A 55,888-nucleotide genomic window follows, 5' to 3' on the forward strand; every position below is an offset into this window, starting at 1 on the left:
CGGTGAGCAGCCGCCCCACGGCCGGCTGCTCCCGCCCGCCCCGGCTGAGCCAACTGGCCGTTCCGGTGTCGGCCTCCCAGGCGTACGCGAGGCTGACGGGGCGCGGATTGCTGTCGCTGTACCCGTTCAGGGAGGAGGCGACTGCCGCTGCGGCTGCCGTTCCCAGGAGCAGGCTCGCCCCGAGTGCCGCGGAGACGCGGCGGCTCGGCCGTGGCTCGATGAGAGGAAGCGCCGTCGCGGCGAGCAGCGTCAGCATCAGCAGGGGAGCGGCGCTCAGGCCGAGTCCGACAGCGGTCGTCACCAGCACCGCGACGGGGAGCAGCAGCACGGTGGCAGGTAGCGCCGCGGCCCCGGCGGCCAGCATGTGCAGCGGCGAGCGAGGTTCGGCATGCAGCGTCGCGGCCAGGGCGCCCAGACCGATCAGGGCCGGCCAGGTGAAGAGATAGGCGCCTCCGGGCAGGAGGATGGCGCTGACCAGCGCGAGCGCCACGAACCAGCCCAGTACGCCGGTGGTTGCCTCTGCGGGCGACATGCGGCGGCGTGCCCACCGGTACCAGACCAGCAAGGCCGCCACCATCAGCAGCGACCCCGCCAGGAGGTAGGGCGCCGGGTGGTAGACGGCGCCGATGCCGAAGCCGAAAGCGGGCTGGAGCGCGGTCAGCAGCCACCATCCGCCGAAGCCGATGCCCACGGCGGTCAGGAGGACGGCGGTGAACGAGCCTGCTGCGAGTCCGGCTCGGGAGGGACGCAGTCCGTGACGCCGCCCGCGGACCATGACCAGGACGAGGGCCGCGAGCGCGGCGAGGGCCAGCGGCAGGGTGAGCCACTGCGGATAGGAGACGACGGTGCCGAACAAGGAGAAGTAGGTGGTCGCGGGCTCGTCCTCGGCGAGGTCGGCGGCGCCCAGTGAGCGTACGGCGGCGAGGGCGGTGTCTCCCATGTGCTGCACGCTTCCGGCGTTCACGTGGGCGATGTCGTCGTGGGCCGTGTGGTAGCGGGCGACGCCGCCCATGTAGGCGAGATTGATCCCGCGCATGCCGTCGGCGGCCAGGACGGTGAGGTCGGTGTCGTTGGGGAGCAGGCTGTACAACGCGCCCGCGAACGACGTGGTCACCGCGTCGGATTCGGCCACCGCAGAGGTCAGACCGCCCTCCATCTGGAACATCAGGGCAGGGCCCGAAACGCCGCGGGCCTCCAGATTCACGACGGCGACCCGACGCGGATCGCCGGCCACTCCCGACTCGACGAACCCCTGGGCGCCGAGCAGGCCGGGCTCCTCGGCGTCGGTGAAGAGCACATCGATGTCGTTCCGCGCCTGCGGCAGCGAGCGGAGCGCACGGACGATCTCGAGGACGGCGGCGACATTGGCGCCGTTGTCACTGGCGCCGGGGCCGGTGGGCACGGAGTCGTAGTGGGCCACCAGCAGGACCCGGCCGGTGGGTTTCGAGCCCGGTACGTGAGCGTAGACGTTGCTCACCCTGGCGAGCGTCGGATAGCCATCCGACGGCAGGCGGGACGCCACGCGCGTCTGCACGGTGGTCCGGGCGTCGAGGCGGCGCAGCTCACGGACGAGGTAGGCACGAACGTCAGCCGCGGCCGCGGAGCCCGCAGGGTGCGGAGCGTCGGCGATGTCATCGATCCTCGCGAGGGCGCGCTCCGCGGAGAACTCTGTGTCCGGTACGGAGGCGGGCCTCGGAGAGGGGGGACGCAGGGACCAGACGCTCGCCGCGCCGATCAGCAGCAGCACGAGCGCGATCGCGGCGGATACCCCGCGCCGGTGCCACGTGGTGGGCGAGGGCCCGCGCTGTGCGGCCGAGGGCGGCGGTGTCTGCTGCTGGATCGTCATAGGCGTTGCTGACCTGTCATCAGAGAGCACTGTCCTACCGGGGTCCCATGATCCGGCAGCCGTCGTGGGCGCGAGCACTCCCCGGTTTCAGGGACTCCTGGGGCCCAAGTCGGCTCACCCGGTTCTGATGGGGTCAGTACCGCAAGTGCCCCTCCAACGTCCCCTCGACGACTGTGCTGTGAAAGGGGGACAGGCCGGGGGGCAAGGAGATCGCTACGGTGAGAGCACGCTTCTCGCCGGCGAGCATTCGCCGGCAGACAACCCTGAACGACCACAGTGGAGAGGGGCCCATGCGGCTGCGGAGTCAGACGGTCGATCAGCGCGACTCACCCATCAGCTCTGCCTACGATCTGCTCGAAGGGCACGCGTACGCGGGGAAGCTGCTCGATCTCGCGCAGGCGGCACCGCAGTATCCGCCGGCTCAGGTGGTGAGCGAGCACGTGGCCGACCTCGTACGTCGTGGAGAGGGCAGCGAGTACACCGAGGTGCCCGGACTCCCGCGGCTGCGCGCTGCGATGGCCGCCGAGCTGAGCGAGGCGTACGCAGGGCGGGTGACCGCTGAGAACGTCGTCGTCACCGCAGGGTGCAACCAGGCGTTCTCGCTGGTCGCCTCCGCGTTGGCAGGCCCCGGTGACGAGGTCGTGCTGGCGCTGCCGTACTACTTCAACCACGACATGTGGCTCCGGATGAACGGCATCGTGCCGGTGTACCTGGAGCCCGATGAGGACCTGGTGCCACGCGCGGTGGACGCCGAACCGCTGATCACCGGGCGGACGCGCGCGATCGTGCTGGTCACCCCCGGAAACCCGACGGGCGTGACGATGCCCCCGGGGGAGATCGCCGAGTTCGCGGCGTTGGCCGCGAGGCGCGGCATCGCACTGGTGGTGGACGAGACCTACCGCTCCTTCCGGTGCACAGACCGGCCGGCGCACGACCTCTTCGCGGATCCGTCCTGGGCGCGGACCGTGGTGAGCCTGCACTCGTTCTCGAAGGACCTTGCCGTTCCCGGCTATCGGGTCGGGGCCGTGGTGGCGTCGGCCGAGCTCAATCGTGAGGTGTGCAAGCTCCTCGACTGCGTGGCGGTATGCGCCCCGCGGATCGGCCAGGAAGCAGCGTGGGCGGGATTGACGCATGCCCGTCAGTGGCGGGTCGACCGCGCGCAGGAACTCGCACGCCAGCGAGCGTGGCTGGGCGAGGCGATGGCCGAGCGTCCGGGTGGGTTCGAACTGCTGGCGTGCGGAGGGTTCTTCGGCTGGATCAGGCACCCTTTCGCCGAACGTCCGACAGAGGATGTCGTGCGTGGCCTCGTCCGCGAGCACGGTGTGCTGGTGGTCCCCGGCACTGCGTTCCTGCCGGAGGACCGGCAGACGTTGCGGGTGAGTGTCGGCAATGCCGATCTGGCGGCCATTTCCGAACTCGCGGTCCGCCTGCGGGCCATGGGGGCCGATTGAGTTGTCCGAACTGCCGAAATCCGATGAGTGAGGCACCATGAATCCGTTCGATGATCCCGACGGCACCTTTCTCGTGCTCGTGAATGACGAGGAGCAGTACTCCCTGTGGCCGGCCGCCCTCGAGGTTCCGGCCGGATGGAGCATCAGCCATGAAGCGGACACGCGCCAGGGGTGCCTCGACTACATAGAGACGACCTGGACGGATCTGCGGCCGCGCAGCGCCCGAGTCGCTTAGTGGACACCAGCATCTTCTTCTTCTCCGCGGACGCGGAGGCGGGAGGGGCCGGAGCGGATCAGTATGCGCTGGTGAAGGCTGTCGCCGCCCGCATCGATGACAGCGCCATGTGCGGGCTGTGGACGCCTGAACGGCACTTCCACGTGTTCGGCGGTCTGTACCCCAATCCCTCGGTGCTGGGTGCCGCACTCGCCGTGTCGACCAGCAGGGTGGCGATCAGGGCGGGCAGTGTGGTGCTGCCCCTGCACGATCCCGTTCGTGTCGCCGAGGAATGGTCGGTGGTCGACAACCTGTCGGCGGGACGCGCGGAGATCGCCTTCTCCAGTGGTTGGCACGCCAACGATTTCGTTCTGGCACCGGAGGCCTACGAGGGCCGACTCGCCTCCCTGGACGATGCCATGGACCGTTTCACGCGGCTGTGGCACGGGGGTGCGGAGAAGCGGACCGACGGCAACGGTGACCAGATCTCGGTCATGACGTATCCGCGCCCGAGGCGATCCGAGATTCCCTTGTGGATGTCGGGACAGTCCGACTCGACGTTCGTGCACGCGGCGCGGCGAGGCATGGGAATCGTCACGAACTTCACCGGAAGACGCTTCGACGACCTCGAACGGAGAATTGCCCTCTACCGTTCCGAGTTCGTGCCGTCCAGCCACACCCCGGAACCCCGGGTCGGGCTGATGCTGCATACGTACGTCAACGATGATCCGCGTGCCGTGGCGGAAGCGCTCGACTCGTCCTATGACGCCTACATCCGCCGCCACCTCGACCTGCAGTTGCGACACGAGGCTGCCGAAGTCTCGGCGGCCGATCTGGACGACATGGTGGCCACGGCCAAGAGCCGGCTGCGGGGCGGCGGCGGCCTGGTCGGCGACAAGGCCACATGCGCAGAGCGCGTCCGTCGCTTCGGTGAGATCGGTGTCACCGAGATCGCCTTCCTGGTCGACTTCGGCATCGCCCCGGAACTGGTTCTCGAGAGCCTTGACGATCTTGACGATCTCGCGTCGTCAGTCAGAGGGTTGGGGGAGTAATGGAACTGCCACTCGCGAAGCTCGAAGAATGGATGCGGCGCTATTATCACGCGGTCGACCACGACATCGGCAGCAGCGGCGTACGGGATCTGACCGTCGGTGAGCTGTGCGACATCGCCGGCTTCGATCTGGCCGAATTGTCGGCGCTTCCGTTCCACGACAGCGAGCCCCTCGGGGGCCGGAATCTGCGCGCCGCGCTGGCCGATCGCTGGACAGGCGGTGACAGCGAGCGCGTGATGGTCACCCATGGGTCCAGCGAGGCGATCTGGCTCGTCATGCAGACCCTGGTGCGGCCCGGGGACGATGTCATCGTGGTCGATCCGGCCTACCAGCAACTTCATGACATCGCCGTGGCCCGGGGGTGTCGCCTGCGCAGGTGGGATCTCTCCTGCGATGACGGCTTCGCCGTCGACACGAACCGGCTGCGGGAGCTCGTGGCGGTGGAGCGGCCGCGCATGATCGTGGTCAACTTCCCGCACAACCCGACGGGTGTGTCCATCACCCGCGAGCAGCAGGACGAGCTGATCGAGATCGCGGCCGCCGCCGGCGCATGGCTCGTATGGGACAACGCCTTCGGCGAGATCACCTACGAAGCCGGGAATCTGCCGCTGCCGCACGACCGTTACGAGCGCAGCCTGTCCTTCGGTACGTTCTCGAAGAGTTACGGCCTGGCGGGCATCCGAACCGGCTGGTGCCTGGCGCCCCCCAAGCTGCTGGCGGAGATGGCATACCTGCGCGACTACGTGGCGCTCTATGTCTCACCGGTGCTCGAGTTCTTCGCGGAGCGTGCCGTCCGCAGCGCCGACCGCATCGTCGCGATGCAGCGCGCACACGCTCTGGAGAACCGGGAACTCCTGCTCACGTGGGCGCGGGAGCGCCCCGACCACGTCCGGCTGACACCTCCTGCGGGCGGCGTCAGCGCGCTCGTCGAACTGCCCGGCGTCCAGGACGTGACCGAGGTGTGCCGCCGGCTCGCCGAGGAGTTCCGCACGCTGCTGATTCCCGGGGAGTGCTTCGGGGACGCGTACCGGAACCATGTCCGGCTGGGCTTCGGAGGTACCCGTGCCGATCTCACGGCGGGACTGGCCAACCTGGATCTGCTTCTGAAGCCGTGAGTCCGGCAGCGGTTCCGCTGCCGGACTCACGGATCGGGGCGCCAGGAGATGACCTAGTAGATGACCCGGTCGTCCGCGGCCGGGCGCCAGGCCCGCGAACCACGGAGGTTGCGCGTGATGTTCAGACGCTTGAGCCAGCGGTCGCTGCCGTCGTAGCGGGCCTGGAAGGAGTTGCGGCCGTGCACGGCACGGAAATTGTCGATGAAAGCGACGTCGCCCGGCTCCAGGGCGACGCCTTTCATCTTGGACTCGATCTCGTCGCACAGCCCGGTGTAGGCCGTCAGCGAGCGTTCGGTCCAGCCCTCGGTTTTCATGTGGTACGGGTCGAGGACCATGTAGGGATTGGCCCGGTCGCCGAAAAGGACCGGTCGCTTGACGGGGTTCGCGTTCCACTCCTCGATGGTCCTGAAGCTGTCCTCGCGCAGCCTCTGGATCGTCGGATCGCCCGTTGACGTGGAATTCACGGGCAGGTGGGAGTTGTCGGGCATCTGGGTGAAGGCCGGCTCGAAGAGCGCGTCGACGTCCAGCCCGGGCCAGTCGAGATCGCCCGCGTCACAGACCGTCGTCTCGACGGCATCGGGGTTCTTCAGGCACATCAGGGCGACGTAGTCCCCGCGGCAGGGGTGGAACGCGTCCTCCGTGTGCCAGGACAGGTGCTGGAGGCTGTTCGACCCGAGCTCATAGTGTTCGTGGCCCTTGATGGGCAGGACATCGTGCATGATCCGGCCGTCCTGCTGGGTCGACCAACCGAACACGTCGCCCAGCACCGAGGCGCACAGCAGGAAGAAGACCTCGTAGCGAAGGGTGGGCGAGGCGACGTGGCTGCCGCGCCAGTGCTCCGGTGTCGGTCCGATCTCCGCCTCGTCCACCTCGAAGCCGGAGACCAGGCAGAGCGCTGCCGGCTCGCGCAACCGGTGGTCCTCGAGGAACTCCAGAAGGCGTGCGGGCAATCGCCGGGCGAGCAGCGGCGCTTGGCGCTGGAGATCCGGATCCTCGATGGTCGTGTACCGGGCAGCGATGTCGCTGAGCAGCGGGGCAACTTCCGTACGGTCGTGCGCCGTCAGCGTGAGCTTGTTCATCGCACTTCCTTCTGCCGCCGTGGTTCGCGGCGAGTTCGTGAACACGTAGAGCACTCACAAGCCTATGAGTCCACGCGGCGGCGGTGGAGGTGCCCAATACAAGGGACAAGTAATCCGCGCCCTCCCAAAATATGGTCTCCAGCGTTGATCCCGATTCGAAATCCGTGATATCGGCAGACGAGGGAATTTGTGACCGCGAACCTGACCTTGATGGAAGTCGACGCTCTGACCGATCCCGATGGTGGCCTCAATCTGACGGATGGACATGCGCGTCTGGCGTTGACGCCGGAGCAGTCCGCCATCGTCGCCCGCATCCCGGAGATGTTCGCGATCGCCACCCGTCGAGCCTTTCCGGCCATCGAGGAGGCCGCGCACACCGCCTTTCTCGGCGCCATCGGGCAGCGTTCGGCACCGATCGGGACCGGCCGCATCCTGAGCTGCTACTCCTCGACCCTCGCCACGGACATCGTGGCGCGAGCACTGCCGGCGGGCGCGACCGTCGCCGTCCTGCATCCGACCTTCGACAACATCGCCGACCTCTTCCAGACCCGAGGTCTGAAACTGGTCCCGCTGGAGGAAGAGGCGCTGCTCAACCAGGACTGGCCGGGATCCCCGGTGAGCGCCGTCGTCATCACCATGCCGAACAATCCGACGGGCCTGGTCACGCCGGAGGGCCATCTGCGCTCGCTGGCCGAGCACGCCGCGCGTCACGGCCAGACAGTGATCGTCGACGCCAGCTTCCGCGGCCAGGTGCGGGACGCGCAGTACGACACCTACGCCGTTCTCGAGGCCGCGGGTGCGGACTGGATCATCATCGAGGACACCGGCAAGCTGTGGCCGATGCACGAGCTGAAGATCGGGATGCTCGCCTACAGCGAACGGACCACGCTCCCGATCATGCGCGCTTTCTCCGAGTCGATGCTGGCCGCGTCACCGGTGGTGCTGCAGCTGGTCGAGGCGCTGGCCGGGGACTGGGCCGAAGGCGGCTACGAGCGCGCCCGCGCCCTCGTCGAGCGGAACCGCACTGCGGTGCGCGAGGCGATCGAGGCCGTCGGCACCGGTCTGGCCGACCCCGACTCCCAGATCAGTGTGGCGCGGGTCGCGCTGCCGGAGGGCGGCCCCGACTCCTCGCAGCTGTACCACGATCTGAGGGTCCGCGGGGCGCACGTGCTGCCCTGCGCCCCCTTCTACTGGGCCGATCCCGAGAGCGGCCAGCGCAGCATACGCATGTCGCTCGCGCGGCCGTACGAAGTCGTCCACACCGCAGCCGCGGCCCTGGCCGACGCCTACTCCGCCCGGAGGTGAGCGGTGACAGCTGCGACGATGGACTTCGAGATCTGCCCGACGAGTCGACCCCTGCCTGCGGCCGAACGCGACGCAGTGCTGGAAGAACCGGGGTTCGGGCAGACGTTCACCGATCACATGGTGACGTTGCGCTGGTCCGCCGAGCGCGGTTGGCACGACGGACGCCTCGAGCCGTACGGGGCGTTCACGCTGGAGCCGGCGACCTCGGTCTTCCACTACGGGCAGGCGCTGTTCGAGGGGATGAAGGCGTATCGCCAACCTGACGGAGCGGTCACGCTGTTCCGTCCGGACGCGAACGCGGCACGGTTCAACGCGTCGGCGCGGCGCATGGCGATGCCCGAACTGCCCCCGGAGCTCTTCGTCAAGGCAGTCGAACTGCTGGTGGCCCACGACCGTGCCTGGGTGCCGGAAGGAGCCGGCCGGAGCCTGTACCTGCGTCCCTTCATGATCGCCACGGACCCCTCGCTCGGTTTCACCCACCCGTCGCGGACCTTCCTGTTCTGCGTCGTTGCCTCGCCGGCCACCGCGTACTTCGGCGGGGGGCCGCCCAAGTCTCTGGCGGTCTGGCTGTCGACGACCTTCACGCGCGCAGTCCGCGGCGGCACGGGCTACGCCAAGACGGGCGGCAACTACGCGGGCGCCTTCGCCGCCGGGCTGGAGGCAACGGCCCACGGGTGCGACCAGGTGGTCTGGCTGGACGCCATGGAGCACCGGTGGGTCGAGGAGATGGGGGGAATGAACCTCTTCTTTGTCCATGCACAGCGCGGCGGACGACCGCGCGTGACGACCCCGCCTCTGACGGGCACGTTGCTGCCGGGCATCACGCGTGACTCACTCCTCACCCTGGCGCCGAAACTGGGCTATGACGCAGTGGAGAGCCCCGTCTCCGTCGAGCAATGGCGCGAGGAGTGCGCGTCGGGCGAGCTCACCGAAGTGTTCGCCTGCGGAACGGCGGCGGTGATAGCACCGGTCGGCACCGTGAAGTCGGAGAACGGGCAATGGACGGTCGCCGACGGCGAGCCGGGGCCGGTGACACTTCGGCTGCGCCGGGAGTTGCTGGGAATCCAGCACGGTTCGGCGCCTGACCCGGAGGGCTGGGTCCATCATGTCCGCTGAACTCGAGGCCCGAGTGCACGAGCCGCGCTGTATCCACGAGATGGTCGGCGAGCAGGCCCGCCGTACACCGGACGCGATCGCCGTCAGCCACGGCGACCTGCGGATCACCTACGGCGAGCTGGACACGCGATCGGCGGTGCTGGCGCGGCGCCTGCGGAACGCCGGGGTGGCGCGCGGCGACATCGTCGTGGTGCTGCTGGACCGGTCGATCGACCTGATCGTGGCGCTGACGGCCGTGCTGCGCGCCGGCGGGGCCTATCTCTATCTGGATCCGGCCGAGCCCACCGGTCAGCGGGAGCGGATCCTGGCCGACACCCGCGCCCGACACGTCATCACCAACGGCGACTTCGCTCATCAGGTCGACCTGCCGGTCGTGGTGCGCATCGACGAGGTCGAGCCCGAGGCATCCTCGTCCGTTTCGGTCTTCGAGGACAGCGGAACTCCCGTCGACAGCCCGGCGTACGTCTGCTACACCTCGGGATCCACCGGGGACCCCAAGGGCGTGGTCGTCTCGCACCGGGCGGTGTTCCGGCTCGTCGACGACCCGTCCTGGATCGACGTCCGCGACGATGACGTGTTCTTCCAGCTCACCCGCGTCGGGTTCGATGTGTCCACCTTCGAGATCTGGATGCCCCTGGTGCGAGGCCTGAGGCTCGCCCTGGGACCGCCGCTGCACGCCAACCTCGATCTCGCCGATCTGGCCGGGATCATGCGCGCCGAGGGCGTCACCGTGCTGTGGCTGACGTCAGGTCTGTTCCACAAGATGGTGATGCACCACCTGGACGGCCTCGCGGGGATCCGGCATCTGCTCGCCGGTGGAGATGTGCTTTCCCCCGCCCATGTGAGCCGGGTCATGACCGCCTACCCCGACATGCTCTTCACCAACGGCTACGGACCGACGGAGAACACCACCTTCAGTACCTGCTGGACCACGCGCGAGCCCGGCTCGGCGCCCACGGTGCCCATCGGGGTTCCGATCGACGGCAGTTCCGCCGTGGTCCGCGGCGCCGACCTGCAGCCTGTGGCCGACGGAGAGGTCGGCGAGTTGTGGGTGGGCGGCAGCGGGGTGGCGAACGGATACCTGCATCGACCCGCGGAGACAGCGGCGCGCTTCGTCGCGGACCTCGACCCCGCAGCCGCACCGGGCAGCCGGATGTACCGAACCGGCGACCTGGCGCGGTGGCGGGGCGACGGCACCCTCGAGTTCCTCGGCCGGGTGGACCGGCAGCTGAAGATACGCGGCTACCGCGTGGAGCCGAGCATGGTGGAGTCGGAGATCCTGCGCCTCCCCGGTGTCGCGCAGGCCGCGGTGGTGCCCCGCACGTACGGGGCGAGCGACACGCGTCTGATCGCGTACGTCGCGGCCGGGGACCGCGACCCGTCGACCTGGGCGGCCTTCAGTGCCTCGTTGCGGGAGCAGCTGCAGTCGGTGCTGCCGGCCCACTTGGTCCCGTGGGCGATCGTCATGCACCCCGAGCTGTCGCTCAACCCGAACGGGAAGGTCGACCGTTCCGCACTGCCGTCGGCGAAGATCCCGCGGAACGTGTGGAACGAGTACGTGGCGCCCAGGGACCCCGTCGAGGCACGGCTGTCCGAGATCTGGAGCGAGGCGCTGGACATCGAGCAGGTCGGTGTCGAGGACAACTTCTTCGACCTGGGCGGACATTCTCTGCTCGCCGCCGAGCTGCTCGCCGCTCTGCCCGTGGAGTTCGACGCGACACTGCCCGCGCGCACGCTGTACCTGCGACCGACGATCGCCGAACTTGCCAAGGAGCTCCGCGGCGGCGCGGGGGAGTCGACACCTGAGAGGAGTACGGATGCATCCGCTCAGTAGGAACGAGGTCGACTCGCCCGCCGCTCCGGCCGCGGGCTGCCCCGTCGGTGCGGCCGCCGCCGGCCTGGCGCACTCCGCGGCCTTCACGGAGCTGGGTTTCCGTGGGGTCTGGGCGCAGATGCGCGAGGAGGACCACCTGGAGTGGACGCAGGTGGACGACCACAACGGCTTCTGGTCGGTGGTGACGTACGCCGATGTGGAGAGGGTGCTGCGTGATGCCGCCACCTTCACCTCGGAACGCGGCACCATGATCAATATTCTGGGCGTGGAGGACCCGGCCGGCGGGCGGCAGATCGCCGCGACCGATCCGCCGCGTCACACCGTCATGCGGGCGCGCCTGCAGAAGGCGCTCGCCATCAAGTCCATCGAGAAGCAGCAGAGCATGATCAGCAGCCTGGTCGACGAGGCGCTGGCACCGCTGGCCGCCGACGGCGGCTTCGACTTCGCGGAGGCGATGCTGGCGCTGCCGGTGGCCATCGGCGGCGAGTCCATGGGGCTGCCCCGCGCGGACTGGCCGCGGCTGGGAGAGCTCCTGGTCGCCTCGATCGCCGCCGACGATCCCGCCTACCAGAACGACGGCGGAACACAGGCGACACTGGACGCCGCCCACCGCGAACTGTTCGCGTACTTCCAGGACATCTATCGTGAGCGGCGGCGCAACCTCGGGGACGACCTCATCAGCGTGCTGATCACCACCGAGGTGGACGGACGCACCATGACCCCCGGTGAGGTCATGTCGAACTGCTACAGCGTGCTTCTCGGAGCAGTCGTCACGACGCCGCACGCCCCCAACTACATGATGACCGAGCACATCGCCGACGGAACCCTCGACCGGTGGGCCGAGGACCTCACCGTCACCCCGACCGCGGTGGAGGAAGCGCTGCGACTGGGCTCACCGGTCAGCCACTTCATGCGGTACGCCGTCGACGACGTGGTACTCCGCGGGACCCGCATCCGGGCAGGCGATGCCGTGGTCAGCTGGCTCGGCGCAGCGAACAGGGACAGCGCGGTGTTCCCGGATCCGGAGCGCTTCGACCTGCGCCGGCGCCCGAACAAGCATCTGGCATTCGGGATCGGCCCGCACTACTGCGTGGGGCACACCGTCGCGCGGGTCACGCTGCGCACCTTGTTCAACGAGCTGCTGACGCGGTTCACGGCGTTCGAGCCTGCCGGCGAGCCACAGCGACTGCGCTCCAACTTCGTCTCCGGTTACCGGAAGCTGCCGATCACCGCGTCGCCTGCCCACACAGGCTGAGTCCGAACGCCGGAAGGGTTCCCCATGTCCTCGTCCCGACCTCCCCTGCGCAACCGCTGGCTGCCCCGTGAACCGTCGCGGGCCGCGCGCGCACGGGTCTTCCTCATTCCCTATTCGGGTTGCGGCGCGAGCATGTACCGGCAGTGGCCCGCGGAGCGGGACGGCGTGGAGTTCCTGCCGGTCGAGCTTCCGGGGCACGAGTCACGGTTCGCCGAGCCCAACTTCACCTCCTACGCGGAGCTCGGCGAGCAGATGATCGAAGGGCTCGCGCCCTACCTCGACGTGCCGTTCGGCTTCTTCGGCCACTGTGGGTCGGCTCTCGCGGCGTACGAGACCTCGGTGCAGCTGGTCACGAGGGACGTGGCGACTCCGTCCGCGCTGTTCGTCTCGTCCGAGGTCGCCCCCCAGGACGGCCCCGCCGGCAGGTTCCTCGAAATGGACGACCACGAGCTGGGCGCCGAGCTGGAGAAGCTGATCCGCGAACTGGGCGGCACGCCGTCCGCCGAACTGATCGAGCTGTACCTCGAGGTACTGCGCGCCGATGTGGAGACCAACAAACGTTACGTCGTGCCCGAACCCTTCCGGCTGCCGTGCCCGATCATCGCCGTCGGCTGGACCGGGGACGAGGAGATTCCGTACTCCACCATGGGTGGCTGGCAGACGTGCGGGGACACGAAGTCGGTGCTGCTTGAGGGCAGTCACCATCGGTTCATCGAGGCGCCGGCCGACCTGCTCGACCTGATGGGCGCCGCACTCGGGGCCACGTCATGAGCGGCGCCGCGGGTACGCCGACGGAGCGCGAACGGCGGTGGCTCAAGCGGTTCGCCGCACCCGCGCCGACCGGGTCGACCACGCTGCTCTGCTTCCACTACGCCGGGGGAAGCGCGGGGATCTTCCGCCATTGGCCCGCGCAGCTTCCGTCGGTGGACGTCATCGGCGTGCAGCTTCCGGGGCGAGCGGATCGGTTTCTGGAAGAACGCCATGCCCGGATGGAGCCGCTGGTGGAGGAGTTGATCGCGGTGCTGGGGCCGTCGCTGGGCCAGCCGTTCGCCTGCTACGGATCGAGCATGGGCGCGCGGGTGGCGTGGGCGCTGGCGCATGCCCTGCGCGAGCGTGAACTGCCGGGGCCCCGTGCGCTGTTCGTGGCCGCGAGCGGCGGGCCGGCCCTCGATGACGGGAGCTGGCTCTGGGAGGACCGCGACGACGGACTCGAAGGCTATGTACGGGAGATGGGAGGCACCCCGCCGTCCGTGCTCGCCGAAGCGAGTCTGCTGGCCGCTCTGCTGCCCGTACTGGAGGCGGACCTGTCGGTGCTGAGCACGCACGACTTCCACCCGGAAGTTCCGCTCGACATACCGATCCACGCCTTTGCCGCGGAGTATGACGCGGAGGCGGGTCCGGATCGCATGCGGGCGTGGCGGGACGAGACGACGGCGGCATTCTCGATGGACGTTCTGCCGTGCGGGCATTTCTTCGACTCCGCGTCCGAGGCAAGGGTGATCGACTCCATCGCCGGGACGCTCGGTGAGGCGCCGGTGCCCACGAACGAAGGAGTGGCGAAGTGAGCGACCTGGAATCGCGCATCGCTGCACTGCCGCCGGAGCAGCGGGCCGTGCTCGAGGCTCGTCTGGCCGACCGTGCAGCCGCTCGCGGACAGAGCGCAGTGGGCCGGATCCTGCCACGCGACCGATCCGCCTCCACTCCGCTGGGTGTCGCCCAGCACCGGGAGTGGGCGGTCGGGCAGATCCGCTCGGTCAACAACATCACCGGCGCTCTGAGGCTGGAAGGCAGCCTCGACCTGACCCTGCTGAGCAGCGTCCTCACCGAGATCGTCCAGCGCCATGAGGTGTTGCGTACGACGATCGACCTCGACGGACACGGGACACCGGTTCAGGTCGTCCAGGCGGTGACGCCGGTGCCGACGCCGGTGGTGGACCTGACGCACGTGGCGCCGTCACGGCAGACGGACGAGGTCACGCGGCTCGCCCGCCGCGACATGACGCGCCCGTTCGACCCTGCTGATCCGCAACGCCTGCGGGTGACGCTGCTGAGGCTGGAGGCGGAGGTGCATGTGGCGCTGTTCGCAGCCGACCATGCCGCCTCGGACGCCTGGTCGCTGGCGATCATCGTCGAGGAGTTGGCTGCGATGTTCCGCAGCCGGCTCGGCGACGCCCCTGCGGACCTTCCGCCGCTCGACATTCAGTTCGGGGACTTCGCCGCGTGGCAACGCGCGGAGCGCACCGAGGAGAAGGAAGAGCTCGAAGTCCAGTACTGGCGAAAGCAGTTGGCGGGAATGCCCGTCGAGTCGGCACTGCCGGTCGACCGCCCCGGTCCGGCGCGCCCGACGTATGCCGGCGGCGTGTACGACATGCGCCTTCCCGAGGAGTTGGCGGCGGGCGTTCAGCGGTTCGGGGAGAAGGAGGGCGCCTCGCTGTTCGGGGTGCTGCTGGCCGCATGCTCCGTGCTGCTCAACCGGTACTCGGGCGAGGACGACGTGGTCGTCGGATCCCTCGTGTCGGGACGCACCCGCGGGGAGACCCAGCGGCTCATCGGCAGCTTCGCCAATCCGCTGCCCCTGCGGGTGCGGATGCATGACGACCTGACGCTCCGTCAAGTCGTGCGGGAGGCCCACACGACGCTGGCCGGTGCGCTCGACCACCAGGACCTCCCGTTCGAGCGGGTTGCCGAGGGCCTCGACCTTGGTCGCGAGTCGACCCGCACCTCGTTCAGCCGGGTCTGGATCAACGTGCTCACCGTGCCCGACATGACGTTGGAACTGCCGGGGCTGCGCATCACGCCGGTGTCGATCCCCCCGGCCAAGACCTCGGTCGACCTCACCCTCAACGTCACGCCGAACGCCGGGACGTTGCAGATCCAGTGGCACTTCATGTCCGAACTCTTCGACTCTGCCACGGTCGCGTTGCTGGCCGAGCAGTTCCAGCGGGTGCTCCGTCAGCTGGTCGACGATCCGGACACACCGGTCTGGGCCGTCGAGCTCAATGTCGGCGCCGCTGAGAGCAAGCCGGCGGTCTCGACCGAGGTGAGCGGATTCGTCGAGCAGTTCCAGCGCCGGGTGCGGCTCGCCCCCTACGCTCCGGCGGTGATCTGGGACGGAGTCGCGACCAGTTACACGGAACTCAACCGCCGTGCGAACCGGCTGGCCCATCGACTGCGCGCCGCAGGAGTGCGCCGGGACGCGCGCGTCGGTGTCCTGGTGGACCGGTCGCCGGCCCTGGCAGTGGCGATCCTGGCGGTGCTCAAGGCACACGGGGCGTACGTGCCCATCGACCCGACGTACCCGCCGGAACGCATGGCGTTCCTGCTCGCTGATGCGGATGTGCGGGTACTGGTCACCGAGGAGCTGCTGGCGGACGCGCCGGGCTCCGGCGGGTGGACCACCGTCCTCATGGACGGGGCCGACGAGGCTGTGGGGGACGAGGAAGACCTCGACCCGCCGGATCCTGCAGCGGCGGCGTACGTCGTCTACACCTCGGGATCGACCGGCCGTCCGAAGGGCGCCGTGATCGAACACCGATCGCTCGCGGTGTTCGCGCGTGACGTGGTGGATCGACTCGGCCTGGGCACCGGCGACCGGTTCCTGCAGTTCGCCTCGCCGGGTTTCGATGTACTGGCCGAAGAGCTGTTCCCGACCTGGCTCGCCGGCGGCGCCGTGGTCATGCCGACGAAACACCTGATCAGCGGCGAGGACGATCTCGCCGCGCTGGTCGAGCGGGAACATCTGACCGTGATGGAACTGCCCACGGCCTACTGGCACGAGTGGGCGCGCGAGATCGACCGCCTCGGCCTGGAACTCCCGAGGCACCTCCGCCTGGTGATCATCGGCGGTGAGCGGGTACTGCCCGAGCGCCTCGCCATGTGGCGGCGTACCGGCGTCCCACTCGCCCACGTGTACGGGCTCACCGAGACGACGGTCAGTTCCACCTTCTTCAGGCTGGACCCGGACGACCCGGAGACGGAGTGGCCGAACCTGCCGATCGGCACCGCTCTCCCCTCGGCCGACCTGCGCATCCTCGATCGTCGGATGCAGCCGGTCCCGGCAGGGGGCGTGGGCGAGCTCTATATCGGTGGTGTCAGCCTGGCCCGCGGCTATCTGGGGCGCCCGGGCCTCACCGCACAGCGCTTCGTCGCGGACCCGACCCGGCCGGGCGAGCGGGTCTACCGCACGGGCGACCTGGTGCGCCGCCGCACCGACGGCAACCTCGAGTTCCACTCCCGGGTGGACACCCAAGTCAAGATCCGTGGTTTCCGCGTCGAGCCCACCGAGGTCGAATCGGCTCTCATCGACCATCCCGGGGTCGCGGAGGTCGTGGTGACGGCCCATGAGCCTGCTCCGGGAGACCGGCGGCTGGTGGCCCATGTGGTGCCGTCGGCAGGGATGACCGGTGTGGCCGCCTCGCTGCGGGACTTCCTCCTCGATCGACTGCCCTCCTACCTCGTTCCCTCGGCGTTCGTCGAGATAGCGGAGCTGCCGCTCAACGCGAACGGCAAGATCGACCGCGCGCGCCTGCCCGCCCCGGGCCGTGCGGACGCGGCCGGCGGAACAGGCTTCCGTGCGCCGGAGTCGGCGACGGAACAGGCGTTGGCGGGGGTCGTCGCCGGTGTGGTGGGTGTCGCGCAGATCGGCGTCGACGACAACTTCTTCGAGGTCGGCGGCGACTCGATCCTCGCCATCCAGGTGGTCGCCCAGGCGCAGCAGGCGGGCCTGCGGCTGACTCCGTACGACCTCTTCGCGAACCCCTCGGTCGCCCAGCTCGCCGTGGTGGTCGAGGCCGGCCGCACCGTCGATGCCGAGCAGGCGGACGTCACGGGTCCGGCGCCCCTCTCGCCGACCCAGCACGGGTTGTGCACGGCCGAGTTGACGGCACCCGCGCAGTGGAACCTGTCGGTGCTGCTGGACCTGGCCGTCGAGGTCGATCCCGAGGTGCTGCGCGCGGCCGTCGAAGCTGTGCTCGGGCACCATGACGGGCTGCGCCAGAGGCTGCTGCTCGCGGGGGCCCGGACCCGGTCGCGCATCGCCCCGCGCGGGGACGAGACGCCGTTCGCGTTCTACGAATTCTCGTCCGGCCAGGACCCGGATCTGCGGACCGACGAGGTCTGTGCCGAGTTGCAGCGCAGCCTCGATCCGGCGGTCGGGCCGATGATCAGGGTCGCGCTGCTGCGACCCGGCCAGGGGCGCGCGGACCAGCTGGCCGTGGTCGCCCACCGGCTGGTGGCCGACACGGCGTCCATGAGGATCCTCCTCGAGGACCTGGAGACCGCGGTGGTGCAGCTGTCGGCCGGTGAGCCGCTGCGGTTCCTGCCGAAGACCACGTCGTGGCAGTCCTGGACGCGCCGGCTTGCCTCCTACGCGTCATCGGATTCGGTACAGGGCCAACGCCCGTACTGGTCCGAGGTGGTGACCGGAGGTCCCGGCGAGGCGCAGTGCGGGCGGCTGCCCGAGGATCACCCGGAAGAGCGAGGTCCCGATACCGAAGCCGGTTCCCGGACCGCCACCGCGCGTCTCGATCCGGCCGCGACCGCGGCGTTGCTCGGGGCGCCCGAGCGGCTGGCCTGCACGGTCGAGGAACTGCTGCTGGCGGCGCTGGCCCGCACACTCGAGGAGTGGACCGGCGCCGAGCGCCACCTCATCGATCTCGTCCGCCACGACAGGGCGCAGCTGTTCGGCGACGTCGATGTGACGCGTACCGTCGGCTGGTTCAGTCCCACACACCCGCTGCTCCTGCATGCTGCCGGAGAGGAGACGCTCCGCACCGTCAAGGAGACCCTGCGGGCCGTGCCTGCGGGCGGCACCGGCTGGCAGCTGCTTCGGCAGGGGCGCGAGCCGCTGGACGCGGCGCCGGTCGCTCTCTCGTTCGCCTATACGGGCAAGGCCATGGAGCCTGCGTCCGGGACCTTCTCCGTTGCGGCGGAGACCGTCGGCGGGGACCGCAGCCCCTTCGAGCTCCGGCCCTACCCCCTCGAGGTGCGCGCCGGTGTGCGCGCCGGTGAACTCGTCGTCGCCTGGGAGTACAGCGAGCGGCGGCACGACGCGGAGACCGTGGAACGTCTCTGCCTGAGCCATGTCTCCCACCTCCGCTCGCTGATCGGCGCGGTGGCCCCGGAGGGCGCGACGGCGGACTTCCCGCTCGCGCGCGTCGACCGGGCCCAGCTCGACGGCCTGCTGGGCAGGCTCGCCGAGAGGCAGGCTGAATGAGCATGGAGGACGTGGAGGACGTCTACGAGCTGTCACCGCTGCAGCAGGGCATGCTGCTGCACAGCCTCTACGGCGGAGACTCCGACACGTACCTGGCCCAGCACAGTTTCGCCGTCGACGGGCGACTCGACGCACGAGCGCTGGAGACCGCCTGGCAGCAGACCGTCCGCGCACACCCGGCACTGCGCACCTCCTTCCACTGGGAGGGCATGGACACGCCCCTGCAGGTCGTGCACCGCCATGTGCCCATCGACCTGCGCCGTCACGACTGGTCCGGCGTGGAGCCGGCCGTCCAGGACGAGAAGGCGGAGCAGCTGCTCGCGGCCGAGCGGGCGGCAGGATTCGACCCTGCACAGGCGCCCCTGCTCCGCCTCGACCTGGTGCGCCTGAGCGCCGAGCGGCACCTCGTGGTGTGGACCCACCACATGCTGCCGATCGACGGCTGGTCCGTGCCGCTGGTCATCGGGGAGGTCGTCGGCCGCTACCTCAGCCTCACCACGGGGACACCGCCTCCGGCGCCTGCTCCGCCCTATCGCGACTACATGGCATGGCTCCAGCAGCAGGACCTGGGCGCGGCACAGGAGTACTGGGTCGAAACCCTCGGGAATGCCGCCGGGTTCAACAAACTGGCGCCTCTGCGGCCGGTCGCTCCGGACGGTCCGCCCTCGGTCATCGACGAGCACAACCTCGCGCTGGGCGAGGAGTTGAGCGCTGCGCTGCGGCAGACCGCCGCCCGGCACGGTGTCACGCCGGGCACGCTGATGCTGGCCGCATGGGCCCTCGTGGTGGAGTGCTTCAGCGGAGGCTCGGACGTACGGTTCGGGGTCGCCTGCTCGGGCCGGCCCGCGCTGCTGCCGCAGGTGGAGCGGATGGTCGGCAGCTTCGTGAACAGCCTCCCGCTGCAGCTGACGGTTCCCATGGACCGCGGCGTGGGGGAGTGGCTGCGCGAGGTCCAGGCGCTGCATGCGGCGGCGCGCCGCTTCGAGTTCAGTCCGCTCGCCCAGATCAAGTCCTGGACGGGGGTCACGGCGACCGAGCGGCTGTTCGACACTCTGCTCGTTCTGGAGAACTACCCCGTCGACTTCGGCGAGAGCACCGACGTGGGGCAGCTGTCGCTGCGGGGACTGACGGATTTCGAGAAGACCAGCGAACCCTTGACCGTCTTCGTGACCGCGGCGTCCACGCTGCGGGCGCTCTATCACCGGGATCGGATCGGCTCCCGGGAGGTGGAGGAGATCCTCGGCGCCTTCCGGACGGCCCTGACGGGGCTGACGCGTGAGGCGAGGATCGGCGGTGTCGCCTCGGGTCTCGCGCGGGGAGGGCAGCCGGAGCCGGCGGCGTCCGGGAGTTTCGCGCGGTACGGCGACCGCGGGGCGTGCCTGCCCGCGCTGGTGCAGCGGTGGGTGGAGCAGACGCCGACCGCGCCCGCGGTGGTGGCGGACGAGGGCGTGCTCACCTTCGCCGAGCTGTGGGACCGGTCGTGCGCGGTGGCAGCGGCGCTGACCGGCGCGGGAGTACGTCGCGGATCGACGGTCGGGGTCTGTCTCGAACGCTCCGCCGACCTCGTGGTCGCGGTCCTGGGAACACAGCTGGCGGGTGCGGCGTACCTGCCGCTGGAGCCGTCGCTTCCCGAGGCGCGTTTGTCGTTCATGGTCGCCGACGCCGGGGCCGAAGCGGTGATCGCACAGCCTGACCTGGCGCCCCTGGCACGACGTCTCGGCGCGGGTCCGGTCGTCAGCCCCCTGCCTCCGCAGCAGGCCGGCACGGACTGGACGCCGATGCCGGTGCAGGGCTCCGACCTCGCGTACGTCATCTACACGTCCGGATCCACCGGACGCCCGAAGGGCGTCGCGGTCACGCATGAAGCGATCCTCAACCGTCTGCTGTGGGCGCAGGACACCTTCGGGCTGACGCCGGACGACCGCGTGCTGCAGAAGACTCCGTTCGGGTTCGACGTCTCGGTGTGGGAGCTGTTCTGGCCACTGATCACGGGTGCGGTGATGGTGGTGGCCCGCCCGGGCGGGCACCAGGACGCCGCGTATCTGGCCGGGATCCTTGCGGACGAGAAGGTGACGACCGCTCACTTCGTGCCGTCGATGCTGGAACTGTTCGTGGACGACCCGGGCGCTGCCGAGCTGCCGGCCCTGCGCCGGGTGCTGTGCAGCGGGGAGGCGTTGCCCCATGGCCTCGCCCGCAGGTTCGCGCAGCTCCTGCCGCAGGTGGAGCTGCACAACCTCTACGGGCCGACCGAGGCCGCAGTGGACGTGACATGGTGGGACTGCGCCGGGACAGCCCCTGCGGGGGTGGTTCCCATCGGCCGGCCGGTGGCGAACGTACGGGCCCATGTCCTGGACGGCCGGCTCGCCGAGGTGCCCCGGTCGGTGCCGGGAGAGCTGTACCTGGGGGGAGTCCAGCTCGCGACCGGGTACGTGGGGCGGCCGGGACTCACCGCGGCGACGTTCGTCGCGCATCCGCTGGCGGGCCCCGGCGGACGGCTGTACCGCACAGGCGACAAGGTGCGGAGGCTGGCGGACGGGTCACTGGAATTCCTCGGCCGCATCGACCACCAGGTGAAGATCAACGGCTATCGGATCGAACTCGGTGAGGTGGAGCACACCCTGACCGGCCATCGCGCGGTGCGCGAGAGCGCGGTCACGGTACATGCGCGCGGTGAACACCGCGAGCTCGCGGCGTATGTGACCGCCGCCGATGGAGGGGCCGATCGCGAGGACCTGCCGGCGCAGCTGAGGACGTACCTCGCCGACCGGCTGCCGCGCTACATGGTGCCGGCGACGGTCACCGTTCTCGATGCGATGCCGCTGAGCCCCAACGGGAAGCTCGACCGGACGAGGCTGCCCGATCCGCGCAGAGAGGTGAAGGTCTCGGACGGTCGCCCGTGGAGGGGACCGGAGACCTCGGGCGAGAAGGCGGTCGCCGCCGCCTTCGAGGCCGTGCTCGGGGTGCGGTCGATCGAGCGCGACAGCGACTTCTTCGAGCTCGGCGGGACGTCCTTCGACGCTGTGCGCGCGATCCGGCGGATCGAGGGAGCCACCGTTCCGCTGATCACCACGCACCCGACCGTGCGAGGGCTGGCGGCCGCGCTGGAGTCGCCCGCCTCCGCCTCGAGCATGCTCCTGAACCTGGCGCCGCGGACACAGCCCGCGACGCACCTGGTGTGCGTGCCGTTCGGCGGCGGCAGCGCCATCGCCTACCGGGCACTCGCCGGCCATCTGTCACCTGACGTCTCACTCCAGGCGGTGACGCTTCCGGGACACGAACCGGGCAGCGACCCTCAGTTGCGTTCCGTCGACGCCATCGCCGGTGAGTGCGCCGCCGCCGTGCTGGCGCTGCCGCCCGGCCCGGTTGCCGTCTACGGGCACTGCGTGGGCGTCGCGCTGGCTGTCGAGGTCGTCCGCCGGGTCGAGGCCGCGGGGCGCCCGGTCGAGCGACTGTTCCTGGGCGCCTCCTACCCGTTCTACGAGCCGCGTCGCATCGGGCGTGCAATGCAGCGGGTGTTGGCGGCTCTGGTGCAGCGCGGGTGGCTCCGGGTGGGCGCACGGACGGTGGGGACGACCCGGGGGAGTGTGCCCGAAGCCGACGAGGCGGAGGTGCGCTATCTGCGTTCCATCGGCGGCTTCGGCAGTGAGGTCGACGACGAGACCATCGCGTTCGTGATGCGTGCCTTCCGCCACGATGTCACCGAAGGCGGCCGCTACTTCGCCGACGTGTGGACGCGCGGGACCGAGCCGTGGCTGAGCGAGCCTGCGGAGCCGCCCACGCCGCTCTCGACGCCGATCACGTTCATCGCGGGCACCGCCGACCCGATGACCTCCGGATACGGTCGTGGAGTGCGGCTGTGGGACCGGTTCAGCAGCAGCGTCGACCTGGCCGTGATCCCCGAGGGGAGCCACTACTTCCTCCAGGACCAGGCCGAGGCGCTGGCCGGCCTGATCGAGAAGTCCTTGGATGCTCACTGCGGCCGCTGCGGGGCGGCGACCGTGCTCGGTTGAGCCGGCCGCCGGCAGCGGCCGAGGTCAGTGGGCCCGTGCGGTGCGCCAGGAGACCTCGCACGGGAGAGCGGCGAAACCGCGCTGGTGCGGGGTGTGGACACGGCGGGCGCGGTCGAGGTCGATCTCGTACGCGGACACGAGAGCGCCGATCTCCTCCAGTGCGATACGCATCTCGAGTTTGGCGAGTACCGAGCCGAGGCAGTGATGCGGTCCGTGCCCGAAGCTGATCATCTTGCTGGTGTCGCGATCCAGGTCGAAGCGCTCGGGGTCGGGGAAGACCCGGGGGTCGCGGTTGGCGCACGCGGGCAGGATGGCGATCCGGGCGCCCGCGCGCAGCCGGACGCCGTGCAGAACGGTGTCCTCGGTGAGGCGACGGGCGACCATCTGGCTCGCCGAGTCGTAGCGCAGCGTCTCGCTCGCCCACTTGTCGGCCTGCCCGTTCAGCCCGGCCTGCTGTATCTCATGATCGAGATGCCCGTGGTACCAGGCGTTGCCAATGGTCTTGCCGGTGGATTCATTGCCTGCTCCGACCATGACGAAGAGGAATCCGACGATCTCCGAATCGGTCAGTCGTCGGCCGTCGACCTCTGCCGCGATCAGGGTCGAGGTCAGGTCCTGGCCGGGGCTCTTGCGAAGGTCGGTGACGAGTCCGACGAAGTACTGGGCCATGCGCAGCGCTGCCGCTGTCGCCGTCGGTCCCCGCTCGTCGGACATGTCTTCGCGTACGTTGAGCGCATCCGTGTCTGCGCGGATCAGGTCCCAGTCCCACTCGGGTATGCCGAGCATCTCGCACAGGACGTCGTTGGGCTGGGCGGCAGCGTAGTCGGTGGCGAAGTCGAAGCGCTGCTGACCGCGCAGGGCCTCGAGCCGGTCGCGGGTGATCTCGCGGATCCGCGCCTCCATCGCGGCCACGTGGCGCGGGGTGAAGGCGCTGGAGATCAACGCGCGATAGACGCCGTGGTCGGGTGGGTCCATGGCGAGGAAGAAGCTGGTCTTGGCGGCATGCGGACCCCATAGTTCGGGTTCCAGTGAGATGCCGAACCGGTTGGAGAACCGCTGCGGTCTGCGCAGCGCGTCGACGACGTCGGCGTGGCGGGACAGGGCCCAGAAGTCCCGTTCCTCGTTGCGGTACACGGGAGCGTGCTCCCGCATCCAGGCGTAGAACGGATAGGGGTCTTCGTGGATCCGGAAGTCGAAGGGGTCGTAGCCGTTGGGGAACAGATCGGCGGGGGCGTCTGCTCCGCCGGCGGCGACCGGGTCGTGGTCCATGCCGGGTTCCTCCTGGTCGGTGGTGGTCATGGGCGGGCGGCCGGTTCACGGGTCGAGGAGGAACCTGCTGCGTCGGCCTGCGGCTTCGGTGCCGCGTCCTTGGCTGCCGGGGCGGTCAGCGGCACGTCGTCGCGCAGGGCGCGCAGGTCGCGTGAGAGGTAGCCGAGCCGCGCAACGATCAGGACGGCCACCCCGAGCAGCAGGATGAGGAAGGCCGAGCCGCGTCCGGAACCGACGCCGATCACCAGGCCGACGGTGTCGGCCAGGGCGCCGTCCGGACGCAGCAGCGGTTCGAAGATCCGCTCGGAGACGGGCCCGGCGAGCATGTAGCCGGTGAACAGCACCGTGTTGGTGATCATGTTGAAGGCGGCGAAGGCGCGGCCCTGCATGCCGGGCTCCACCTCGGTCTGCAGAACACTTCGGCTGGTGCCATCGATGATCATCGAGCAGAACTGGAAGCCGAAGGCGGCGACGGCGACCAGGGCGATGTTCGGGCGCAGGGCGCCCAGGCAGAGGAAGAACCCGAGCGGCACGGCCAGCCCGGCGATGCCGTGGATCCGTTTCGGCGGCCCTCCCCACGCGGCCATGGTGGCGCCGCCGAGGAACATGCCGACGCCGCCGGCCGTCAGCACCGCACCGAGCGCCGTCACCGAGGCCATTCCGATCACCAGCGGCGTGAAAAGGACATCGACGAAACCGACCGCCAGATTGAGCGCGGCGTAGAAGCAGAGCAGCGGGACGAGACCGCGCCTGGTGACGAGGTGACGCCAGCCCTCGCTGATCTCTCCGAAGATGCCGGCCGGTCCGTCCTCAGGCGCGGCGGGCCGGGGTATGCGGATCCGGAGGAGGATGGCGATGTTGAGCAGGAACGTCGCGCAGTCGATGGCGAGGATTCCGGGGAGACCGATCGCGACGATGAGCAGCCCGCCGAGTGCCGGAGCCACGGTCTGGCTCACCGCGGTCGCGGTCATCACCATTCCGTTGGCGCGGCCCAGTTGGTTTCGCGGGGCGAGCTGCGTCACGCTCGCGTTCAGCGCCGGTACGAGGAATGCTCCCAGTGCCGAGCGGATGGTGATGGTGACGAAGATGTGCCAGGGCTGAAGAACACCCAGGCCGGAGAGCACGGCCAGGGAGAGGCTCGTGCACACCCCGACCATGTCGCCGGCGAGCATCACCGTGCGCCGGTTCCAGCGGTCGACCAGCGCTCCGGCGAAGGGGGAGAGCGCGATCGCGGGCAGCAGTGACAGGATGAAACCGATGGCGAACTGGATCGTCGAGCCGGTTTCCAGATAGATCCAGACGGTGAGCGCGAACGCGGTCAGCGCCGTGCCCGTCATGCTGACGATGTAGCCCCCGCAGAGCACCGTGAACCTTCGCACCGGTCGACCGTCCGATCCCTGCCCTGTCGGCGTGGTAGAGGGCTTGTGTGGACACGTACTGTCGCCCATGGTCGGGGAGGTCGCGGCGGGAGTGCATCCCCCGAATTCTGGGACAGCGCGGTCCGCCCTGGCGACGTAACGGCCCTGCCGCCGGGCCGTGAGCGTCGCGGTCGCGGTCCCAGTGGCGGTCGCGGTCGCAGGCGATCCTGTTCACGGTTCCCGTAGTCCGGCCGCCTATTTCATCTGCCGTATATGGAAGGGCGGTTCCGTGTCGCCTACTGTCGTGGTCATGGCAGCAGTAATCCTCACTGCGCGCCGCCACGTCGACCAAGGGCACGTGGCCAGCGCCCTGTGTACGGTCGCCCCGGCGCGCTGAGCGCGCCCTCCCCCCACGGGATCCCCACCTGGCGCCCCGCCTGACTCCCGTCTCTCCCCCTTCCGCACCGCGGCCGACGGCTTGACCCATCGTCCGTTCGTCCGCTGTGCCCCCATGTGCAGACGCACCCAGGAGGAATGGACATCATGAGCGACAACCGACGCCCCCCGGTGAGCCGCAGAGGCTTTCTCGGCGGCGCCGCCGCCGTGGCGGCCGCGACCGCCGTACCCGCCTTCGCGCAGGTCGCAGGAGCCGGCCCCGCCGCTGCCGCCGGCCGCCCGAACATCCTGCTGATCGTCACCGACGACCAGCCCAAGCACACCGAGTGGGCCCTGCCCAAGACCGTGGCCTGGCTCGCCGACCAGGGCGTGAAGTTCACCAACGGCCACGTCACCACCCCGCTGTGCGCGCCCTCGCGCTCCAGCGTCTTCTCCGGCCGCCACGCCCACAACCACGGCGTGCGCAACAACGGCGCCTCCCACGCGCTCGACCAGAGCACCACACTGCAGAAGTACCTGAAGCAGGCGGGCTACCGCACCGGCCTGTTCGGCAAGTACCTCAACTCCTGGACCCTGGCGGACAACCCGCCGCACTTCGAGGAGTTCGCCCTCCTCCAGCCCGGATACGTCGACGCCCAGTGGAACGTCAACGGCACCGTACAGACGATCAACGGCTACACCACCACCATCGTCAAGAACCGCACCCTGAACTTCCTCGACAAGGCCGCCACCGACGCCCGGCCCTGGTTCGCGTACGTCACGCCCTACGCGTCCCACGGCCCGCGCACCCCCGAGGCGAAGTACGCCGGCGCCCCGGTCCCGGACTGGAACGGCCGCCCCTCCGTCCCCGAGAACGACCGCAGCGACAAGCCGGCCTACATCAGGAACGCCACCGGCACCCTCGCCGACGGCCAGACCATCCGCGCCGAGCAGCTGCGCACCCTGCTCTCCGTCGACGACGCGGTGCAGGCGTTCAAGGACAAGCTCCAGGCCCTGGGGCAACTGGACAACACCCTCGTCATCTACATCGGCGACAACGGCTTCAGCTGGGCGGACCACGGCTGGACCGCGAAGTCGGTGCCCTACCGCCCGGCGCACGAGGTGCCGTTCTACCTCTCCTGGCCGGCCGGCGGGCTGGGCGCGGGGACCGTGGACAACCGCATCGTCGCCAACATCGACATCGCGCCGACCATCCTCGACGCGGCGGGCATCACCCCGAGCGCCCCGCAGGACGGCAGGTCCCTGCTCTCCTCCTACAACCGCGACCACCTGCTGGTGGAGTGGTGGAAGCAGGGCACCGGCGCCGGCGGGGCGCCCACCTGGTCCTCGTACGTGGCCAAGGACAAGCAGTACACGGAGTACTACGACCTGACGACCGACGCGAACGGCACGGTGTCCGGCACCGGCCAGGTGAAGTTCCGCGAGTACTACGACCTGGCGAACGACCCGTACCAGCTGACCAACAAGCTGTATCAGGCCACACCGGCCGAGGAACAGGCGCTGGGCATCCCCGCCCTGGCCGCCCAGCTCGCCGCCGACCGAGTGGCCTGACCCGCACTCGGTACCACCGGCCGGCACCCGTGTCGCGAGGCACGGGTGCCGGCCCCCCATCGTTCCGACGGAGCCGTCATGCCCGAATGCTGCACCCCAGGCCACGCCCACGCCCCCGTGATGACCCTCGCACCGCCACGCCCCGCGCTCGCGCCCTCCCGGGTGGCCCGGCAGCTGCTCACCCTGCCCGGAGGGCGCTTCCTCATGGGCGCCGACGACCCCGAGGGCTTCCCCGCGGACGCGGAGGGGCCGGTCCGCGAGGTGGCCGTGGAGCCCTTCCGCATCGCGGCCACGGCCGTGACCAACGCGCAGTTCGCCACCTTCGTCAAAGCCACCGGCCACATCACCGAGGCCGAACGCTTCGGCTTCTCCTTCACGTTCGGGGCCTTCCTCGCCGACCCGGTCGCCGACATCTCCCCGCCGGTGGCGGCGGTCCCCTGGTGGCGGGCGGTGGAGGGGGCCAGTTGGCGCTGCCCCGAGGGGCCCGGTTCACACGTCACCGACCGGCAGAACCACCCCGTCGTCCACGTGTCCTGGAACGACGCCCAGGCCTACTGCGCCTGGTCCGGCACCCGACTGCCCACCGAGGCCGAGTGGGAGTACGCGGCCCGCGGCGGTCTGGAGCAGCGCCGGTACCCGTGGGGCGACGAGCTCACGCCCGGCGGCCGCCACATGTGCAACATATGGCAGGGCGACTTCCCCGACCTCAACACCGCCGCCGACGGCTACGTGGGCACGGCCCCCGTGAAGTCCTTCCGCCCCAACGGCTTCGGGCTCTACAACACGGTGGGCAACGTCTGGGAGTGGTGCGCGGACTGGTTCACCCCGGACGAGGAGAGCTCACGGGCGATGCGCGGCGGCTCGTACCTGTGCCACGACTCCTACTGCAACCGCTACCGGGTGGCCGCCCGCAGCTCCAACACGCCCGACAGTTCGACCGGCAACATCGGGTTCCGGGTGGCCGCCGACCCTGCGTAGCACCGTCCGTCCGCCGTGAAGAGGCCGTTTCCGAGTGTTCGGAAACGGCCTCCGAAGTTCGGAAACGGCCTCCGGACTTGTGGCGGACGCGGGACGTCAGCCCACGGTGACGTGGGCCAGGGCCCAGGAGGTGTGGTCGAAGGACGTGCGGTTGTTGGCGTCCTCGACGACCAGCCGCAGGACGCGGACGCCGCGCACGTCCAGGTCGACCTGGACCGGGCCGGTGGCCGCCGTGAGGGTGGGGGTGGTCAGCAACAGGAGGTCGTCGCCGTAGACCTTGGCGCGGGTCGCGCCGACGGAGCTCTGCTTGGCGGAGAAGTCGTCGATGCCGACCAGGGAAGTGAAACGGAGTGCGGCACCGCCGAGGTGGTACCCGATGTCGCTGGGGGCGTGGACGCCCAGGCCCTTCGGGTAGGTCGTACCGCCGAAGGAGATCAGCGGGCCGTCGCCCGCGGCGTTCTTGCCATTGGAGGTGTCACGCTCCACCGGTCCCCAGCCATTGGTGGCGCTGATCCAGGTGAGGTCGGAGAGGTAGGAGTCGCGGGTGGGGGCAGGGGGTGGCGTCGGGACCGTGCCCGTCGCCGGGTAGCGGACCGGGCCGGCCGGAGTGAGGGCGCTGCCCTCCGCGGTGAGCGTCCACGTGGTCGCGGGGGCGGTGTTCGCGGGCGGGGTGACCTGCCAGGAAGCGGTGAGCCGGCCGCCTGCGGCGAGCTGGTCCGCGGTGGTCGGGGAGGTGGGGGTCACGGTCCAGCCGTCAGGGGCGCGCAGAGCGAGCGAGGCCGCGGTCCACGGGCGGGAGGAGCCGTTGTCGAGGGTGGCCGTCACGGTGAACGCCTGGCCGGGGACGGCCAGACCGGGCAGGGCCAGACGGGTCCCGAACGGGATGCGCGCATAGCTGTCCTTCCAGGAGGAGCGCATCAACGCCACCAGTTCCGTGGCCTTCGCCGGGTGCTTGTCGACGATGTTGCGGGTCTCGCCGATGTCGGCAGCCAGGTCGTACAGCTCCACCTGCCACTGCTCGTCGGGGAGGGTGTGGTCCCGCTCGGGGGCGAAGCGCACGGCCTTCCAGTCGTCCCTACGGACCGCCTCGGCGAGCCAGGTGGCACGCCCGCCGTCCTGGGAGTTGGCCCTGCTGGTGACGCCCCACTCGTCGCGGAACCAGTACAGGTGTCCGTGGCGTGCCGAGTCCGCGCTGCCTGCGAGCAGGGGAGCGGCGGACAGTCCGTCCACATCGGTGGGGGAGGGGGCGCCGCCGAGCTCGGCCAGGGTGGGGAGCACGTCGGTCAGCGAGGTGGGACGGTCGCTTGTGCCCTGCCGGACTCGGCCGGGGCCCCAGGCGATGAGGGGGACGCGTACGCCGCCTTCGTAGAGGTTGCGCTTGTAGCCGCGCAGCGGGCCGTTCGCGTCGAACAGGTCGGGGTTGACCCCGCCCTCCTCGTGGGGGCCGTTGTCGCTGGTGACGAGGACGATCGTGTCCTGCTCCAGGCCGAGCTCCCGGAGCCGGTCGACCACCTTGCCGACGAGCGAGTCGAAGTACGTGACCTGGGCCGCGTGCCCCTTGTTCGCGGCCGTCCAGGTCCGGTCGGCGTAGGCACTGGAGTCGGGGATGTCGCTGGGGGCGTGCGGGACGTTCGGGGTGAGGAACAGGAGGAACGGCTCGGAGGCGTGGTCGCCGATGAACTCCAGGGCGCGCTGCTCCAGGAGGTCCGGGGCGTACACCGCCTTCGCGCCGGCGGCGTTGGCGGGGATGGGTTCCTTGACGTCGTTGTGCCAGAGGTACGCGGGGTAGTACTGGTGGGCGTGGCTGTGGTCGATGTAGCCGTAGAACTCCTCGAAGCCGCGGGCGGCCGGGTGGCTGTCCTGGCCGGCGGCCTCCGGTCCGAAGCCCCACTTGCCGATCACGGCGGTGCGGTAGCCGCGGGCCCGGAGCACCTCGGCGAAGGTGGTGTCGTGGGCGGTGAGTGAACCCTGGCCGCCGGAGGAGGGGTTGGCGCGCACCGTGGAGTGGCCGGTGTGGAGGCCCGTCAGCAGGGAGCAGCGTGACGGGGCGCAGACGGCGGCGGTGGAGTAGGCGTCGGTGAAGCGGAGCCCCTCGGCAGCGAGCCGGTCCAGGCGGGAGGTGGTGATCAGCTTCTGGCCGTAGGCGCCGAGCTCTCCGTAGCCGAGGTCGTCGGCGAGGATGACGACGACGTTCGGCGGCCGGGTGGCCGATGCCTCCGCCACGCCGGAGTCCGTCAGCCCGGACGCTGTCTGCGCCGACTCCGCGGGGGCGGCGGTGACGGCGGCCAGACCGAGCGCGGCGGTCGAACCGGCCAGGAAGGTACGGCGGCTGGGCATGGCTGACGGCTCCTCGGGTGCGGGGTACGGGTTCTGCCGATCATGGGCGGGAGAGCCGCACCAGGACCATGCACACGGCATGAAGAACATGTGACGGCACCCGAACCGGACCGGACGGGGAGCGACGGCGCCACATGTCGTTCACAGGGAGCCGGAATTCCGGTACCGGAGCAGCGAGTTGCGGCGAACATGACGTTGCGGCACCGCCCCGTCAGGACTCCAGTACCTCCACGTGGTCGCCGACCGCGACCACCAGGACCCGCGAGCCCGGTTCGGTGGTGCGCCAGCGGTGCCGGACGCCGCCGGACAGCAGCAGCGTGTCCCCGCGGCCCAGCCGGTGGATCCGGCCGTCGGCCTCCACCTCCGCCGAGCCGTCCGCCACGTACATCAGCTCGTCGTTGCGGTGCTGGAACTCGCGGTCCGCCTCGTGCTCGCCGACGAACTCCAGCGCGTGCAGCTGATGGCGGCCGCGCACCACCGGGCGGACGCGCGCCTCCCGGTCGAGGCCGCTGTCGTCGTCGGCGCGCACCACGTCGACCGTGCGGGTCTCGTCCGAGGCCGCGAGCAGCTGTACCGCCGTGGTGCCGAGCGCGTCCGCGATCCGCTGCAGCGAACGCATGCTGGGGCGCGCCCGGTCGTTCTCGATCTGGCTGAGGAACGGGGAGGAGAGCCCGCTGCGCCGTGCCACCTCGGCGAGCGTCAGGTCGAGTGCCCGCCGTCGACGGCGTACGGCGGCGCCCACCCGCGGTGTGTTCGCGGCATCCACGGATCGTCCCGCCCTTCCCCGCCCCACGGCGCCGTTCTGCCTGGTCGACGGTGCCTGATGGCACCTTACGCGGCCTGCGCCAGGAACCCTGAGACGGTTTCGTACTCCCGACACACGCTCGTCACACAACGTCTCTACCGTCAAACCCGTTGTTCTCATCAAAGAAAGTTTGACGCGAGGAGTTCCGACGTGCCCCCGATCGACCAGAATTCACGCCGCCGACGCCCCACCGGCCTCATCGCCCTCGACGAGACCGCCGCGTCCGACGGCTACACCCTCTACGCGCCGCTGACCGGCACCGGAGAGGTCTACCTCATCGACCTCCACGGCCGCACCGTCCACCGCTGGGACCTTCCCTACCGCCCCGGCCGCCACGCCCGCCTGCTCACCGACGGAACCCTCGCCTACAACGGTGTACTCCCGGGCGAGAAGGCCCTCTTCCCGATGTGGCACAAGTACCGGGGCGGCGTCATGCTCCGCGCGGCACCCGACGGAACCGTGCTGCGCGAGCACCGCGACCCCCTCCAGCACCACGACGCCCACCACCTCGACGACGGCCGCATCCTCTACACCGCCCTGGAACCCCTGTCCGGGGCCGAGGCCGCGGCCGTGCGGGGCGGAGTACCCGGCTCCGAAGCCGCCGGCGGCGTCGTCTGGGCCGACACCATCAAGGAGGTCGGCCCGGACGGCGAACTCCTGTGGTCATGGCGGGCGGCGGAGCACCTCGACCGCGAGGAATTCCCGCTGCACGAGGCGTACGCCCGCGAGCACTGGCCCCTGATCAACAGCGTCACGCCCCTGCGGGACGGCAACATCCTCGCCAGCCTGCGCAGCGTCTCAGCCGTCGTCGTCATCAGCCGTGACACCGGCGAGATCCTCTGGCGCAGCCGCCCCGGCACGGTCAGCCAGCAGCACGCGCCCACCGAACTGGACGACGGCCGGCTGCTGGTCTTCGACAACGGCGTCTTCCGGCCGGGCCACGACGTCCCCCACTCCCGCGTCATCGAGATCGACCGGGCCGGCGGCGACATCGTGTGGGAGTACCACGACCCGGCCCGCGAGTTCTTCTTCGCGCCCTTCATGGGCTCCGCGCAGCGCCTGCCGAACGGCAACACCCTCGTCACCGACTCCCCGTCCGGGCGGCTGTTCGAGGTGACGAAGGACGGCTACCTGTGCTGGGAGTACGTCGTCCCGTACTTCGCCGGCTACGAGGAGAGCGAGGTCCGGGGCCTCTTCCCGTCCCAGCCCAACGCCGTATTCCGCGCCTACCGTTACGCCGCCGCCGACATCCCGTGGCTGGAGGCCACGGCATGACGACCACCCAGGCCTCCCTTGCCGGCCCCGACTCTGAAGCCGTCGACGCACGGGTGCCGTTGCGGCGCCTCGTGCCGCTGTCGGCCCAGCATGTCCTGGCGATGATCGCCGCCCCGGTCTCCACCGTCTTCCTCGTCGCCGGCACGCTGAGGATGCCGCCCGGTGCGACGGCCTCGCTGCTCAGCGCCGTCCTTCTGCTGTGCGGCGCGGGCGCCCTGCTCCAGTCCCTCGGCGTGTGGCGGATCGGCGGCCGCCTGCCGTTCGTCATGCTGCCCGGCGGCGCCGCGACCGCGCTCTTCCTCCAGATCGCGCAGGAACACGGGGCGCCGACCGCCGCCGGCGCCGTCCTCCTGGCGGCGGCCCTGCTCCTGGCGGTGCTGCCCCTGTACGCCCGTGTCGTACGGCTCTTCCCGCCCCTGGTCATGGGCGTGACCGTGCTGCTCATCGGGATAGCCATGATCCGGGTCGCGGCCCGGCTCGTCACGGGCCCGGACGGGACGGGCGAGCCGCGTGCTGTCCTCCTCGCCGGGCTCACGGTCGGGGCGACCGTCGCCGCGTACGTGCTCCTGCGCGGCGTCTGGCGCCAGACGGCCGTCCTCATCGGTATGGCGGCGGGCACCGTCGTGGCGGTGACGACCGGGCTCGGGGCCTTTGCCCCCGCGGCCGGGAGCGGCTTCGCGCTGCCCGCGTTCCTGCCCTTCGGGACACCTCGGTTCGACCTGGTGGCCGCCCTTCCCCTGCTCGTGTTCAGCCTCACCACGCTGGCCGAGATCACCGGACAGACCGTGCTCAACAGCGAGACCGTCGGCCGAACTCCCGCCCCCGAGAGAGACGTTCCGCGCGTCGCCCGCGCCGACGCCCTGGTCTCCCTGGCCGGAGGGCTGTTCGGTACGTCCCTGATGGTCACCAGCGCCGAGAACATCGGAATCGGCCGCCTCACCGGAGTCCGCAGCCGCTTCGTGACCGCCGGGGCCGGCGCGCTCCTGGTCGTCCTCGGTCTGGCCACGCCCGTGTCCCGGGCGCTGGCCGGCATCCCCGCGGCCGTCGTGGGCGGCTCCGCCCTCGTCGTCTACGCCGTCATCGCCGTCATGGGCGTCGAGATGCTGCGCCGCGCCGACCTGTCCGGCACGGGTACGGGTACGTTGACGGCCGCGCTCGCGCTCACCGCGGGACTGCTGCCGCTGCTCAGCCCGGACCTGTACGCCGGGTTCCCCGGCTGGGCCCGAACGATCCTGGGCAGCGGCGTCGTCGCCGGCGCACTGACGGCGGTCCTCCTCACCGCGCTGCTCGGCCGGTTCGGCCCGGGAAGGCGTATCCCCGCCCCGCCGGAGCCGCGCGTACGGGAGTGACCCGCGCCGGAAGCGTCGGCGCGGGTCACCCGTGAGGCGCCGCGCCGCGCCGGTTGAAGGGAAGCCGGCCGAGGACCACCGCCATGCCGCAGGTGTCGGTGAGCGCCGAGAACACCAGGCCTCCGGCGATCCCCGCCGACAGCAGCTGGAACGCCGGATGCACGAGCAGACCGAGAGCGAGGCCCAGCAGCACCAGGGCACCGGCGGTGAAGCGCACTTGACGCTCCATCCCCCACACGGCTCGTACGGGACCGGGCGGGTACTCGAGCGCGTGGCCGGCGGCGGCCCAGGCCCGGGTACCGCCGGTCAGGCTCGCGGCCGCGATGCCGTGGGAGGCGAGGACCGCGGCGCCTTTCTCGGAGCGGGCGCCGGACGCGCACACCAGGAGCAGCGGTCCGCTCTCGCCGGCGTGCCGCAGGTCCGCCAGACTGCCCTCGATGCGTTCCAGAGGAACGTTGACGGCGCCCGGCAAGCGGCCGGAGGCGAACTCGCCGGGGGCACGGACGTCGACCACGTGCAGCCCAGCCAATCGTGGCTCTGCTTCGTCGACGCTCAGGGTGCTGGAAATGCTCATGAGGGACCTGCCCTTGGCTGTGACGGGGGACGGCCCCGCACCACCAGCGGCAGGGTCGTCCCCGCGATGCTAGGCGGTGCAGGGCGGCGACGCCCGCAGGCGGACGGCATCGCCACGAGGTGGCCATGACAGCGTCACGCCGCGGCAACATCCGTGCTCGTCGTCTTCCGCAGGGCCCCGCTAGGAGACCGGGCCGCGCTCGTGGGGGATCCTCTCTCCGGCCTCGATCGCGACGGGCAGCCGGTTCTCGGCCGGCGGCAGCGGGCAGGTGGCGAAGTCGGTGTAGGCGCAGGGCAGGTTGGTGGCGCGGTTGAAGTCGAGCACCACCGCGCCGTCGGGCCCGGGCGCGGCCACCTGGAGCTGGCGGTTGGCCGCGTACGTGGTGACGCCCGAGGTCTCGTCGGTGAACAGCACCGTGAGGCTCCCGGGCGCCTGCCCGTTGAAGGCGGTCAGGCTCAACTCCTTTCCGTTCAGCCGGAAGACGACGCGGCCCGGAGCGTCGTACACGTGCCGAAGTCCTTCGACGGATGCGCCGACCGTGGTCGGTCGCGGCTCGTCGAAGGCCTCGTAGCGACCCGTGACCACCCAGCGCGGATCGGGCGCGTACGCGGGCGTGCCGGTGAAGGCGACCCTCAGCGGGTGGTCGGGGCGCCGCGGCCGGACCACGTCGTGGCCGCCGCGCTTGGCGACCTCGATCACCGTGTCGCCCCAGACGGCGTCGACGCCACCGCGCTCCGGAACGACGCCGAAGAGGTGCCGCCCGCGCACCACCGCGCGGTCGACGACGAGTTCCGTCCCCGCATCGAGCTCCACGCAGACGCCTTCGGGACCCGTCGACCAGGTCCCCGGTACGCCGGGGAAGCTCTGGGGCTCGGCGGAGAGCCAGTGCAGACCGGTGACCGCGAGGAAGCCGTGCTCCGAGGCGAGCCGGGCGTCCTTGTCCCGGTGCCACTCCTCCCACTCCGCGGCGAAGCCCTCCGGATCGGGAACGCCGGCGGTGCTGGTACCGCCGTCGTGGTCGTGGTCGACGGTTTCGAGGGCGTCGACTTCGCGGGCGTCGGGGATGTCATGGACGCTCATGCGTCTCCTCCTGGTGCAGTGGATGGTGTGGTGTGCACGGCCCCGTGTCCACCGCGGGGCCCGTGGTGTGCACGGCCCCGTGTCCACCGCGGGGCGGAACGAGGCCGTCGGGCTCACCCGTCACCGCCGGCCGCCGGGCGGGCCTCGGGCGCGGTCACCCTCTCGAGCCGGGCACGGAGCGCGGCCAGATGGGTCCTGAGCCGCTGCAGGGGGGTGGGCGGCAGCGCGTGGGCGGAGCCGCGCGCGTAGTGGCGCTCGACGTAGAACTGCCCCGCGCTGAGCACGGTGGTGACGGCGATGTACCAGAGGGTGGCCACCATCAGCAGCGGGATGACCTGGTACGTCTGGTTGTAGACCAGCTGTACCGAGTACAGCAGGTCGTGCACCGCCAGCACGCTGACGATGCTGGTGCCCTTCAGGGTGCCGATCAGCATGTTCCCCGCGGTCGGGACGATGGAGCGCATCGCCTGCGGGATGACGATCCGGCGCAGGGTGTGCCGCCTGCCGATGCCGAGAGCCTGGGCGGCCTCCTTCTGGCCGGCGTCCACCGAGAGGATGCCGCCGCGCACCACCTCGGCGGCGTAGGCGGCTTCGTGCAGGGTCAGGCCGATGACGGCGGTGAGGGTGGGACCGAGCAGGTTGACCGTCTTGACGGTGACGAACTCAGGCCCGAAGGGGATGCCGAGTCCGAGCGTCGGGTAGAGCGCGCCGATGTTGAACCAGAACAGCAGCTGCACCAGCAGCGGGGTGGATCGGAAGATCCACACATAGCCCCAGCTCAGCGTGCGCAGCACGGGGTTGGCGGACAGTCGCATCACGGCCAGGGGGGTGCCGAGCAGGAAGCCGAGCACCATCACGACGCCGGTCAGCCAGAGCGTGAGCAGCAGCCCGTCGAGCACGGCGGTGGTGGTGAAGTACCGGCCGACCACATCCCACTGCAAGGCGCGGTTGCGGACGACGGAGTTGACCAGCATCGCGAAGACCAGCAGCGCGGCGGCGGCCGTCAGCCAGCGGCCGGCATGTCGGCGCGGCACGATTCGCGGAAGGTCAGCCTCGGAGCCCTGGCCGTCGGAGGCTTGCACGTGTCGTGGGGGTGGGGCGGATGCGGAGACGCGGGAGGGGTCGCAGACGTCGGACAGCGAGGCCATCAGGAGGCTCTCCAGGTGAGGGAGGCGTGGGCGTCGGTGGCCACCCGGCGGCGCACGTTCGCGGGGTCCGGGCAGGCACAGCGCGGGGCACAGGGTGGTGGCGGGGTTCCGTCGTCATCACACTCGCCGCGTCCCTCAACGCGGCCGGTACGGCTGCCGCGCGCGGCGGAGCCGGTCCGGCACCGATCGTACGGGTGCACCGCGCGCATGTGTCAACCACGCCCAGGAACCGCCCAACGCCGGTCCGGCATCCGGGCCGTGGTTGACGAGAGCCCTGATGTACTGCTCAATTAGTCGCATGAATGCCGAGCAGCGCCTGGTCACCCGCGACCACATCGACTTCGGTCGAGTGTGGTCCGCCGCGTGTTGCGCCTGATGCGGCAGCGGGCCGTCTGACCGGCCCTTCCCTCCCTCGGTGACCCCGTCGCGGGCCGAGTTTTTTCCTTCGTAGCACCGTCCTACGCACCATGCGCTCGACATACGCCGAGTCTGCGTACGGGCGGCCCTGCGAGACCTGACGCGCGCTGCCGCCGCCTCACCTCGCCCGAGGTCCCTACCTCGGTGTCGTCACCACTTCTCACCACCCTGTTTCCCAGCGCCTGAAGCGCCGTCACACCGGCGCGCCGAAGGTTGCTCTGCTCCGCCGTGCCCGCGTGCCGCTGCCCACGGCACGGACCAAAGGACTTGAGGAAAGGCCATCTCCCATGCCCGTGGAGTTCCTTGGCATCGCCGCCACCAACGACGGCTCCGAGACCACCTCGCGCTCCGGCGCCGCCTTCGACAGGGAGTACACGCTCCGGCTCGCCCGGGCGCACGAGGACAACGGCTGGGACCGTGTGCTGTTCGCCTACGGCTCCGGATCGCCGGACCCCGCACCGGCCGCCGCGTACATCGCGTCCAAGGTGGACCGGCTCCAGATCCTGCTCGCCCACCGACCGAACGTCTCGTACCCCACCTTCGCCGCCAAGACCTTCGCGACCCTCGACCAGATCAGCGAGGGCAGGCTCACCGTGCACTTCATCACCGGCGGCAACGACCACGAGCAGGGCCGCGAGGGCGACACCCTCACCAAGGACGAGCGCTACGCCCGCACCCGCGAATACATCAGCATCGTCAAGAAGATCTGGACCACCCACGAGCCCTTCGATCACGAGGGCGAGCACTACCGCTTCCACGACTTCGTCAGCGATGTCTTCCCCGTCCAGCAGCCGCGCCCGAACGTCTCCTTCGGCGGCTCGTCGCCGGCCGCGTACGAGGCCGGGGGAGCGGAGGCCGACATCTACTGCCTCTGGGGCGAGCCCCTGGCGCGGACCGCCGACCAGATCGAGGCGGTGAAGGCCGCGGCGGCGGCAGCGGGACGCACCGACGTGCCGCGCATCCAGGCGGCGTTCCGGCCGATCATCGCTCCGACCGAGGAACTGGCCTGGGAGAAGGCACATCGCACCGTAGGGGCCATCCGGGACCGCGGCGCGGCAGGACTCAAGCGGCGCCACCGCACCGGCGCCCCCGAGAACACCGGCTCGCAGCGGCTGATCGCCATCGCCGAGGCGGGGGAGCGCTACGACCGCGCCCTGTGGACCCCGACCGCCGCCGCGACCGGAGGGTCCGGCAACTCCAACGCCCTGGTCGGCACCCCGGAGACGGTCGCCCAGGCGCTCCTCGACTACTACGACCTCGGCGTCGACATCCTCTCCGCCCGCGGCTACGACCTGCTGGGCGACGCGATCGACTTCGGCCGGTACGTGATCCCGATCGTCCGCGAGGAGGTCGCCAAGCGCGACGCCGAACGGGCAGCGCGCGGCGCCCTCGCGGCGGTGAACGGATGACGTCCGCTCCAGAACTGACGGTGATTCACGTCCCTGTCTCCGACCCCAGGGTGCGGCCCCTGCTGCGGGAACTCGGCGAGGAGTACTCCCGGCGCTACGGCAAGGACGCGCACGCCGAGATCTCCCGCTACCCCGACGAGGAGTTCACCGCCCCGCACGGCGGCGTCCTGCTCCTGCTCCTCGAACACGGTGAGCCGGTCGCGGGCGGCGCCTTCCGCCGGTACGACGCGACCACGGCCGAGCTGAAGCGGATCTGGACCCACTCCGCCCACCGGCAGCGGGGCCTCGCCCGCCGGGTCGTCGCCGAACTGGAGCGCGAGGCGAGCGCCCGTGGCTACCGGCGGATCTATCTGACCACCGGCCCGCGCCAGCCCGAGGCCCGCGGTCTGTACCTGGCCACCGGCTACGCCCCGCTCTTCGACACGGAGGCCGACCCGGAGAACATCGGTCCGCTGCCCTTCGAAAAGCACCTGCCGGAAACCGCAACACACCAAGGAGAGGCAGCACATCTGTGAGCGCCCGTGACATCGGAACACGCCTGCGTATCGCCGCTACCACCATCGCGCTGCTGCCCGTACTGGCGCTGACCGCCTGTGGCTCCGGCGACACTTCCGGCACCACACCGGCGGGCGCCCAGGCATCCCCCGCGCCGACCGACGACCCGATCGCCGCCGTCAGCAAGGTCGACTCCGTCGCCGCCCTGCTGCCGGCCGACGTACGCGAGGCGGGCACGCTTCGGGTAGGCAGCTCGATCGGCTTCCCGCCCGGCGCGTACTACCCGAACGGGCAGGACAAGCCGCCCGCCGGCCAGGACATCGACATCGCAGACGCGGTGGCCAAGGTCCTCGGCGTGAAGCTGGAGCGGCAGGACGCCTCCTTCGAGACGATCCTGCCCGCCCTCGGCAGCGGCAAGTACGACGTCGGCACCGGCAACTTCGGCGTCACTGCCGAACGCCTGAAGACCGTCGACTTCGTCACCTACATCAACGACGGCCAGGGCTTCGCGGTGAAGAAGGGCAACAGCACGCTCACGACGAAGGTCACCGACCTCACCCAGCTGTGCGGGCTGACCATCGGCACCGGCGCCGGCACCACCTTCGAGGCGACCCTCACCGCACAGAAGGGGGTGTGCGCCAAGGCGGGCAAGAAGCCGTACGACGTGAAGGTCTACTCGGAGAACGGAGCGACGCTCACCGCGCTCCAGCAGGGCCGGATCGACGTCGTCATGTCGACCATCAACGGCCTGCGCTACCAGGCGGCACAGCCCGCCGCGCAGACCGCCTTCCTCGGCGAGTACCACCGCCTCGACGTCGGCTTCGCCTTCAAGAAGGGCTCCCCGCTCACCAAGGCGTTCCAGGCCGCCGTCAACGAGCTGATCGAGGACGGCACGTACGCCCGGATCCTCAAGAAGTGGGGCACCTCCGCCTCCGCGATCGACTCGTCCCGGGTCAACCCGCCCGAGCACACGTGACGACCACACGTGACGACCACACGTGACGACCACACGTAACGACCACACAGGAACACCACGATGGCTCTCACCACAGACTCCGCCGCCGCGCCACCCGGCGCGGCCTCCCCGGGCACCGGGCCCGACACACGGCCCGCCCCGGACGACCCGGCCTCGCTCAAGGTCGTCCCCGCCCGCCACTACGCCCGCTGGGCGGCGGCCGTCGCCGTGATCGTGTTGGTCGCCCAGTTCGTGCACGGGCTGGCCACCAACCAGGTCTGGGAGTGGGGCGTCTTCCGCGCCTACTTCCTGTCCGAGACGATCGTCCAGGCGGTGTGGGTGACCCTCCAGCTCACCGCGTACGCCACCGTTCTCGGCTTTCTCCTCGGCACTGTCCTGGCCTTCATGAGGCTGTCGCGCAGCCCGGTGCTGCAGACCGTCGCCTGGACCTACATCTGGATCTTCCGGTCCATCCCGATGATCGTCCAGCTGGTGTTCTGGTTCAACCTGAGTGCTCTGTACGAGGAGTTGGGCGTCGGCATCCCCTTCGGCCCGGTGTTCTGGTCCGTCGGCAGCAACAGTCTCATCGGCACGATCGGCGCCGCGGTCATCGGTCTGACGCTGCATCAGGCCGCCTACGCCGCCGAGATCGTGCGCGGCGGCGTCATCGCCGTCGACCACGGACAGCTGGAGGCGGCCGCCGCACTCGGCATCCCCCGACTGCGGCAGATCCGCCGGATCGTGCTGCCGCAGGCCATGCGCGCCATCCTGCCCACGGCCGGCAACGAGATCATCGGCCTGCTCAAGGGCACCTCGGTGGTCTACGTGATGGCCATCGGCGAGCTCTTCTACCAGGTGCAGGTGATCTACGGTCGCAACGGGCGGGTGATCCCCCTGCTCCTTGTCGCCACCGCCTGGTACGTGGTCCTCACCACCCTGCTGTCGGTCGCGCAGTACTACGTGGAGCGCCGCTTCGCCCGAGGAGCGAACCGCACCCTGCCGCCCACCCCGCTCCAGCGCGCCCGGCGATTCGTACACGAGCTGCGTGCGGCGGCCGCACAGCGCAACCAGCCTGTCGTACCCCTGAATTCCTTGGGAGAGAGCCGATGAGTGACGTGACGGTGGCCGTCAAGGACGTGAAGCCGACGGCCGACGGCGTGATGGTGGACGTGCACGCCGTCCACAAGAGCTTCGGCCCGCTGGAAGTGCTGCGCGGCGTCGACCTGAAGGTCCGCGCCGGCGAGGTCACCGTCATCCTCGGCCCGTCCGGCTCCGGAAAGTCCACGCTGCTCCGCACCATCAACCACCTGGAGAAGGTCAACCGCGGCTGGATCAGCATCGACGGCGAGCTCATCGGCTACCGCCGCTCCGGCGGCAAGCTGCACGAGCTGAAGGAGAAGGACGTTCTGAAGCAGCGCACCCACATCGGGTTCGTCTTCCAGAACTTCAACCTCTTTCCGCACCTGACCGTGCTGGACAACCTCGTCGAGGCGCCGGTCTCCGCGCTGCGCCGCCCGCGCGGGGAGGCTCGGGAGACCGCCCGCCGGCTCCTCGACCGGGTCGGCCTCGCCGACAAGGCCGACGCGTATCCGCGGCAGCTTTCCGGAGGTCAGCAGCAGCGCGTGGCCATCGCCCGCGCACTCGCCCTCGAACCGAAGGTGCTGCTCTTCGACGAACCCACCTCGGCGCTCGACCCGGAGCTGGTCGGCGAAGTCCTGGACGTCATCAAGGACTTGGCCCGCACCGGAACCACCATGATCGTCGTGACCCACGAGATCGGCTTCGCCCGTGAGGTCGCCGACACCGTGGTGTTCATGGACGGCGGAGTCGTCGTGGAGCAGGGCCCGCCCGCGGCCGTACTCGACGACCCGCAGCACGAGCGCACCCGCGCCTTCCTCTCCAAGGTCCTCTGACCACCCCTCACCCCTTTCCACAAGCAAGGAGCACGACTGTGTCCACCTCGATCATCCGCCGCACCACCGCCGCCGCGCTGGGACTGACCGCCGCTCTCGTCCTCGCCGCATGCGGCAACCCCTCCGACGGCGGCACGACCGAGGTCGCCGACACCTCGGGCAACAAGACGACGATCAACCTGAGCCCGGATCAGAACCGCATCACCACCGACAAGGTCGACTCCATAGCCGCCAAGGTCCCGGAGGAGATCCGCAAGAGAGGCACCCTGGAGATCGTCGACTCGTCCGGCTCGGCGGCGCCCCTGACCTTCTTCGCCACCGACAACAAGACCGTCATCGGCGTCGAGCCCGACATCGCGTCCCTGGTCGCCGACGTGCTCGGCCTCAAGCTGCACGTCAACACGGTCTCCTGGGAGAACATCTTCGTCGGCCTGGACAGCGCCAAGTACGACGTCGGCTTCAGCAACATCACCGTCACCGAGGAGCGCAAGGAGAAGTACGACTTCGCCACCTACCGCGAGGACAACCTGGGCTTCGAGGCGAAGAAGGGCAGCGGCCTGAAGATCACCGGGCCCGAGGACGTGGCGGGCAAGACCGTCGCCGTGGGCACCGGCACCAACCAGGAGAAGCTGCTCGTCGAGTGGAGCAAGGAGAACGAGAAGGCCGGCCGCAAGCCGGTGAACATCAAGTACTACCAGAACGACAGCGACACCTACCTCGCCCTCCAGTCCGGCCGCATCGACCTCTACCTCGGCCCCAACCCGACCGCTGCCTACCACGCGGCCACCACCGGGAAGACGGAGGTCGTCGGCACGTACTCCGGCGCCGGCGCCACCCTCCAGGGCCTCATCGCCGCCACCACCAAGAAGGACAGCGGCCTGGCCAAGCCACTCGCCGACGCGCTCAACGAGGTCATCGAGAACGGCACGTACGCGAAGGTGCTTCAGCGCTGGGGCCTGTCCGACGAGGCCGTGACCAGGTCGGAGATCAACCCGCTCGGCCTGCCCAAGACCAACAAGTAGCCGTTGCAGGAAGCGGGGCCGCGGTACGCGGCTCCGCAACCGTCTTACGCCAAGTCTCACGCTCCCGAAGGGTCCGCCATGGCCACCGTCCTGTCCGTCTCCGGAAGTCCCTCCGCCACCTCTCGTACCGCCCGACTGCTGCGCCATCTGGACCGGCGGCTCACGGCCCAGGGACACGAGGTGATCCCGCTGGACGTCCGTACCATCCCCGCCCAGGCGCTGCTCGGCGCCGACTTCCGTCACCCGGCGATCGTCGAGGCGACCGAGCTGTTCGCCCGCGCCGACGGGGTCGTGATCGGCACGCCCGTCTACAAGGCCGCCTACTCCGGGCTGCTGAAGTCCCTGCTCGACCTGCTGCCGCAGTACGGCCTCGTCGGCAAGACGGTCCTGCCGCTGGCGACCGGCGGGAGCACCGCGCACGTCCTGGCGATCGACTACGCCCTGCGCCCGGTGCTCAGCTCCATGGGCGCCGCGCACATCGTCCCGGGCTGGTTCACACTCGACAAGGACCTCACGGTGGGTGACGACGGCGCCCTGACCATCGCGCCGGGCCCGGCCGAGGCCCTCGCGCAGGTCGTCGACCAGTTCTCCGACGCCCTTGGCAGCCGAACGGCCCTGGCGGCGGCCACCGGACGAGCAGCCTGACCGTCATGGTGCCCGGCATCGGCTACCTCACCCGGATCGCCCGCGCTGCCGAGGAATGTGAGCACTCCCTCTTGACGACGTGAGAAGGTCGCCCGACACTCCCATACAGAATCCCTAGTGGATGGGTGGGAAATGATGGAGGGTCTGGAGTCGCCCGCCGACCGCGCCGCGCGCGTGGGCCGCCCGGCGCTCCTGCTGACCTCCCGCCGTCACATCGATCTCCTGCGTGTCTGCAGCGCGGCGAGTCCTCGGCGCTGAACCGCCGGCATCCGCCGGCACCGCAATCCGTCGCGTCACGGGAACGCGCCGACGCCGCCGCGCGCCCGTGCCCCCACGTGCGCCGCCGCCGCACCTCTGAGCACCGGAAGCCGGACCTGGACACCCAGGGAGACACATGCCCGCCACACCCCTGACCCCTCTCGCGTCCCTGCCGTCCCTGCCGTCCCTGCCGTCGTTCCGGGGCAGGGTCGGCAGTGACGCGAGCAGCGGCTACTACGCCGTGCCGCGCCGTTACCGCCTCCACCTCACGCTGTCCTGCCCCCACTGTCTGCGGATCGCCATCACCCACAGCCTGCTCGGTCTGGAAGAGACCCTCCCGGTGGTCCTGCTGCCGACCCTGCCCGACAGGCCCGACGGCGGACACTCCGCCTTGCGCCCGTTGTACGAGGCCAGTTCACACCGGCATCCCGGACCAGCCGCCGCACCGGTGTTGAGCGACACCTGGACGGGGCGGATCGTCAGCACGCACACCCCGGACATCCTGAGCGACCTGAGCCGACGCTTCGCCGGTGACGCCCCAGATCGGCCCGAGCTGTACCCGCACGGCGCCGAGGCGGAGATCGAGGCCGTCGAGCACCTCTGCGACCACCGCATCAACGAAGCCGCACAGCAAGCCGGTCAGGCCGGCGTCGACGCCACTGTGCGTCGGTCCGCCCTCGGTTTCCTGCTCGGCGTCCTGGGCTCGCTGGAGTGGCGGCTCGCCCACCAGAACTTCCTCCTGGGCGACGAAATGACCGCCGCCGACGTGCGGTTGTGGGTGACGCTGGTCCAGCTCGACACCGTGCACCGCCTGCACCTGGACGCCGCCGCGGTGCACCGCATCGCCGACCATCCGCACCTGTGGGCCTATGCACGGCGACTGGCCTCCCACCCCGCCTTCGGCCGACACCTCGACCTGGACGGCATCGCCCGCAGGCACCATGCCCACTGCAGGGGACTGGAGGCCGCGGGGGCGGCCGTGCAGATCCTGGACTGGGCGGTGCACATCGCGGGCGGGGCCGCCGCTCAGCCCTGCCGGCCCTGTCAGGAGCATTCGGACGGTTTCATGGAGCCGCAACACGCTCTCCACCTTCGCCCGTCCAGCTCCGCCTAGGCTGCGAGGACATGGGGGCCTGCCGTGCCGGAGCGCGGCAGGCCCCGGTCCGGGCAGGACGAACAGCCGGAAGAGCGGAGGTGACGGTGGTGTCCCCCGTTTCCCGCGTGCTCGTCCCGGCTGCCAGGGTCCTCGTCGCGCGCGGCTGCGTCCGCCTGTACTCCCGCCCCCACATCGATCTGCAACGGGTGGCCGGCGCACTCTGTCGTTCCTGACCTGTTCCCCGCCATCGAGCCCTCCGCACGAGGGCCGGTGATCACATACGGTCGACCAGGAGGGCCCCCTTTCCGTGTCCGCACATCCCCCTCTTCACCTTGCCGTGGCGCTGGACGGCGCCGGCTGGCACCCGGCCGCGTGGCGCGAGCCGAGCGCCCGGCCCCACGACCTGTTCACCGCCGGTTACTGGGCCGACCTCGTGACCGAGGCCGAACGCGGCCTGCTCGACTTCGTGACCTTCGAGGACGCGCTCGGGCCGCAGTCCTCGCACCCCGCGGAGCCGGACGGGCGCACCGACCAGGTCCGGGGCCGACTGGACGCCGTGCTGGTCGCCGCCCGGGTCGCACCGCTGACCCGGCACATCGGGCTGGTGCCGACCGTGGTCGCGACCCACACCGAGCCGTTCCACATCTCCAAGGCGATCGCCACCCTTGACTACGTCAGCACCGGCCGCGCGGGCCTGCGCGTCCAGGTGACGGCACGGCAGAACGAAGCCGCGCACTTCGGCCGCCGCACCTTCCCGCCTCTCCGCGTCGAGGATCGGGACACCCCGGCAGGCCGGGACCTGATCGCCGAGCTCTTCGAGGAGGCCGCCGACCACATCGAGGTGGTGCGTCGCCTGTGGGACAGCTGGGAGGACGACGCGGAGATCCGTGATGTCGCCACCGGGCGCTTCATCGACCGCGACAAGCTTCACTACATCGACTTCGAGGGCAGGCACTTCCGTGTCAAGGGCCCCTCGATCACCCCTCGGCCGCCGCAGGGCCAGCCCGTCGTCAGCGCGCTCGCGCACGACAAGGTGCCTTACCAACTGGTGGGCCGTTCCGCCGACATCGGTTACGTCACCCCTCACGACACCGACCAGGCCCGCGCCGTCGTCGCCGAGATCCGCGCCGCCCAGGCCGCGGCAGGGCGGGCGGGGGAGCGGCTGCACGTCTTCGGTGATCTGGTGGTGTTCCTGGACGACGATCCCGGGGCGGCGGAGGACCGCAAGGCCCGCCTGGACGGCCTCGCGGGCTACGCCTGGACCAGCGACGCCGAGGTGTTCACGGGTACCCCCGGGCAACTGGCGGACCAGCTCCTTGAGTGGAGCAGGGCCGGCCTGAGCGGCTTCCGGCTCCGCCCCGGAGCGATCGGCCACGACCTGGAACAGATCACCCGGATCCTGGTGCCCGAACTCCAACGCCGGGGCGCCTTCCGACACGCCTACGAGGCAGACACCCTCCGGGGTCTGCTGGGGCTCGCCCGCCCCGCGAACCGCTACGCCGCTGCCTGAAGCCGGAGGAGTCGTACGACCATGAGCAAGCCGACCACGACCACGGGCACGCCGGCCACGGGCAAGCCCCTGAAGCAGATCCATCTCGCGGCCCACTTCCCCGGCGTCAACAACACCACCGTGTGGAGCGACCCTCGGGCGGGCAGCCACATCGAGTTCAGCTCGTTCGCGCACTTCGCGCGGACCGCCGAACGCGCCAAGTTCGACTTCCTCTTCCTCGCCGAGGGGCTGCGGCTGCGCGAACAGGGCGGCCAGATATACGACGTGGACGTGGTGGGGCGGCCCGACACCTTCACCGTCCTGTCCGCGCTCGCCGCCGTCACCGAACGGATCGGCCTGACCGGCACTGTCAACTCCACCTTCAACGAGCCCTACGAGGTGGCCCGCCAGTTCGCCTCCCTGGACCACCTCTCCGACGGGCGCGCAGCCTGGAACGTGGTCACCTCCTGGGACGCGTTCACCGGCGAGAACTTCCGGCGTGGCGGCTACCTGCCGCAGGGCGAGCGCTACGAGCGGGCCAAGACGTTCCTCGACGCCGCGATCCGGCTGTGGGACACATGGAGGGGCGACGAGATCCTCGCCGACAAGGCCTCCGGAGCCTTCCTGTCGGCATCGCTTTCGACGCCGGCGCCGGGCGCGTTCGAGCACCACGACTCGCAGTTCGACATCAGCGGCCGGTTCAACGTCCCGCGCAGCCCGCAGGGGCGCCCGGTGATCTTCCAGGCCGGCGACTCCGAGGAGGGTCGCGAGTTCGCCGCGCAGAAGGCCGACGCGATCTTCTCGCGGCACAGCCATCTGGAGGACGGTCAGCGGTTCTACGTCGACGTGAAGGGACGCCTGGAGAAGTACGGGCGCCGCCACGATGACCTGCTGATCCTGCCCGCGGCCACCTTCGTCCTCGCCGACACCGACGCCGAGGCCGTCGAGCTGGCCCGTGAGATCAGGCTGCAGCAGGTCTCCCCGGCGACCGCGATCAAGCTGCTCGAGCAGCTGTGGAACCGCGACCTCTCCGACCATGACCCCGACGGCCCGTTGCCCACGGTCGACCCGAGCGAGGACGAGGACCTGATCGCCAAGGGCCGCGCCAGCGCCCGTTCGCACGGCGACCGGTTGGAGCAGGCGGAGCGGTGGCGGGCGATCTCGCGGGCGAAGGGCCTGAGCACCCGCGAGACGATCGTCGAGGTCACCGGCCGGCAGAGCTTCATCGGCTCAGCGGAGACGATCGCCGACACGATCGACACCTACGTGCAGAACGACGCCGCCGACGGCTACATCCTGGTCTCCCACATCACCCCCGGCGGTCTGGCGCCCTTCGTGGACCATGTCGTGCCGCTGCTCCAGGAGCGCGGCGTCTTCCGCACGGCCTACGAAGGGACCACGCTCCGCGAGAACCTCGGCCTGCGGGAGCCGACCAGATGAGGTTCCTGGCGATCACGCTCATCGTGCATCGTCCCGATCCGGTGACGGGGCAGCAGAAGGCGACGTACGACAGGTTCCAGGAGGTCGTCACCAACGCCGTCCTCGCCGAGGAGCTCGGGTTCGACGGGTTCGGGGTCGGCGAGCGGCACGAACGGCCGTTCATCTCCTCCTCCCCGACGGTGGTCCTCTCCCACCTCGCCGCCCGTACGCAGCGCATCCGGCTCTTCACCGCGGTGACGACGCTGGCGCTGCTGGACCCGGTGCGCGCCTATGAGGACTACGCCACCCTCGACCACCTCTCCGGCGGCCGGCTCGAGCTGATCATCGGCAAAGGCAACGGCTCCGCGCAGCGTGACCTGTTCCGGGTGACGCCGGAGGACCAGTGGGACCGGAACGCGGAGTCGTACGAGATCTTCCGCAAGCTGTGGCGCCAGGATCGGGTGACCGCCTCGCCTCGCTTCCGCCCTGAGCTGGTCGAGGCGGAGGTGTGGCCGCGGCCGCTTCAGCAGCCGGTGCGCGTGTGGCACGGGAGCGCCACCTCGAAGGAGTCCGTCGACCTCGCCGCGCGCTACGGCGACCCGCTGTTCTCGGCCAACGTCACCAACCCGATCGAGCCCTACGGCGAGCTGGTCGACCACTACCGCGAGCGCTGGGTGGCCTACGGCCACGACCCCGCCGACATCGCGATCGGCGCCGGGACCGCCGGCCTCTACGTAGCAAGGACGAGCCAGGAGGCGTACGCCGCCTATCGACCCGTCTTCGAGGGCCAGCTCGCCTTCCAGGCCGGCCTCGGGCTCGAGCCGGTCTTCCCGACCCTGGAGGACTTCGTCGAAAGATCCTCGGCGCTGGTCGGGTCGCCGCAGCAGGTGATCGAGAAGATCCACCGCTACCACGAGCGCTTCGGGCACCAGGTCGTCCACGTCCAGGCGGACGCCAGTGGCCTGACCGAGCAGCAGCACCGCGACAGCTTGGAGCTCTTCGCCACCGAGGTGGCCGCCCCGCTACGGACCGCCCTCCCCGACCCGCCCTGGGGCTGGGGCTCCCCGGCCGAGGACACCCCCACGATCGGAGCACACCGATGAGCCACACTCCTCTGTCAGTCCTCGACCTCGTGCCGGTGTCCTCCGGGGCCTCCGGCCCCGACGCCGTACGCAACGCCATCGCGCTCGCGCAGGCGACCGAGTCCTTCGGCTACCACCGCTACTGGGTCGCCGAGCACCACCTCAACCCCGGCGTCGCCGGCACTTCGCCGGCGGTGGTCCTCGCTCTGCTGGGTGCGGCGACCTCGCGCATCCGGCTGGGCTCCGGCGCGGTCCTGATGGGGCACCGGACGGCGCTGTCGACGATCGAGGAGTTCGGGCTGCTCGACGCCGCCTTCCCCGGTCGGATCGACCTCGGCCTGGGCCGCTCCGGCGGCAGGCCCGGGGCCGCTGGCCCGGCGGTCATCCCGGTGGAGCTGGTCGACGGACGCACCCCGGAGGGGCTGCTCGTCCCGCCGAGGTTCGATCCTCGCGGACTACTCGGGTCGCCGAGGTTCCAGCTCCAGAAGGAACTCCTGCAGCTGCCCGGGGCGACCTCCGCCGACTACGGCGAGCAGATCGACACGATCCTCGCCTTCGTCGACGGCACCTACCGGGATGCCGCCGGCACCCCGGCGAGAGTAGTCCCTGGCGAGGGCGCCCAGCTCGAGCTGTGGGTGCTGGGAAGCAGCGGCGGGGAGAGCGCCGAGGTGGCCGGCAAGCGCGGCCTCCGGTTCGCGACGAACTACCACGTCAACCCCTCCGGCGTCCTCGAGGCAGCGCACTCCTACCGCACCGCCTTCGCACCCTCCGACACCCTGACCGCGCCCCATGTCGCGGTCTCCGCCGACGTGGTGGTCGCCGAGACCGAGCAGGAAGCCCGCGAGCTCGCCACCGGCTACGGCCTGTGGGTCCGCTCCATCCGCACCGGCGAGGGCGCCATCCCGTTCCCGACCCCCGACGAGGCCCGTGCCTGGGAGTGGACCGAGGAGGACCGGGCTCTGGTCCAGGACCGCCTCGACACCCAGTTCGTCGGCACGGCTGCGCAGGTCGCCGATCAGCTGGAGATCCTCCAGCGCGCCGTCGAGGCGGACGAGCTGGTCATCACGACCATCACCCACGACCACGCCGACCGGGTCCGCTCCTATCAGCTGATCGCCGAGGAGTGGGCGCGGCGGGGTCGCTGAGGGTCGTGTGCCGGGGTAACACCGTGTTACCCCCGCCGCCCCCGAGCGCCTACGGCTTCTTCTCCCCCGCCTCGACCGCCACCGGCAGCCGGTTGCCGGCCGGCGGGAGCGGGCAGGTGGCGTGATCGGTGTAGGCGCACGGCAGGTTGGTCGCTCGATTGAAGTCGATCACCACGTTGCCGTCCGCGTCAGGAGCGCCGACGGAGAGCGAGCGGTTGGCGGCGTACGTCGTCCTGCCCGAGGTCTCGTCGACGAACAGCACGTGCAGGGAGCCGGGCGCGAAGCCGGGGAAGGCGATGAGGCTGTGCACCGCACCGCCCACCTCGAACTCGATCTCGCCGACGGCCTCGTAGACGTGCTCGAGGCCGTCGACGACCGAGCCGACGGTGGTCGGTACGGGCGTCTCGTAGGCGACGAAGCGCCCGGGCACAGCCCAGCGCGGGTCCGGCGCGTACGCCTCGGTCCCCTGGTAGCCGGTCAGGACCGGGTTGTCGGGGTGGCGGGGGCGGATGATGTCGTTGCCGCCGCGCTTGGCGATCTCGACGACCGCGTCGCCGAACTCGGCGGTGATCCCGCCGCGCTCGTCGATGACGCCGAAGGAGTGCCGACCGGTGACCTCGACGCCGTCGACGACCAGCGACTCACCCGGTGCCAGCGAGACCACGATGCCCTCGGGGCCGCTCGACCAGGCGCCCGGCACGTCGTCGTAAGTCTCCGGCTCCTCGCCGAGCCAGCGGATCGAGGTGATCGCGAGGAACCCGTGGGGCGAGGCGCGCTTCTTCTCGTGCTCCTCGTGCCAGGCGGTCCAGTCCTGGACGAAGGTGTCGGTGTCGGTGACGGTCATAGGTCCTCCCGGAAGGTTCAGAATGCCGGCTTCGGATTGAACTCCGACTTGTCGAGCTTTATGTCCGAAACGTCCCATTTCGTGAAGATCTTGTTGTAAGTCCCGTCGGCGATGAGCGCATTGACGGCGTCGACGAGCACCTGGCCCAGCGGCGACCTCTTGGCGACGACGAAGCCGACGTCGGTGAGGCTGAGCTCGCCGAGGTACTTCAGACCGGGCTGGTGGGAGACCAGGTACTTCAGCGACAGGGTCGGCCCGAAGTAGAGGTCGGTCTTGCCGTTCTGCAGACCGAGCAGGATCGCGGCGTTGTCCTTGAAGTACTCGACCTCATAGGCCTTCTTGCCAGCCTTCTCGCACTCCGCGGCGCCGTCCTCGAGGATCTGCTGGAAGCTGGAGCCCGGCGAGGTCGCCACCGTGTGCCCGCAGATGTCGGTCAGCGTCTCGACCTGGTCGAGGTCGCTGTCCTCGCGGGTGACGAACGACTGCCCGTCGAGCAGGTAGGTGGCGTAGTCGACCACCTTGATCCGCTCGGAGGTGACCGCGAAGTTCGCCTGGCCGACGTCGTACTTGCCGCTCTGGGTGCCCGGGACGATCGTCTCGAAGCTGCCGAACTCCGTCTTCCAGGTCACCCCGAGCTTAGCCGCGAGCGCGTTGCGCAGGTCGATGTCGAGGCCGATCTGCTCGCCCGACTGGTCCGAGCCGCCGTGCGGGAGCCCCTGCTCGCCGGTCGCCTCGGTGGTGCCGAGGACGAGCGTCTTGGACTTCCGTACGTCGGCAGGCAGCCGCTCGGTCAGCGCCGGGTCCGCCTCGACGTCCGAGACGACGTCCTGGGTCGGGATCGCGGCCGGCTCGGCGGAGGCCGAGCCCGACGACCCGATCCCGCGCTCGGCGTCGCTGAGCGTGTCGGAGGCGTTGCCGCAACCGGCGAGGGCGAGGGCCGCGATCGCGACCAGGGCGAGCTTGAGCTTCATGGATCGGTTCCTTGTCTGGGAGGTCACAGTCTGGGGGCTCACAACACAGCGGAGAGGAACGCCCGAGCGCGCTCGTGGGTGGGAGACACGAGTACGTCGCCGGGTGCCCCGGCCTCGACCAGCCGGCCATCGTCGAGGAAGACGACCTGGTCGGCGACCTCGCGCGCGAAGCCGATCTCGTGAGTGACCACGATCATCGTCATCCCGGTCTGGGCGAGGTCCTTCATCACACCGAGCACCTCGCCGACCATCTCGGGGTCGAGCGCGGAGGTCGGCTCGTCGAAGAGCATCAGGTCGGGTTCGACCGCGAGCGCGCGGGCGATCGCCACGCGCTGCTGCTGACCACCCGACATCTGCCGCGGGTAGGAGCGCTCCCGGTCGGCCAGGCCGACCCGGTCGAGCAGCTCGCGCCCGCGCGCCTCGGCCGCCCGGCGGCGTACGCCTGCGGCCAGCTGCCCCTCCAGGATGTTCTCCAGCGCGGTCTTGTGCGGGAACAGGTTGAACTGCTGGAAGACCATCCCGATCCGGCTGCGCTGCCGGGTGATCGCCCGGTCGGAGAGCTCCCTCAGCTGGTCACCGTCACGCCGGTAGCCGATGATCTCATCGTCCACCTCGACGAAGCCGGCGTCGGGCTTCTCCAGGTGGTTGACCGTACGCAGCAACGTGGACTTGCCCGAGCCCGACGGCCCCAGGACCACCGCCACCGAGCCCCGGGCGACGTCGAGGTCGATGCCGTCGAGGACCGTGTTGGGGCCGAACCGCTTGGTCAGGCCGCGGACTCGTACGAGGGGCTCGCTCATCGCAGCACCTCCAGCTCACGTCGCCGGGGCGAGCGCGGCACGAGCGGGAGCTGGCTCCGCCACAGCCGCCAGAATCCGGTGCGCGCGCCCTTGCCGCGGGAGTAGTAGCGCTCGACGAAGAACTGGATCGTCGACAGGATCGTGACCAGGATCAGGTACCAGATGGTCGCGACCAGGAGCAGCGGGATGACCAGGTAGTTCTGGGCGTAGATCAGCTGCACCGAGTAGAGCAGGTCCTGCACCGCGATCACCGAGACGATCGAGGTGCCCTTGAGCAGCCCGATCAGCAGGTTGCCGGAGGCCGGGATGATCGCGGGCATCGCCTGCGGGAGCACGATCCGCCAGAAGATCCGGGCCCTGGACAGGCCGAGCGCCTTGGCCGCCTCGGTCTGGCCCGCCTCGACCGAGACCAGGCCGCCACGGATGATCTCGGCGGCGAACGCGGCGATGTCGAAGGTGAGTCCGACGAAGGCCGCGAGCAGGCCGCTGAACAGGTGAGCCGTCTCGATCGTGACGAACGGTTTCAGGAACGGGATGCCCAGGCTGAGCTGCGGATACAGCGAGGCCATCTGGAACCAGAAGAGCAGCTGCAGCAGCGGCGGCACGCTCCGGAAGAACCAGATGTAGACGGCGCTGACCGAGCTCAGCACCGGGTTCGAGGAGAGCCGCATGACCGCGAGCACGATGCCGAGCAGGTAGGAGCTCACCAGCACCGCGGCGGTCAGCCACAGGGTCAGCACCAGCCCGTCGAGGATCGAGGGGCGCAGGAAGAACGCGCCGACCACGTCCCAGTGGTAGCGCGGGTTCGTCACCAGGCTCTTCACGATCCCGGCGACGACCAGCAGCGCGAGCACCGCCGAGATCCACTGCCCCGGTTTGCGGCGCCCGACGAGCCGGGCATCGAGGAGCTCGTCGTCTCCGTCGCGAGCGAGCAGGGGGTGGCGACGTACGGCCTCATCAACACTCACGCGCGACCACCTCTATATGTCGAGTAACTTGCTCAACATTCTATCTGTAGAGGATGTTTCCGGGTGAGGCATCCGAGAAATGGGACGAGCCCCGAACCCAATGGGTTCGGGGCTCGACGCGCGAGAGCGTCGGTCGGTCAGGAGTGGTAGTTCGGCGCCTCGGCGGTGACCTGGACGTCGTGGGGGTGCGACTCCTTGAGCGAGGCCGAGGTGATCCGCATGAAGCGGCCCTGGGTCTGCAGCTCGGGGATGGTGCGCGCGCCGACGTAGAACATCGTCTGGTGCAGGCCGCCGGTGAGCTGGTGGGCGACGGTGGCCAGCGAACCCTTGTAGGCGACCTGGCCCTCGACACCCTCGGGGACGATCATGTCGTCGTCGGTGACCTCGGCCTGGAAGTAGCGGTCCTTGGAGAAGGACTTCTTGCCGCGGCTCGACATCGCGCCCATGGAGCCCATGCCGCGGTAGGCCTTGAACTGCTTGCCGTTGATCAGGACCGTGTCACCGGGGGTCTCCTCGGTGCCGGCGAGCATCGAGCCGAGCATCACCGTGTCGGCGCCGGCGACGATGGCCTTGCCGATCTCGCCGGAGTAGCGCAGACCGCCGTCGGCGATCACCGGGACGCCGGCGGGCTTGCAGGCCAGGGAGGCCTCGTAGACCGCGGAGATCTGCGGCACGCCGACGCCCGTGACGACGCGGGTGGTGCAGATCGAGCCCGGGCCGACACCGACCTTGACCGCGTCGGCGCCCGCGTCGACGAAGCTCTGGGCGCCTTCCTTGGTGGCGACGTTGCCGCCGATGACCTGGACGTGCTTGGTGGCCGGGTCGGTCTTGAGGCGGTGGACCATGTCGATCAGCATGCGTACGTTGCCGTGGGCCGTGTCCGCGACCAGCACGTCGACACCGGCCTCGATCAGGGTGGTGGCCCGCTCCCAGGCGTCGCCGAAGTAGCCGATCGCGGCGCCGACGAGCAGCCGGCCCTGGGCGTCCTTGGAGGCGTCGGGGAACTGCTCGGACTTCACGAAGTCCTTGACGGTGATCAGGCCGGTGATGCGGCCGTCGGTGTCGACCAGCGGAAGCCGCTCGAGCTTGTGCTGACGCAGCAGCTTGGTGGCCTCTTCGCGCGAGATCTCGGCGGGACCGGTGATCAGGTCCTTCGAGGTCATCACCTCGTTGACCTTCGTGGTCGCCCACTCCGCGACCGGGGTGAACCGGAGGTCGCGGTTGGTGATGATGCCGATCAGCTTCTGGTCGACGTCGACGACGGGGAATCCGGAGATCCGGTATTCACCGGCGAGCTTGTCGAGCTGCTCCAGCGTCGCGTCGGGGCCGATCGTGACCGGGTTGGAGATGATGCCGGTCTGGGTGCGCTTGACCAGGTCGACCTGGTAGGCCTGATCCTCGATGCTCAGGTTGCGGTGGAGCACGCCGATGCCGCCCTGGCGCGCCATCGCGATCGCCATCCGGGACTCGGTCACGGTGTCCATCGCCGCGGAGATCAGCGGGACCCGCAGGTTGATCTCGCGGGTCAGCCGGGAGGTCGTATCGATGTCAGACGGCGCCAGATCCGAGTATCCAGGCATCAGGAGTACGTCGTCGTAGGTGAGGCCGAGCGTCGCGAACTTCTCCGGGATCTCCATGGAGAAATGTTACGGCCGGGCCCCGAAGATCGCCGAAACGGCGAGACTTCTCTGGCTTTTCCTGCACTTCTCGGGTGTTGCAACGCCAGAGAAGTGCAGGAATACCCGGTTAACCGGGTATTCCTTCCTACCTGCTCAGCGGCTTGAGGTCCCGCACCGGCACCTTGACGGTCAGCAGGTCGCCGGCCATCCGGATCCGTCCGCGCATCCCGGCGGCGAGAACCATGGGCAGCACGGCCTGGTTGTCGGATTGCGTCGTGAGCAGGATCTCGTCGGCGCCGAGCATGTGCGCGAGCCTGGCGGTGTCGACCAGCAGCCGGGTGCCGATGCCGCGGCGCTGCCAGGCCGGGTCGACGCGCAGGTTGACGATGCGTACGTTCTCGTCGTCCTCGGTCGGGGCCAGGACCTCGCCGATGCCGACGGCGACGCCGTCGATCAGGGCGGTGACGGTCTCTCCGGTGACGACGAGGTCGGGGGTGCTTCCGGTGCCCAGGCGGCGTACGGGCGGGGTGGTGCCGATCGCCGCCGACTCGCGGCTGCGGTCGAGGACGTCGTTGACCAGGTCGGCCATCGCGGAGCCGCGGGCGTGCTCGGTCGCGGTGAAGGGGGCGGTGCGGTGCAGCTGGACGTCGACGTCGGCGACCCGCAGCTCCATGGTGTCGTGGACGACCCCGGGCGGGGCCTCGGCCTCGGCGTCGAAGAGCTGGGCGAC

Annotated in this window: 44 protein-coding genes; 29 read left to right on the forward strand and 15 right to left on the reverse strand. The window is 70.2% G+C overall.

Annotated elements, in window-relative coordinates; all coding sequences use genetic code 11:
* On the reverse strand, positions 1-1,534 hold a 1,534-nt coding region (locus VIU94_RS14475), incomplete at its 3' end, for a M20/M25/M40 family metallo-hydrolase (RefSeq protein WP_414720953.1).
* Positions 1,535-2,136: 602 nt separating this feature from the next.
* On the opposite strand from VIU94_RS14475, the gene VIU94_RS14480 reads away from it, so the two are divergent.
* From VIU94_RS14480 to vioD, 4 genes are read left to right on the forward strand one after another with little or no spacing between them, the layout of a single operon-like run.
* The gene (locus VIU94_RS14480; protein ID WP_331911443.1) at positions 2,137-3,297 is read left to right on the forward strand and encodes an aminotransferase; all 1,161 of its coding nucleotides are present in this window, start codon (positions 2,137-2,139) and stop codon (positions 3,295-3,297) included.
* 37 nt (positions 3,298-3,334) lie between these two features.
* Positions 3,335-3,532, forward strand: a complete 198-nt coding sequence (locus tag VIU94_RS14485) for an MbtH family protein (protein WP_331911445.1) — start codon at positions 3,335-3,337, stop codon at positions 3,530-3,532.
* Positions 3,532-4,563 carry a MupA/Atu3671 family FMN-dependent luciferase-like monooxygenase gene (locus VIU94_RS14490; protein WP_331911447.1) on the forward strand — a complete coding sequence of 344 codons (1,032 nt, stop codon included), beginning with the start codon at positions 3,532-3,534 and terminating at the stop codon, positions 4,561-4,563. Before VIU94_RS14485 ends, VIU94_RS14490 begins: the two co-directional genes overlap by 1 nt.
* Positions 4,563-5,678, forward strand: coding sequence for a capreomycidine synthase (vioD, locus tag VIU94_RS14495; RefSeq protein ID WP_331911449.1), 1,116 nt, complete (start codon positions 4,563-4,565; stop codon positions 5,676-5,678). The genes VIU94_RS14490 and vioD overlap by 1 nt, the downstream gene beginning before the upstream one ends.
* 53 nt (positions 5,679-5,731) lie before the next feature.
* Here the strand turns inward: vioD and vioC are convergent, their stop codons facing one another.
* On the reverse strand, positions 5,732-6,757 hold the full coding sequence (gene vioC / locus VIU94_RS14500) for an arginine beta-hydroxylase, Fe(II)/alpha-ketoglutarate-dependent (protein WP_331911451.1): 1,026 nt from the start codon (positions 6,755-6,757) through the stop codon (positions 5,732-5,734).
* Between the two features lie 210 nt (positions 6,758-6,967).
* On the opposite strand from vioC, the gene VIU94_RS14505 reads away from it, so the two are divergent.
* From VIU94_RS14505 to VIU94_RS14540, 8 genes are read left to right on the forward strand one after another with little or no spacing between them, the layout of a single operon-like run.
* Positions 6,968-8,062 (forward strand): aminotransferase class I/II-fold pyridoxal phosphate-dependent enzyme, encoded by a 1,095-nt coding sequence (locus VIU94_RS14505; protein WP_331911453.1) that lies wholly within the window; start codon positions 6,968-6,970, stop codon positions 8,060-8,062.
* Between the two features lie 18 nt (positions 8,063-8,080).
* Entirely contained in the window at positions 8,081-9,178 is a 1,098-nt protein-coding gene (locus VIU94_RS14510) for a branched-chain amino acid aminotransferase (protein WP_331911455.1), read from the forward strand.
* Positions 9,168-11,012: an amino acid adenylation domain-containing protein gene (locus VIU94_RS14515; RefSeq protein ID WP_331911457.1), complete on the forward strand. Its 1,845-nt coding sequence runs from the start codon at positions 9,168-9,170 to the stop codon at positions 11,010-11,012. Before VIU94_RS14510 ends, VIU94_RS14515 begins: the two co-directional genes overlap by 11 nt.
* Positions 10,996-12,267: a cytochrome P450 gene (locus VIU94_RS14520; RefSeq protein ID WP_331911459.1), complete on the forward strand. Its 1,272-nt coding sequence runs from the start codon at positions 10,996-10,998 to the stop codon at positions 12,265-12,267. Before VIU94_RS14515 ends, VIU94_RS14520 begins: the two co-directional genes overlap by 17 nt.
* A 24-nt stretch (positions 12,268-12,291) precedes the next feature.
* A complete protein-coding gene (locus VIU94_RS14525; RefSeq protein ID WP_331911461.1) occupies positions 12,292-13,038 on the forward strand; it encodes a thioesterase II family protein in 747 nt (248 codons plus the stop codon).
* Positions 13,035-13,832, forward strand: coding sequence for a thioesterase II family protein (locus tag VIU94_RS14530; protein WP_331911463.1), 798 nt, complete (start codon positions 13,035-13,037; stop codon positions 13,830-13,832). The genes VIU94_RS14525 and VIU94_RS14530 overlap by 4 nt, the downstream gene beginning before the upstream one ends.
* Positions 13,829-18,481, forward strand: coding sequence for a non-ribosomal peptide synthetase (locus VIU94_RS14535; RefSeq protein WP_331911465.1), 4,653 nt, complete (start codon positions 13,829-13,831; stop codon positions 18,479-18,481). The genes VIU94_RS14530 and VIU94_RS14535 overlap by 4 nt, the downstream gene beginning before the upstream one ends.
* Complete coding sequence (locus tag VIU94_RS14540) at positions 18,478-22,491, forward strand: non-ribosomal peptide synthetase (RefSeq protein WP_331911467.1); 4,014 nt, start codon at positions 18,478-18,480, stop codon at positions 22,489-22,491. Before VIU94_RS14535 ends, VIU94_RS14540 begins: the two co-directional genes overlap by 4 nt.
* Before the next feature lie 24 nt (positions 22,492-22,515).
* Here the strand turns inward: VIU94_RS14540 and VIU94_RS14545 are convergent, their stop codons facing one another.
* On the reverse strand, positions 22,516-23,790 hold the full coding sequence (locus VIU94_RS14545; RefSeq protein WP_331911469.1) for a cytochrome P450: 1,275 nt from the start codon (positions 23,788-23,790) through the stop codon (positions 22,516-22,518).
* Positions 23,787-25,139 carry an MFS transporter gene (locus VIU94_RS14550; protein ID WP_331911471.1) on the reverse strand — a complete coding sequence of 451 codons (1,353 nt, stop codon included), beginning with the start codon at positions 25,137-25,139 and terminating at the stop codon, positions 23,787-23,789. The genes VIU94_RS14545 and VIU94_RS14550 overlap by 4 nt, the downstream gene beginning before the upstream one ends.
* 522 nt (positions 25,140-25,661) lie before the next feature.
* On the opposite strand from VIU94_RS14550, the gene VIU94_RS14555 reads away from it, so the two are divergent.
* Both VIU94_RS14555 and VIU94_RS14560 read left to right on the forward strand, forming a co-directional pair.
* A complete protein-coding gene (locus VIU94_RS14555) occupies positions 25,662-27,065 on the forward strand; it encodes a sulfatase family protein (protein ID WP_331911473.1) in 1,404 nt (467 codons plus the stop codon).
* 120 nt (positions 27,066-27,185) lie between these two features.
* Positions 27,186-28,043, forward strand: a complete 858-nt coding sequence (locus VIU94_RS14560) for a formylglycine-generating enzyme family protein (protein ID WP_331911475.1) — start codon at positions 27,186-27,188, stop codon at positions 28,041-28,043.
* Between the two features lie 96 nt (positions 28,044-28,139).
* Here the strand turns inward: VIU94_RS14560 and VIU94_RS14565 are convergent, their stop codons facing one another.
* Entirely contained in the window at positions 28,140-30,380 is a 2,241-nt protein-coding gene (locus tag VIU94_RS14565) for a sulfatase family protein (protein WP_331911477.1), read from the reverse strand.
* Positions 30,381-30,591: 211 nt separating this feature from the next.
* On the reverse strand, positions 30,592-31,146 hold the full coding sequence (gene relB / locus VIU94_RS14570) for a type II toxin-antitoxin system RelB family anti-toxin (RefSeq protein ID WP_331911479.1): 555 nt from the start codon (positions 31,144-31,146) through the stop codon (positions 30,592-30,594).
* A gap of 189 nt (positions 31,147-31,335) precedes the next feature.
* Between relB and VIU94_RS14575 the strand changes: the two genes are divergently transcribed.
* Positions 31,336-32,460 carry an arylsulfotransferase family protein gene (locus VIU94_RS14575; protein ID WP_331911481.1) on the forward strand — a complete coding sequence of 375 codons (1,125 nt, stop codon included), beginning with the start codon at positions 31,336-31,338 and terminating at the stop codon, positions 32,458-32,460.
* Positions 32,457-33,809 carry a uracil-xanthine permease family protein gene (locus VIU94_RS14580; protein WP_331911483.1) on the forward strand — a complete coding sequence of 451 codons (1,353 nt, stop codon included), beginning with the start codon at positions 32,457-32,459 and terminating at the stop codon, positions 33,807-33,809. The genes VIU94_RS14575 and VIU94_RS14580 overlap by 4 nt, the downstream gene beginning before the upstream one ends.
* Positions 33,810-33,834: 25 nt before the next feature.
* Here VIU94_RS14580 and VIU94_RS14585 read toward each other — a convergent pair whose 3' ends face one another.
* The 3 genes from VIU94_RS14585 to VIU94_RS14595 all read right to left on the reverse strand — a co-directional run bounded on the left by VIU94_RS14585 (position 33,835) and on the right by VIU94_RS14595 (position 36,611).
* Entirely contained in the window at positions 33,835-34,383 is a 549-nt protein-coding gene (locus VIU94_RS14585; RefSeq protein WP_331911485.1) for a rhodanese-like domain-containing protein, read from the reverse strand.
* A gap of 180 nt (positions 34,384-34,563) precedes the next feature.
* On the reverse strand, positions 34,564-35,463 hold the full coding sequence (locus VIU94_RS14590; protein ID WP_331911487.1) for a DUF1684 domain-containing protein: 900 nt from the start codon (positions 35,461-35,463) through the stop codon (positions 34,564-34,566).
* Positions 35,464-35,576: 113 nt separating this feature from the next.
* The gene (locus VIU94_RS14595) at positions 35,577-36,611 is read right to left on the reverse strand and encodes an amino acid ABC transporter permease (RefSeq protein WP_331911489.1); all 1,035 of its coding nucleotides are present in this window, start codon (positions 36,609-36,611) and stop codon (positions 35,577-35,579) included.
* A gap of 704 nt (positions 36,612-37,315) precedes the next feature.
* Here VIU94_RS14595 and VIU94_RS14600 point away from each other — a divergent pair.
* The 13 genes from VIU94_RS14600 (at position 37,316) to VIU94_RS14655 (ending at position 49,956) form a co-directional block, all read left to right on the forward strand.
* The gene (locus tag VIU94_RS14600) at positions 37,316-38,437 is read left to right on the forward strand and encodes an LLM class flavin-dependent oxidoreductase (protein WP_331911491.1); all 1,122 of its coding nucleotides are present in this window, start codon (positions 37,316-37,318) and stop codon (positions 38,435-38,437) included.
* Complete coding sequence (locus VIU94_RS14605; RefSeq protein WP_331911493.1) at positions 38,434-38,952, forward strand: GNAT family N-acetyltransferase; 519 nt, start codon at positions 38,434-38,436, stop codon at positions 38,950-38,952. Before VIU94_RS14600 ends, VIU94_RS14605 begins: the two co-directional genes overlap by 4 nt.
* Positions 38,949-39,908, forward strand: a complete 960-nt coding sequence (locus VIU94_RS14610) for an ABC transporter substrate-binding protein (RefSeq protein ID WP_414720951.1) — start codon at positions 38,949-38,951, stop codon at positions 39,906-39,908. Before VIU94_RS14605 ends, VIU94_RS14610 begins: the two co-directional genes overlap by 4 nt.
* 60 nt (positions 39,909-39,968) lie before the next feature.
* Entirely contained in the window at positions 39,969-40,997 is a 1,029-nt protein-coding gene (locus tag VIU94_RS14615; protein ID WP_331911495.1) for an amino acid ABC transporter permease, read from the forward strand.
* Positions 40,994-41,800 carry an amino acid ABC transporter ATP-binding protein gene (locus VIU94_RS14620; RefSeq protein ID WP_331911497.1) on the forward strand — a complete coding sequence of 269 codons (807 nt, stop codon included), beginning with the start codon at positions 40,994-40,996 and terminating at the stop codon, positions 41,798-41,800. Before VIU94_RS14615 ends, VIU94_RS14620 begins: the two co-directional genes overlap by 4 nt.
* A gap of 38 nt (positions 41,801-41,838) precedes the next feature.
* Complete coding sequence (locus VIU94_RS14625) at positions 41,839-42,822, forward strand: ABC transporter substrate-binding protein (protein ID WP_331911499.1); 984 nt, start codon at positions 41,839-41,841, stop codon at positions 42,820-42,822.
* A 78-nt stretch (positions 42,823-42,900) separates the two neighbouring features.
* The gene (gene ssuE / locus VIU94_RS14630; protein ID WP_331911501.1) at positions 42,901-43,467 is read left to right on the forward strand and encodes an NADPH-dependent FMN reductase; all 567 of its coding nucleotides are present in this window, start codon (positions 42,901-42,903) and stop codon (positions 43,465-43,467) included.
* Between the two features lie 394 nt (positions 43,468-43,861).
* A complete protein-coding gene (locus tag VIU94_RS14635) occupies positions 43,862-44,839 on the forward strand; it encodes a glutathione S-transferase C-terminal domain-containing protein (RefSeq protein ID WP_331911503.1) in 978 nt (325 codons plus the stop codon).
* Positions 44,840-44,850: 11 nt separating this feature from the next.
* A complete protein-coding gene (locus VIU94_RS44720; RefSeq protein WP_414720952.1) occupies positions 44,851-45,054 on the forward strand; it encodes a putative leader peptide in 204 nt (67 codons plus the stop codon).
* Between the two features lie 74 nt (positions 45,055-45,128).
* Positions 45,129-46,331 (forward strand): LLM class flavin-dependent oxidoreductase, encoded by a 1,203-nt coding sequence (locus tag VIU94_RS14640; protein WP_331911505.1) that lies wholly within the window; start codon positions 45,129-45,131, stop codon positions 46,329-46,331.
* A 21-nt stretch (positions 46,332-46,352) separates the two neighbouring features.
* Entirely contained in the window at positions 46,353-47,750 is a 1,398-nt protein-coding gene (locus VIU94_RS14645) for an NtaA/DmoA family FMN-dependent monooxygenase (RefSeq protein ID WP_331911507.1), read from the forward strand.
* Positions 47,747-48,832, forward strand: coding sequence for an LLM class flavin-dependent oxidoreductase (locus VIU94_RS14650; protein ID WP_331911509.1), 1,086 nt, complete (start codon positions 47,747-47,749; stop codon positions 48,830-48,832). The genes VIU94_RS14645 and VIU94_RS14650 overlap by 4 nt, the downstream gene beginning before the upstream one ends.
* Entirely contained in the window at positions 48,829-49,956 is a 1,128-nt protein-coding gene (locus VIU94_RS14655) for an LLM class flavin-dependent oxidoreductase (RefSeq protein ID WP_331911511.1), read from the forward strand. Before VIU94_RS14650 ends, VIU94_RS14655 begins: the two co-directional genes overlap by 4 nt.
* 49 nt (positions 49,957-50,005) lie before the next feature.
* Here VIU94_RS14655 and VIU94_RS14660 read toward each other — a convergent pair whose 3' ends face one another.
* From VIU94_RS14660 to VIU94_RS14685, 6 genes are all read right to left on the reverse strand, one after another.
* Entirely contained in the window at positions 50,006-50,800 is a 795-nt protein-coding gene (locus tag VIU94_RS14660; RefSeq protein WP_331911513.1) for a DUF1684 domain-containing protein, read from the reverse strand.
* Positions 50,801-50,817: 17 nt separating this feature from the next.
* Complete coding sequence (locus VIU94_RS14665) at positions 50,818-51,771, reverse strand: transporter substrate-binding domain-containing protein (RefSeq protein ID WP_331911515.1); 954 nt, start codon at positions 51,769-51,771, stop codon at positions 50,818-50,820.
* A 38-nt stretch (positions 51,772-51,809) separates the two neighbouring features.
* Complete coding sequence (locus VIU94_RS14670; protein ID WP_331911517.1) at positions 51,810-52,571, reverse strand: amino acid ABC transporter ATP-binding protein; 762 nt, start codon at positions 52,569-52,571, stop codon at positions 51,810-51,812.
* Positions 52,568-53,539 carry an amino acid ABC transporter permease gene (locus tag VIU94_RS14675; protein ID WP_331911519.1) on the reverse strand — a complete coding sequence of 324 codons (972 nt, stop codon included), beginning with the start codon at positions 53,537-53,539 and terminating at the stop codon, positions 52,568-52,570. The genes VIU94_RS14670 and VIU94_RS14675 overlap by 4 nt, the downstream gene beginning before the upstream one ends.
* 137 nt (positions 53,540-53,676) lie before the next feature.
* The gene (gene guaB / locus VIU94_RS14680; RefSeq protein ID WP_331911521.1) at positions 53,677-55,176 is read right to left on the reverse strand and encodes an IMP dehydrogenase; all 1,500 of its coding nucleotides are present in this window, start codon (positions 55,174-55,176) and stop codon (positions 53,677-53,679) included.
* Positions 55,177-55,303: 127 nt separating this feature from the next.
* A partial coding sequence (locus VIU94_RS14685) for a GNAT family N-acetyltransferase (protein WP_331911523.1) occupies positions 55,304-55,888 on the reverse strand: 585 nt, incomplete at its 5' end.

It is taken from the genome of Streptomyces sp. (assembly GCF_036566765.1).
Lineage (GTDB): Bacteria > Actinomycetota > Actinomycetes > Streptomycetales > Streptomycetaceae > Streptomyces.

Coding starts and splice junctions, on each gene's coding strand:
- VIU94_RS14480 (WP_331911443.1), top strand. CDS start 2,137: ATGCGGCTGCGGAGTCAGACGGTCGATCAGCGCGACTCACCCATCAGC.
- VIU94_RS14485 (WP_331911445.1), top strand. CDS start 3,335: ATGAATCCGTTCGATGATCCCGACGGCACCTTTCTCGTGCTCGTGAAT.
- vioD (WP_331911449.1), top strand. CDS start 4,563: ATGGAACTGCCACTCGCGAAGCTCGAAGAATGGATGCGGCGCTATTAT.
- vioC (WP_331911451.1), bottom strand. CDS start 6,757: ATGAACAAGCTCACGCTGACGGCGCACGACCGTACGGAAGTTGCCCCG.
- VIU94_RS14505 (WP_331911453.1), top strand. CDS start 6,968: ATGGAAGTCGACGCTCTGACCGATCCCGATGGTGGCCTCAATCTGACG.
- VIU94_RS14510 (WP_331911455.1), top strand. CDS start 8,081: ATGGACTTCGAGATCTGCCCGACGAGTCGACCCCTGCCTGCGGCCGAA.
- VIU94_RS14515 (WP_331911457.1), top strand. CDS start 9,168: ATGTCCGCTGAACTCGAGGCCCGAGTGCACGAGCCGCGCTGTATCCAC.
- VIU94_RS14520 (WP_331911459.1), top strand. CDS start 10,996: ATGCATCCGCTCAGTAGGAACGAGGTCGACTCGCCCGCCGCTCCGGCC.
- VIU94_RS14525 (WP_331911461.1), top strand. CDS start 12,292: ATGTCCTCGTCCCGACCTCCCCTGCGCAACCGCTGGCTGCCCCGTGAA.
- VIU94_RS14530 (WP_331911463.1), top strand. CDS start 13,035: ATGAGCGGCGCCGCGGGTACGCCGACGGAGCGCGAACGGCGGTGGCTC.
- VIU94_RS14540 (WP_331911467.1), top strand. CDS start 18,478: ATGAGCATGGAGGACGTGGAGGACGTCTACGAGCTGTCACCGCTGCAG.
- VIU94_RS14545 (WP_331911469.1), bottom strand. CDS start 23,790: ATGACCACCACCGACCAGGAGGAACCCGGCATGGACCACGACCCGGTC.
- VIU94_RS14555 (WP_331911473.1), top strand. CDS start 25,662: ATGAGCGACAACCGACGCCCCCCGGTGAGCCGCAGAGGCTTTCTCGGC.
- VIU94_RS14560 (WP_331911475.1), top strand. CDS start 27,186: ATGACCCTCGCACCGCCACGCCCCGCGCTCGCGCCCTCCCGGGTGGCC.
- VIU94_RS14565 (WP_331911477.1), bottom strand. CDS start 30,380: ATGCCCAGCCGCCGTACCTTCCTGGCCGGTTCGACCGCCGCGCTCGGT.
- VIU94_RS14580 (WP_331911483.1), top strand. CDS start 32,457: ATGACGACCACCCAGGCCTCCCTTGCCGGCCCCGACTCTGAAGCCGTC.
- VIU94_RS14585 (WP_331911485.1), bottom strand. CDS start 34,383: ATGAGCATTTCCAGCACCCTGAGCGTCGACGAAGCAGAGCCACGATTG.
- VIU94_RS14590 (WP_331911487.1), bottom strand. CDS start 35,463: ATGAGCGTCCATGACATCCCCGACGCCCGCGAAGTCGACGCCCTCGAA.
- VIU94_RS14595 (WP_331911489.1), bottom strand. CDS start 36,611: ATGGCCTCGCTGTCCGACGTCTGCGACCCCTCCCGCGTCTCCGCATCC.
- VIU94_RS14600 (WP_331911491.1), top strand. CDS start 37,316: ATGCCCGTGGAGTTCCTTGGCATCGCCGCCACCAACGACGGCTCCGAG.
- VIU94_RS14605 (WP_331911493.1), top strand. CDS start 38,434: ATGACGTCCGCTCCAGAACTGACGGTGATTCACGTCCCTGTCTCCGAC.
- VIU94_RS14615 (WP_331911495.1), top strand. CDS start 39,969: ATGGCTCTCACCACAGACTCCGCCGCCGCGCCACCCGGCGCGGCCTCC.
- VIU94_RS14620 (WP_331911497.1), top strand. CDS start 40,994: ATGAGTGACGTGACGGTGGCCGTCAAGGACGTGAAGCCGACGGCCGAC.
- ssuE (WP_331911501.1), top strand. CDS start 42,901: ATGGCCACCGTCCTGTCCGTCTCCGGAAGTCCCTCCGCCACCTCTCGT.
- VIU94_RS14635 (WP_331911503.1), top strand. CDS start 43,862: ATGCCCGCCACACCCCTGACCCCTCTCGCGTCCCTGCCGTCCCTGCCG.
- VIU94_RS44720 (WP_414720952.1), top strand. CDS start 44,851: ATGGGGGCCTGCCGTGCCGGAGCGCGGCAGGCCCCGGTCCGGGCAGGA.
- VIU94_RS14645 (WP_331911507.1), top strand. CDS start 46,353: ATGAGCAAGCCGACCACGACCACGGGCACGCCGGCCACGGGCAAGCCC.
- VIU94_RS14650 (WP_331911509.1), top strand. CDS start 47,747: ATGAGGTTCCTGGCGATCACGCTCATCGTGCATCGTCCCGATCCGGTG.
- VIU94_RS14655 (WP_331911511.1), top strand. CDS start 48,829: ATGAGCCACACTCCTCTGTCAGTCCTCGACCTCGTGCCGGTGTCCTCC.
- VIU94_RS14660 (WP_331911513.1), bottom strand. CDS start 50,800: ATGACCGTCACCGACACCGACACCTTCGTCCAGGACTGGACCGCCTGG.
- VIU94_RS14665 (WP_331911515.1), bottom strand. CDS start 51,771: ATGAAGCTCAAGCTCGCCCTGGTCGCGATCGCGGCCCTCGCCCTCGCC.
- VIU94_RS14670 (WP_331911517.1), bottom strand. CDS start 52,571: ATGAGCGAGCCCCTCGTACGAGTCCGCGGCCTGACCAAGCGGTTCGGC.
- guaB (WP_331911521.1), bottom strand. CDS start 55,176: ATGGAGATCCCGGAGAAGTTCGCGACGCTCGGCCTCACCTACGACGAC.